This is a genomic window from Desulfurococcaceae archaeon (assembly GCA_038845865.1).
GTDB lineage: Archaea > Thermoproteota > Thermoprotei_A > Sulfolobales > Desulfurococcaceae > UBA285.
Map to the genome: position 1 here is coordinate 57,672 of JAWBQJ010000005.1, position 57,671 is coordinate 115,342.

At 48.5% G+C, this 57,671-nt stretch carries 56 protein-coding genes (2 of these 56 cut by a window edge); 21 read left to right on the forward strand and 35 right to left on the reverse strand.

The window, feature by feature from the left end; genetic code table 11:
• Both QXU03_06495 and QXU03_06500 read left to right on the forward strand, forming a co-directional pair.
• Positions 1-25, forward strand: partial view of a hypothetical protein gene (locus QXU03_06495; protein ID MEM2171382.1) — the 3' portion only. Its footprint begins 209 nt before the window's first position; only the last 25 of its 234 coding nucleotides appear in the window; the start codon falls outside the window, past its left edge; its stop codon occupies positions 23-25.
• 308 nt (positions 26-333) lie between these two features.
• Positions 334-1,626 (forward strand): amidohydrolase family protein, encoded by a 1,293-nt coding sequence (locus tag QXU03_06500; GenBank protein ID MEM2171383.1) that lies wholly within the window; start codon positions 334-336, stop codon positions 1,624-1,626.
• A 266-nt stretch (positions 1,627-1,892) separates the two neighbouring features.
• Here QXU03_06500 and QXU03_06505 read toward each other — a convergent pair whose 3' ends face one another.
• The 7 genes from QXU03_06505 to QXU03_06535 all read right to left on the reverse strand — a co-directional run bounded on the left by QXU03_06505 (position 1,893) and on the right by QXU03_06535 (position 7,555).
• Positions 1,893-2,402 (reverse strand): hypothetical protein, encoded by a 510-nt coding sequence (locus QXU03_06505; protein MEM2171384.1) that lies wholly within the window; start codon positions 2,400-2,402, stop codon positions 1,893-1,895.
• Between the two features lie 58 nt (positions 2,403-2,460).
• On the reverse strand, positions 2,461-3,081 hold the full coding sequence (locus QXU03_06510) for a hypothetical protein (GenBank protein ID MEM2171385.1): 621 nt from the start codon (positions 3,079-3,081) through the stop codon (positions 2,461-2,463).
• Between the two features lie 334 nt (positions 3,082-3,415).
• Positions 3,416-3,835, reverse strand: coding sequence for a DUF296 domain-containing protein (locus QXU03_06515; protein MEM2171386.1), 420 nt, complete (start codon positions 3,833-3,835; stop codon positions 3,416-3,418).
• A 96-nt stretch (positions 3,836-3,931) separates the two neighbouring features.
• Complete coding sequence (locus QXU03_06520) at positions 3,932-5,146, reverse strand: hypothetical protein (GenBank protein ID MEM2171387.1); 1,215 nt, start codon at positions 5,144-5,146, stop codon at positions 3,932-3,934.
• Complete coding sequence (locus QXU03_06525) at positions 5,143-5,304, reverse strand: hypothetical protein (GenBank protein MEM2171388.1); 162 nt, start codon at positions 5,302-5,304, stop codon at positions 5,143-5,145. The genes QXU03_06520 and QXU03_06525 overlap by 4 nt, the downstream gene beginning before the upstream one ends.
• A complete protein-coding gene (locus QXU03_06530; protein ID MEM2171389.1) occupies positions 5,294-5,824 on the reverse strand; it encodes a hypothetical protein in 531 nt (176 codons plus the stop codon). The genes QXU03_06525 and QXU03_06530 overlap by 11 nt, the downstream gene beginning before the upstream one ends.
• A 6-nt stretch (positions 5,825-5,830) precedes the next feature.
• Positions 5,831-7,555, reverse strand: a complete 1,725-nt coding sequence (locus QXU03_06535) for a hypothetical protein (protein MEM2171390.1) — start codon at positions 7,553-7,555, stop codon at positions 5,831-5,833.
• Positions 7,556-7,610: 55 nt separating this feature from the next.
• Here QXU03_06535 and QXU03_06540 point away from each other — a divergent pair, with 55 nt between their 5' ends.
• Together QXU03_06540 and QXU03_06545 are read left to right on the forward strand one after the other, a co-directional pair.
• The gene (locus QXU03_06540; GenBank protein MEM2171391.1) at positions 7,611-8,555 is read left to right on the forward strand and encodes an AAA family ATPase; all 945 of its coding nucleotides are present in this window, start codon (positions 7,611-7,613) and stop codon (positions 8,553-8,555) included.
• Between the two features lie 10 nt (positions 8,556-8,565).
• Positions 8,566-9,840 carry a DUF58 domain-containing protein gene (locus QXU03_06545; protein ID MEM2171392.1) on the forward strand — a complete coding sequence of 425 codons (1,275 nt, stop codon included), beginning with the start codon at positions 8,566-8,568 and terminating at the stop codon, positions 9,838-9,840.
• Between the two features lie 70 nt (positions 9,841-9,910).
• On the opposite strand, the gene QXU03_06550 is transcribed toward QXU03_06545, so the two are convergent.
• The 10 genes from QXU03_06550 to QXU03_06595 all read right to left on the reverse strand — a co-directional run bounded on the left by QXU03_06550 (position 9,911) and on the right by QXU03_06595 (position 20,809).
• Positions 9,911-10,669, reverse strand: coding sequence for a DUF169 domain-containing protein (locus tag QXU03_06550; GenBank protein ID MEM2171393.1), 759 nt, complete (start codon positions 10,667-10,669; stop codon positions 9,911-9,913).
• Positions 10,670-10,813: 144 nt separating this feature from the next.
• A complete protein-coding gene (locus tag QXU03_06555) occupies positions 10,814-11,983 on the reverse strand; it encodes an MFS transporter (GenBank protein MEM2171394.1) in 1,170 nt (389 codons plus the stop codon).
• 138 nt (positions 11,984-12,121) lie between these two features.
• Positions 12,122-13,900: an aldehyde ferredoxin oxidoreductase family protein gene (locus QXU03_06560; protein MEM2171395.1), complete on the reverse strand. Its 1,779-nt coding sequence runs from the start codon at positions 13,898-13,900 to the stop codon at positions 12,122-12,124.
• Positions 13,901-14,302, reverse strand: coding sequence for a 4Fe-4S binding protein (locus tag QXU03_06565; GenBank protein ID MEM2171396.1), 402 nt, complete (start codon positions 14,300-14,302; stop codon positions 13,901-13,903).
• A 210-nt stretch (positions 14,303-14,512) separates the two neighbouring features.
• Positions 14,513-15,604 (reverse strand): ABC transporter ATP-binding protein, encoded by a 1,092-nt coding sequence (locus QXU03_06570; GenBank protein MEM2171397.1) that lies wholly within the window; start codon positions 15,602-15,604, stop codon positions 14,513-14,515.
• Complete coding sequence (locus tag QXU03_06575; GenBank protein MEM2171398.1) at positions 15,601-16,395, reverse strand: ABC transporter permease subunit; 795 nt, start codon at positions 16,393-16,395, stop codon at positions 15,601-15,603. Before QXU03_06575 ends, QXU03_06570 begins: the two co-directional genes overlap by 4 nt.
• Positions 16,392-17,249 carry a molybdate ABC transporter substrate-binding protein gene (gene modA, locus QXU03_06580; protein ID MEM2171399.1) on the reverse strand — a complete coding sequence of 286 codons (858 nt, stop codon included), beginning with the start codon at positions 17,247-17,249 and terminating at the stop codon, positions 16,392-16,394. The genes QXU03_06575 and modA overlap by 4 nt, the downstream gene beginning before the upstream one ends.
• A gap of 521 nt (positions 17,250-17,770) precedes the next feature.
• Complete coding sequence (locus QXU03_06585) at positions 17,771-18,184, reverse strand: hypothetical protein (GenBank protein ID MEM2171400.1); 414 nt, start codon at positions 18,182-18,184, stop codon at positions 17,771-17,773.
• A 64-nt stretch (positions 18,185-18,248) separates the two neighbouring features.
• On the reverse strand, positions 18,249-19,313 hold the full coding sequence (locus QXU03_06590) for a hypothetical protein (protein MEM2171401.1): 1,065 nt from the start codon (positions 19,311-19,313) through the stop codon (positions 18,249-18,251).
• Between the two features lie 173 nt (positions 19,314-19,486).
• The gene (locus QXU03_06595; protein MEM2171402.1) at positions 19,487-20,809 is read right to left on the reverse strand and encodes a restriction endonuclease; all 1,323 of its coding nucleotides are present in this window, start codon (positions 20,807-20,809) and stop codon (positions 19,487-19,489) included.
• 149 nt (positions 20,810-20,958) lie between these two features.
• Between QXU03_06595 and QXU03_06600 the strand changes: the two genes are divergently transcribed.
• Positions 20,959-22,485 carry a right-handed parallel beta-helix repeat-containing protein gene (locus QXU03_06600; GenBank protein MEM2171403.1) on the forward strand — a complete coding sequence of 509 codons (1,527 nt, stop codon included), beginning with the start codon at positions 20,959-20,961 and terminating at the stop codon, positions 22,483-22,485.
• A 238-nt stretch (positions 22,486-22,723) separates the two neighbouring features.
• On the opposite strand, the gene QXU03_06605 is transcribed toward QXU03_06600, so the two are convergent.
• From QXU03_06605 to QXU03_06615, 3 genes are all read right to left on the reverse strand, one after another.
• On the reverse strand, positions 22,724-24,097 hold the full coding sequence (locus QXU03_06605; GenBank protein ID MEM2171404.1) for a radical SAM protein: 1,374 nt from the start codon (positions 24,095-24,097) through the stop codon (positions 22,724-22,726).
• Positions 24,098-24,207: 110 nt separating this feature from the next.
• Positions 24,208-25,062: a DMT family transporter gene (locus QXU03_06610; protein ID MEM2171405.1), complete on the reverse strand. Its 855-nt coding sequence runs from the start codon at positions 25,060-25,062 to the stop codon at positions 24,208-24,210.
• Between the two features lie 222 nt (positions 25,063-25,284).
• Positions 25,285-25,992 (reverse strand): hypothetical protein, encoded by a 708-nt coding sequence (locus tag QXU03_06615; GenBank protein ID MEM2171406.1) that lies wholly within the window; start codon positions 25,990-25,992, stop codon positions 25,285-25,287.
• Positions 25,993-26,238: 246 nt separating this feature from the next.
• Here QXU03_06615 and pstS point away from each other — a divergent pair, with 246 nt between their 5' ends.
• From pstS to QXU03_06645, 6 genes are all read left to right on the forward strand, one after another.
• The gene (pstS, locus tag QXU03_06620; GenBank protein ID MEM2171407.1) at positions 26,239-27,399 is read left to right on the forward strand and encodes a phosphate ABC transporter substrate-binding protein PstS; all 1,161 of its coding nucleotides are present in this window, start codon (positions 26,239-26,241) and stop codon (positions 27,397-27,399) included.
• Between the two features lie 5 nt (positions 27,400-27,404).
• Entirely contained in the window at positions 27,405-28,322 is a 918-nt protein-coding gene (pstC, locus tag QXU03_06625; GenBank protein MEM2171408.1) for a phosphate ABC transporter permease subunit PstC, read from the forward strand.
• A complete protein-coding gene (locus QXU03_06630) occupies positions 28,315-29,160 on the forward strand; it encodes a PstA family ABC transporter permease (GenBank protein ID MEM2171409.1) in 846 nt (281 codons plus the stop codon). Before pstC ends, QXU03_06630 begins: the two co-directional genes overlap by 8 nt.
• Positions 29,157-29,909, forward strand: a complete 753-nt coding sequence (locus tag QXU03_06635) for a phosphate ABC transporter ATP-binding protein (protein ID MEM2171410.1) — start codon at positions 29,157-29,159, stop codon at positions 29,907-29,909. The genes QXU03_06630 and QXU03_06635 overlap by 4 nt, the downstream gene beginning before the upstream one ends.
• Positions 29,909-30,526: a PhoU domain-containing protein gene (locus QXU03_06640; protein MEM2171411.1), complete on the forward strand. Its 618-nt coding sequence runs from the start codon at positions 29,909-29,911 to the stop codon at positions 30,524-30,526. Before QXU03_06635 ends, QXU03_06640 begins: the two co-directional genes overlap by 1 nt.
• Positions 30,527-30,726: 200 nt before the next feature.
• Positions 30,727-32,157 carry a DASS family sodium-coupled anion symporter gene (locus QXU03_06645; GenBank protein ID MEM2171412.1) on the forward strand — a complete coding sequence of 477 codons (1,431 nt, stop codon included), beginning with the start codon at positions 30,727-30,729 and terminating at the stop codon, positions 32,155-32,157.
• Positions 32,158-32,238: 81 nt separating this feature from the next.
• Here QXU03_06645 and QXU03_06650 read toward each other — a convergent pair whose 3' ends face one another.
• Positions 32,239-33,504, reverse strand: coding sequence for a M20 family metallo-hydrolase (locus QXU03_06650; GenBank protein MEM2171413.1), 1,266 nt, complete (start codon positions 33,502-33,504; stop codon positions 32,239-32,241).
• 179 nt (positions 33,505-33,683) lie between these two features.
• The gene (locus tag QXU03_06655) at positions 33,684-34,745 is read right to left on the reverse strand and encodes a hypothetical protein (protein ID MEM2171414.1); all 1,062 of its coding nucleotides are present in this window, start codon (positions 34,743-34,745) and stop codon (positions 33,684-33,686) included.
• Between the two features lie 390 nt (positions 34,746-35,135).
• Here QXU03_06655 and QXU03_06660 point away from each other — a divergent pair, with 390 nt between their 5' ends.
• Positions 35,136-35,972: an XdhC family protein gene (locus QXU03_06660; GenBank protein ID MEM2171415.1), complete on the forward strand. Its 837-nt coding sequence runs from the start codon at positions 35,136-35,138 to the stop codon at positions 35,970-35,972.
• 4 nt (positions 35,973-35,976) lie between these two features.
• Here the strand turns inward: QXU03_06660 and QXU03_06665 are convergent, their stop codons facing one another.
• Both QXU03_06665 and QXU03_06670 read right to left on the reverse strand, forming a co-directional pair.
• Complete coding sequence (locus tag QXU03_06665) at positions 35,977-37,245, reverse strand: VWA domain-containing protein (protein ID MEM2171416.1); 1,269 nt, start codon at positions 37,243-37,245, stop codon at positions 35,977-35,979.
• Positions 37,242-38,390: an AAA family ATPase gene (locus QXU03_06670; protein ID MEM2171417.1), complete on the reverse strand. Its 1,149-nt coding sequence runs from the start codon at positions 38,388-38,390 to the stop codon at positions 37,242-37,244. The genes QXU03_06665 and QXU03_06670 overlap by 4 nt, the downstream gene beginning before the upstream one ends.
• 125 nt (positions 38,391-38,515) lie before the next feature.
• Between QXU03_06670 and QXU03_06675 the strand changes: the two genes are divergently transcribed.
• The 4 genes from QXU03_06675 (at position 38,516) to QXU03_06690 (ending at position 40,178) form a co-directional block, all read left to right on the forward strand.
• Positions 38,516-38,989 (forward strand): DUF123 domain-containing protein, encoded by a 474-nt coding sequence (locus QXU03_06675; GenBank protein MEM2171418.1) that lies wholly within the window; start codon positions 38,516-38,518, stop codon positions 38,987-38,989.
• Positions 38,990-39,034: 45 nt separating this feature from the next.
• Complete coding sequence (locus tag QXU03_06680) at positions 39,035-39,304, forward strand: hypothetical protein (protein ID MEM2171419.1); 270 nt, start codon at positions 39,035-39,037, stop codon at positions 39,302-39,304.
• A gap of 177 nt (positions 39,305-39,481) precedes the next feature.
• Positions 39,482-39,862 carry an OB-fold nucleic acid binding domain-containing protein gene (locus tag QXU03_06685; GenBank protein MEM2171420.1) on the forward strand — a complete coding sequence of 127 codons (381 nt, stop codon included), beginning with the start codon at positions 39,482-39,484 and terminating at the stop codon, positions 39,860-39,862.
• Positions 39,855-40,178, forward strand: a complete 324-nt coding sequence (locus QXU03_06690) for a PqqD family protein (GenBank protein MEM2171421.1) — start codon at positions 39,855-39,857, stop codon at positions 40,176-40,178. The genes QXU03_06685 and QXU03_06690 overlap by 8 nt, the downstream gene beginning before the upstream one ends.
• A gap of 115 nt (positions 40,179-40,293) precedes the next feature.
• Here the strand turns inward: QXU03_06690 and pyrD are convergent, their stop codons facing one another.
• The 7 genes from pyrD to QXU03_06725 form a co-directional block, all read right to left on the reverse strand.
• A complete protein-coding gene (pyrD, locus tag QXU03_06695; protein ID MEM2171422.1) occupies positions 40,294-41,205 on the reverse strand; it encodes a dihydroorotate dehydrogenase PyrD in 912 nt (303 codons plus the stop codon).
• Positions 41,183-41,953: a dihydroorotate dehydrogenase gene (locus QXU03_06700; GenBank protein ID MEM2171423.1), complete on the reverse strand. Its 771-nt coding sequence runs from the start codon at positions 41,951-41,953 to the stop codon at positions 41,183-41,185. Before QXU03_06700 ends, pyrD begins: the two co-directional genes overlap by 23 nt.
• 3 nt (positions 41,954-41,956) lie before the next feature.
• The gene (pyrE, locus tag QXU03_06705; GenBank protein MEM2171424.1) at positions 41,957-42,550 is read right to left on the reverse strand and encodes an orotate phosphoribosyltransferase; all 594 of its coding nucleotides are present in this window, start codon (positions 42,548-42,550) and stop codon (positions 41,957-41,959) included.
• Positions 42,538-43,212, reverse strand: coding sequence for an orotidine-5'-phosphate decarboxylase (gene pyrF, locus QXU03_06710; protein ID MEM2171425.1), 675 nt, complete (start codon positions 43,210-43,212; stop codon positions 42,538-42,540). The genes pyrE and pyrF overlap by 13 nt, the downstream gene beginning before the upstream one ends.
• 32 nt (positions 43,213-43,244) lie before the next feature.
• On the reverse strand, positions 43,245-43,862 hold the full coding sequence (locus tag QXU03_06715) for a phosphoribosyltransferase (protein ID MEM2171426.1): 618 nt from the start codon (positions 43,860-43,862) through the stop codon (positions 43,245-43,247).
• Positions 43,863-44,003: 141 nt separating this feature from the next.
• On the reverse strand, positions 44,004-45,422 hold the full coding sequence (locus QXU03_06720; protein MEM2171427.1) for an NAD(P)/FAD-dependent oxidoreductase: 1,419 nt from the start codon (positions 45,420-45,422) through the stop codon (positions 44,004-44,006).
• Complete coding sequence (locus QXU03_06725) at positions 45,419-46,489, reverse strand: adenylosuccinate synthetase (GenBank protein MEM2171428.1); 1,071 nt, start codon at positions 46,487-46,489, stop codon at positions 45,419-45,421. The genes QXU03_06720 and QXU03_06725 overlap by 4 nt, the downstream gene beginning before the upstream one ends.
• A 195-nt stretch (positions 46,490-46,684) precedes the next feature.
• Here QXU03_06725 and QXU03_06730 point away from each other — a divergent pair, with 195 nt between their 5' ends.
• Entirely contained in the window at positions 46,685-48,115 is a 1,431-nt protein-coding gene (locus tag QXU03_06730) for a THUMP domain-containing protein (protein ID MEM2171429.1), read from the forward strand.
• Between the two features lie 4 nt (positions 48,116-48,119).
• Here the strand turns inward: QXU03_06730 and QXU03_06735 are convergent, their stop codons facing one another.
• Both QXU03_06735 and QXU03_06740 read right to left on the reverse strand, forming a co-directional pair.
• On the reverse strand, positions 48,120-49,394 hold the full coding sequence (locus QXU03_06735) for a replication factor C large subunit (protein ID MEM2171430.1): 1,275 nt from the start codon (positions 49,392-49,394) through the stop codon (positions 48,120-48,122).
• Between the two features lie 4 nt (positions 49,395-49,398).
• Positions 49,399-50,376: a replication factor C small subunit gene (locus tag QXU03_06740; GenBank protein ID MEM2171431.1), complete on the reverse strand. Its 978-nt coding sequence runs from the start codon at positions 50,374-50,376 to the stop codon at positions 49,399-49,401.
• Between the two features lie 85 nt (positions 50,377-50,461).
• Between QXU03_06740 and QXU03_06745 the strand changes: the two genes are divergently transcribed.
• Together QXU03_06745 and QXU03_06750 are read left to right on the forward strand one after the other, a co-directional pair.
• Complete coding sequence (locus QXU03_06745) at positions 50,462-51,052, forward strand: hypothetical protein (GenBank protein MEM2171432.1); 591 nt, start codon at positions 50,462-50,464, stop codon at positions 51,050-51,052.
• Positions 51,045-53,141 carry a minichromosome maintenance protein MCM gene (locus QXU03_06750; GenBank protein ID MEM2171433.1) on the forward strand — a complete coding sequence of 699 codons (2,097 nt, stop codon included), beginning with the start codon at positions 51,045-51,047 and terminating at the stop codon, positions 53,139-53,141. Before QXU03_06745 ends, QXU03_06750 begins: the two co-directional genes overlap by 8 nt.
• A 376-nt stretch (positions 53,142-53,517) precedes the next feature.
• On the opposite strand, the gene QXU03_06755 is transcribed toward QXU03_06750, so the two are convergent.
• Positions 53,518-54,774, reverse strand: a complete 1,257-nt coding sequence (locus QXU03_06755) for an OFA family MFS transporter (GenBank protein ID MEM2171434.1) — start codon at positions 54,772-54,774, stop codon at positions 53,518-53,520.
• 404 nt (positions 54,775-55,178) lie between these two features.
• On the opposite strand from QXU03_06755, the gene QXU03_06760 reads away from it, so the two are divergent.
• Positions 55,179-55,949, forward strand: a complete 771-nt coding sequence (locus QXU03_06760; protein ID MEM2171435.1) for an aspartate/glutamate racemase family protein — start codon at positions 55,179-55,181, stop codon at positions 55,947-55,949.
• A 92-nt stretch (positions 55,950-56,041) separates the two neighbouring features.
• Here the strand turns inward: QXU03_06760 and QXU03_06765 are convergent, their stop codons facing one another.
• On the reverse strand, positions 56,042-57,157 hold the full coding sequence (locus tag QXU03_06765; GenBank protein MEM2171436.1) for a DUF917 domain-containing protein: 1,116 nt from the start codon (positions 57,155-57,157) through the stop codon (positions 56,042-56,044).
• 94 nt (positions 57,158-57,251) lie between these two features.
• Here QXU03_06765 and QXU03_06770 point away from each other — a divergent pair, with 94 nt between their 5' ends.
• Positions 57,252-57,671 carry the beginning of an aminopeptidase gene (locus QXU03_06770; protein ID MEM2171437.1) on the forward strand. The gene runs 582 nt beyond the window's last position, so only the first 420 of its 1,002 coding nucleotides appear in the window; its start codon is at positions 57,252-57,254; the stop codon falls past the right edge of the window.

Sequence of the window (57,671 nt, forward strand, 5' to 3'; positions counted from 1 at the left end):
GGCGGTGAGGAACCTACTTGTGTAAGGGGCTCAAGAAACCCCAGTAAAGTACACATGTCACTGCATTCGATGAGATCACCTGGTTCTTACCGGTAGACACTTATCCCTATAGACTTACCTCCTTAAAAAACCTAGTGTACACAACCATCTCCCTATACCGGTAACGACTTCACAGTCCTGACACTTGACGTGCACGATCTCACAGTAAGCCCTCTCCTCAGTTCGTGCATAGCCGTTCTCGGCACAATCACGTTTCCGTGAGCCGAGAACACAGAGGAAAACTGGGAAAAATTATAACGGAGAGTGGAAATCATAGTCACGTGGTGGTAACTCATGGCATCTTCATCCCTCAAGCACAGCGTCCTGGCTCTGGTTAATGCGAGAATCTTTACAGCTGTGGATTCGAGGATCATTGAAAACGGGGTAGTAGTTGTACGCGATGGAATAATACACGATGTAGGTACAAGCGGTTACGTTGAAGTACCAGGTGAGGCCGAAGTGCTAGACCTCAAAGGCTCCTTCTTAATGCCCGGACTAATAGAGGCCCACGCACACCTCTCCGGTTGCAAAAGCGCTGATTTCGTTAAGGAACCCCTAGTAACACCCTACGAGGTACTCTTACTCAGGGCTGCAAAAGACCTGGAGGTGCTGATAAACGCGGGCTATACCACGTTTGTAGACCCAGCCAGCGTCATAGCCCTCAAATTAAAGTACGCAGTGAACGAAGGAACCATAAATGGCCCCAGAATAGTCGCTTCAGGTCCACCTCTGACTCAGACATTTGGGCACGGCGATATACACTACTTACCAGTTGAATGGGTTGACGTTAGGACAACCAAGAAGCTGGTGTCACCGTTCGCAAGCTTAATATGTGATGGTATCGAGGAGTGCCGTAAAGCAGCCAGATACGCTCTTAGAGAAGGGGCAGACTTCATAAAGATCATGGCTTCTGGAGGCGTCCTATCCCAGAGAGATAAGCCAGAGTACCGGCAGTTTACAGTAGAGGAAATAAAGGCCATCGTGGAAGAGGCGAGAGCTGTAGAAACGTTTGTTTACGCTCACACCTACTCCAGTATAGGCATAAAGAACGCTATACAAGGTGGCGTCAAAGTAATTGCCCACGCCTCATTCATAGACGAGGAAGGAATAGTGCTAGCTAGGGAGAAAGACGCCATAGTAGTTCCAACAACAGCCACTTACTACAAGATCCTCACCGAAGGCGCTAAGGCGGGCTTCCCTGAATGGGGTTTAAGAAAGGCTGAAGAAGTGTTCAAGGTGCACTGCGAAAACATTAGAAAAGCATATAAAAGCGGTGTAAAGATCGCCGCGGGCTCAGACTTTATAGGAGGGCCCTTTAGGCACGGTGAAAACGCCCTTGAACTAAAAATGCTCGTCGAGAGAATAGGCATGAGCCCTGCCGAAGCCCTCATAGCCGCTACGCGTATAGCGGCCGAGGTTGCCGGCCTCCTCGACCGCGTCGGGACAATAGAGAAGGGTAAGTTAGCGGACATCATAGCGATCAGAGGTAACCCCCTTGATAACATAGACACCCTCCTAAACGTCAACAACATAGTCCTCGTGATGAAGGAAGGAGAGATACTGAAGAGGGACAAAAGTTTCTACTAGATCCTACAAGCTAACGGAAGACCTTGGCTACCCATTCCATTTCTCATTATTTTTAAACCCAATGCACGTTTCCCAATTCATTCTACACTAAAATGATGTAAAAACGAAAACCGACTTATGAAACTCTTGATGCTATACTGGTGGTAGCAGAGGTGGTGTGGGCGCTGGCACCTGGCCACGCCTTCTCTTCTCTATGCTATTTCCAAGGGCTATGTACAGTAATATCAACGCAATTACTACTGCAATTGAGAAGAATATTCCAATAATTAGTCTTCACGTTCAAGCTCTTTTAGCTTGAAGCATAGAATTATTAGCCCTATATAGCCTATTAGCATTAAAACGGCAGCGATAATGCCCGTGAAGACCCCTATAATAAGGGGAAAGGACACTAGTGGTATACTAACTACCAGTAGTATTAGCCCCCAGAAATAGCCGAGTTTAACGAGCGTTTCTGCAGTTGAGAAATCGGGTTGAACTTCCTTAAGTACCCTCATTCCTGGGAGAAGCTTACCCCATAAACCAATTAATGCTATTATCGCGCCGACGAGAAGAACTAATATGAAGGCTATGAAGTGGGCCGTGAAGAGAACGGTAGAGGGGATAGAAGGGAGGACTCCAACCCTCTCCCTACCCGGCGGCACTAGCCAGAGAAACGAAACGAGTAAACCCATTAACCCGGCAATGAGCATTATGGCCGCCACGAGCATGCATAGTATGCCCGTTCTCATTAACCCATACGCTTCAACTAACCTGTCACTAGAAGGGAACGTGTTCACGATACGTCACCGCAGGTTAGAAAATGGCGTTAAACGGTAAAAAGCGCGATGGGCGGGCCTACGCCTTACCATCTCCTTTTTCCTCTCCTTTTTCAAGTTCTTTTTTAACCTGTTCTCGCAACTCCTTTATTTTCGTCAAATGTTCTCTCACCTTTTCAAGCCAGTCTCTTGAAGCCTCTATACCCTTCTTCGTGAAAAATGCAACTGCCTCGCTTCGGCTTTTAAATACACCCGCTTCTACAAGCTCGTCTATGATCGAGACATCCTCTTCTCTAAGCCTTATTGAGGAAATGACGGTTGTGGCCGATTCAAGGGCTCTTCTCGTCTCTTCAAGAGCTGTCCTAACGGCCTCTTCCACCTCCTCGCCAATACTCCTGGCCAATTTCCGCGGCAACATGGTTATTGCAATCCAGTGCGGACCTCTCCTCACCTTGATCTCGGGGAAGCTTTTTTCCACGTATTTGACGATTTCCCTGTACTTTTCATTAAATTCCCTGACCTTGGAGTCGACGTATTCCTCTAAGTCTCTTACGGCATCCAATAAAGCTTTGTCTCCGAGTTTTTCGGTTTCTTTTTTAACTTCTCGCAATCTTCTCTTGGCGTCAAGTAAGGCATCTTCGAAATAATCGACTATGTGCTCTAACTCTCTATAAAGTCTTCTTAATCTACGCGGCGTCAACCACTCCGAGACCCCTAACTTAACTTCTTCAAGCTCCTCGAGGGCTCTCCTTAGCGCGATTTCAACTGCATTCCGAATTTTCTCAATTTCATCTTTTAAGTCAGGCGTATTACCACCTTATATGTAAGAAAGTAAGAAAACTTTTAAATCTTACAGATAATAACTCTTCAGCGAAGGCGGTTATGCATGCTTTATCAATAGTTCTCGGTATACGCAGGTGCGAGGAAGGCGAAGGCTAGGTACTTGAGGTACTAATAGGATTAGGGGGTGCGCTCGCAGAAAATCTCTCACGTTTTCTCGAACGCATGTTCTTTAAAGGAATTGGCGTTAACAGCTATCTATGTGTAAACGCCTTTTCAACGTCGCTGCCTAGTTCAACTAGGAATGCTTCTATGAATGGGTTTACTATGCCTTTCACAAGGTGCCCTGCAAGTACGTTACCTGGCGTGGCCAGCGTTACATGCACGTGCACGCTTACGTCACCGTCTTGCTTTACGAGGTAGTTTCCAGTCATTGATGAGACTTCTAGGACGGTTTCACCCGCTTTAATTTCACGGATTAAATACCTTCTTGAAGCGGGGTCAAAGTGGCCTACTTCGGCGTACTCTAGGCCACCAATACCCAGTATAATGCCTCCTTTTAAGCCTCGAGACAGTATGTATTCCTTTAAGAAGTCGTGTATTGTGCTCTTCTCAGGTATTTTAACCGCATAAACGATTACCATATCCTCATCCCATTGAAATTGCGTGTTCATAGCTTTTAACTCTAATCGCTTTATTTACGAGGACTGGTAGTGTAGCGGTGCGTAGGGCCCGTGATGGCGTCAATTACTTTAAGATGCTCTTGTGCTTTATAGAATAACTTCGTTTTCACCTAGTACCTCGGCACCATATAGTTGTATAAATAGTGTTTTTACAATCCTCCTCCTCAGCTCTCTCTCTGAGACTATTTTCTCTTGCACGATCTTCTTACATTTTCTCGTAATTTTCTTCTTTGAAGTGCAACTGAACTCTTCCGGGCAGATGCGTGTTTCTGAGCACAGGCTTCTTATTAACGGTATGGGCAACCCGTACCACGAATACCCAATAATGCTCTTTCCCTCTTCCACCTTGCTATTGCCTCTTCTACGTAAGCGCACTACTAGCATAATCATGACGATCAACGCCGCGACGTTCAGGCACGTGAAGAAGCATGTTTCCCTCTCAATGGTAACTATTAGTTGGTATGTATACCGTGCAGGGTTAATCAGCAGTTTCAACTTCTCGCTAAACGGCATGTCACTTGCCAAGACTTCACGTGGCGTTAGGATTCTTGCATTGTACTTGCTCCCTTCAACTAGAAATACCTTTCCACGAGTAGTACCGATACCCCTACACACCTCGCTGATTATGCCCCGAAGAAGTAGAGTGTATGGATTGTACTCGTTTAGGGGTGTTAAAGCTGAATTAGTGGCTAGAGTCCCGTCGCCTAGAACGAGAACACTCGAATTACTAAGCCTACAGAGCGCGCCTATGGGAATGCCGTCTACGTACCCCACGTACCTGCAGGTCTTGTTATCATGCACTCTCACAGGTGAGGCGTACGCGAATGCCACTCTCAATCTTGCCCCGTACACTTCAATGGTACCCCACACTACATACGAGCCCTCTTCGTCGACTATGTACTCGTAGCCCCTGATTTCCAGGGGCACTTTGAGGGATTTTAACACCTGGTTTCCATAAGGACCCTCATCTAGGACAATTAAACAGTAGCTTTTGTTTAAAACGAGTTCGCGCATTACGTTTAACTCCACGTCGTTGAAAGGCTTCTCCGGGGAAACCACGACTATTACATTGCAGTATTCGCTACCAGCGTTAACAGTAGCTCCAGCCAGCGAACCCCAGTCTTCGACGATAATAACCCTCTCACCAATCATCGAGAGCAACTCCACCATGTTAGAAGTACCATCCCAGCCCGTGTTTAATGGCGAAGCACCTGCATACGTTGTTCCGGGAACGTTGCCTTCCAGCGCCACGAACACAAAAACCATTACTGCGAATAGTAGCACTAGAGCAGCCTTCTTCATTTACCTTTCTCACCTACATACGAAAGCACAATTAACCCGATAAATAGTGCTACGAAAGAAGCAACGTACCTCTGTAAAACCGCTAGTAGTATAGAAACGACGAATGACGCGAGTGCAAAGACAACACACAACGTGTTCACTTTCTCGCTAAGCACCATGTAGTACCTCCTCTAGCAGTTTGAATGCGTGTTCGAAGTATTCAACGTCACGGTCGTTAATTAACCCTGCGAAGAATAGCGTGGTGAAGAGCGCAAGGACGACTACACTAGTGTACGTTGTTTTGCGTTTCCCGTGAATCCTTCTAGTAGCGTTAACCACGATTACTAAGATCACCGCACTTATTGCTAGCGACAAGTATACGTTGCCCACTAAGGAAATCAAGGCACGCTCTAACAGTCCGCCGAGCATGACTACGAAGAGCAGGTTCACGAATACATCGCGAAACGTCACTACGCGTAGTCTTGAAGGTAGTTTGATAGGGCCTTCTTCGACGACGCCTAGTTTAAAGTACGTAATGTGCACTCTAGTAATGTAATGTAACGAGAACGCAGTAACCAGTAGCGTCACCAGCGTCCTCAACGGAGAGTAGGAGAAAGCAATTGACGCCGCTACGACCATTATCATCACGAGCAACGGCAGAATATACAGAAACGCGTGGTTAACTCTGAATTTAGGCATTCGCATTCACTTTAATGAATCTATTAGCCGTAATAGAGGCTTTACATCCAGTTCCATGCCGCCATACCTAGCATATTCATAGCCGTACAGTAATGTTTCGAGGACCGCTATTTTAACGGGGTCTTTTATTCTACTGGAGAGCAGCGAATACGCCTCCCTATGAGTAGTTGACTTTGTTATGACCACGTTGTACTTAGAGGAGAGTTCGTGTACCACGTCCCAGAACCTCTCGAAGAACGCGGCCTTCTCACTCCTGAACACGAGGCCTTCTTGGTTGCTCACAACCCACCGCGGTTTTCCCACCGCCCATTCCTTAAGAATGCTAACCATAGTCATTAAAATGCCCTTCTTATACGCTACTATCAGAAAGGACAGTACCGGTAACGTGATCGAGATGTACTGTAGGTAACCTAATAGGTGACCGCTCTCAGCTTTCCCCTGAACTATGTGAATAGATTTGTTTTTTCCTTCCTTAAAGGCTACCATACCTCCTTTCACATCCTGGAATTCTACATAAAGCCCTATCTTCTCGCTGTTTATTCTTTCAATAAGCCTGTTTAATGACTCGGCAAGGTAAGTGGTTTCGAAAATTGCTAGATTAATGTAGTAGTGCGCATTTTCGAGCTCCTCCGTAGTGCCTGCCATGTGATTGTATCTACGCGCACCCATTCTCACATCGTCTTCACCAGTAGAGGACTCCGTACCTTCTACCGAGAGCGAGTCGCCTCTTGTACGGTCACCAGTGAGTGGCGCACCCGTGATCGTGTTCTCTCCAGCCACACTACCAAGCCGCTGAATTACCTCTTCGAGGTATTCTACGTCCACGTTCTCGCTGAGTACTATGTTTACCACGGAAAGAAGCTTCTCGATTTTGATGTCACCAGTTCCAGCGCTCTGCAACATTTCCATCGTGTAATTTAAAACCCTCAACACGTTTGATCTCGTTAAAGGCCTGTTTCTCGTAACTTGTTCTATTTGCTTCTGTAGCTTCAAAACCTCCGCGGGCCCCTGTTCTACGATATTTACCTGCAAGCCGTTGACGATCTTGTCCACGAAGAGCGCCATTAAGATGGACTCTTTCATTAGTAGCTCGTTTAGGAGCTCGTTGTACGCGTCCTCGTAGATTCCAGTCCTAGTTGCGAGCTTAACTAGCTGTAACTTGACTATAATGGAGAAAATGTATTTCTCGCTCACGTTACTTTTCTTGCCGAGCTCTGCGACCAGAAGAACCAGTTTATCAATGTCGCTAACCTCGAATTTGTAAGCCTCTCGTTCTGCGGGGTTTAAAGCACTAAGTAGGATTTTACGTAATAGCACTCTATACTCGTCACCAGGTATCTCCAAGACACTCCTTGCAAAGGACTCTAAGAGCAGTGAAACGTCCCTCGGCTCCACGGTGTCATTCCCGTTCATAAGTAGCTTCAAGTATTTTAACTGGTAGCCCCCAATAAACAGCTCTATTTTTCTATTGAATACTTCTTCGTAAATTCTAGTAGCGGTACTGGGTGTGACGTTATCTATGTCTATTACTGGACACTTCTCGACGATGCCCGTAGCGTTAAGCCACCACGCGATAGCATACCTCTTTTCAGTTTCACGGCGGGCGATTTTCACCAGGTTCTCTGAGTGTCGTTCACGGGCCTCTGCTGAGGTAGCAAACGCAAGCATAAGCAGTAGTATAACTGCGAGAAGCCTTCCAGCACGCTTCACAGAGCCTTTGGTAAAAATCAAAAATGTTCACCGAAAAAATTTCACCCTGGAGACCTAATATATCTACGTGGTGTAAATGACGAGATTCAGCAGCATAGTCGAGAAAGTCGTCGAGGAGTCTTCGAAGATTCTCGTAGGTAGGGAGAACGACGTGAAACTCATTTTATTCGCAGTGTTCGCGGAAGGACATGCACTCATAGAAGGAATGCCTGGCATCGCTAAGACGCTGACAGCTAAAACCGTCGCGAGACTTCTCGATTTGAAGTTTTCTAGGGTGCAGTGCACTATAGACATACTTCCCAGCGACATCGTGGGCACGAAGATCTTTAATCAGAAGACAGGCGACTTCGAGTTGAGGCTTGGACCAATATATTCCAACATAGTGCTAGTAGACGAGGTTAACAGGGCTTCACCTCGCGCGCAATCGGCCCTCCTAGAAGCCATGCAGGAGAGACAGATAACCATTGATGGCGAAACCGTGAAGTTACCGAGACCCTTCGTGGTATTAGCCACTCAAAACCCAATAGAGCTTGAAGGAACCTTTCCACTACCGGAAGCGCAACTAGATAGGTTCTTTATTAAAGTAAGCATGGAGAACCTGGAAAAGAGCAACCTCGTGCGCCTACTCAGGAGAGGGCTAAAGGCTATTGAAAGGGAGTACGAGGCGCTGAAGCCGGTAGCAGCGATCCAGGATATCGAGGAGGTGTCTAAAGAGCTGGAAAGCGTCTACGTAGACGACTCAATACTGGATTATATTAGTAGGATAGTAGAGTACAGCCATAAGCATAGCGCCGTTAGGCTCGGAGTAACGCCTAGAGGCGCTCTACTACTCTTAACCCTGGCTAAGGAGTATGCCCTATCTAGTGGAAGAAAGTACGTTATACCCGACGACGTGAAAAGCGCTTCCATGCCCGCACTGTCCCATAGAATTCTGCTAAAGCCCGAGTACGTTGCAGAGGGCTACACCAGTTTCATAGTTATCAACGAGATACTTAAACACGTAGAAGTGCCCAGGCCGTGAGGACTAGGAGATGAAGATAGTTAAGCTGAGAAGAGGTAACGCTATTTTAAGGCCTTCTAAAGGCCTATACTTAGCAATACTTGTAACCTCGCTGCCTACCCTACTATTCCTTGTAACGGGAAGCCGCACTTTGGAGAACATTGCTCTACTTACAAGTATCTCTCTACTAGCTCTCACTACTACCTCGTACTCCATAATTAGGTCTTTCCTACCTCTAGATAGGGTGATGCGCGCGAGATTCTACGAGCCGCTGATATGCCTAGTGGGTGATAGTGTCATGTTTGAGGTCTTCGCGGAAAGGGACGTATCCTCTTACGTCAAGATCGGGAGTGCGCGCTTACTTTCGGATAAAGGCATGTGGTTAAAGGGCTTTGAAGTGGTTGAAGATCGCGGCAACCTAAGTATGAAGTGCTACGTCACGGGGTATGTGGGAGGGCATAAAGCACTGGGCATAGAGCTCGTAGTAAGAGACCCCTTAAGGTTCTTTAACCTGCTATTAAAACTTTTCTTTGAGTCCGCGGTTGACGTGTACATAGCACCGCGTAGGGCAGTAGGCGCGTTTACCGTGGAGAAAGTACTATCTAAGTACGCAGTTTTCGAGGCACCCGTCACGCGTAGAAGGGGCATGGGAGTGGATGTATTGTGGGTTAGAGAGTACATTGTAGGAGACGATTTTCGTAAAATTGCCTGGAAAGCAACCGCTAAGACGTCCAGGTTGATGGTTAAGGAGTACGAAGCGAAGACGTACAAAAACATCCTTGTGATCGCATCAATTCACAGCGGGTTCTTCCACGGAGATCCTCCGCCTCTAGATACGCTGGCCCGGATGATCTTGGACCTCGTTCACAGCGGTTTAGAGAAGGGGTTGAAAGTTAGAATAGGTATAGCAACTGAAAAGGGCGTTAAGGTAACACCAGTGCTGAGCGGGTTGAGGATCGAAGATGTCTACAGGGTGTTTTCCTTGATAGAGTGGCCCATGGAGACGGGGCCTTACAGCCCATACCCAAGCAGTAACAGGATCATACCCTGGCTTGTCAAAGTACTTGTAAGGGACTTCTGTAGGGAGCCATGCATCATTGCCCTCTTCATGGATCCCATAGACGAGTTAGACGTACATAACATTACTAAGTTAGAGAGAGAAGTTAGAGTGATGCGCCATAAGCTAAAGGTCTACATCACCATACCCGCCATACTGCGTTTCGTGTATTCAGCTAAACCCGATTTCAGGGATTTAGATTTCATTTACAGGAGAAGTCCGCTGAAGCTCTTCTACGAGTACTACTAATGTTAAAAACAAAGACGTCGAGAGGCCGCAAAACGAGTTAACTGTATAAAGCACGTGGCCTGTAATTATTCTAACCGGTAACGCGCTTCCTGGAGATCAGGTGAGTTAACGGATGTGCCGGATTAGGCTGGGTTACTAGCATTTGGTATGCTGTCAGCGGGTACTTCATTCCCACTGCTTTTAGCCTGTCCACCGTTTTCCTCAAGTCTTCCGGCTTAATGCCGATCCACAGCTCATCGTCCTGCGCTTCCGCTAAGGCCCGGGCGCCACCGCAGGGTACCGTTAACCACGGGCTTCTGCCCTTTAACGGGGGAACCACTAGTTCGCATGCAGCGTGTCCGTTGAAATCTGATAGCGGCTTTATCCCTGTGGAGTCGAAGAAACCTGCGAGGACTATGTACGCTTGTGTTGAGTTAACGACCAGCACTACGCCGTCCGGATCGATATTTAGTGTTTTGTAGTGCTTTAACGGCGCGAATAAAGCCGACTTGTACCTGCCCATTTCAAACGCGTGGATCCCCGCAACTAGTTGCTTGACCACGGATTCATTCATCTTACGCTCTACAACCCACCTCTCAATGAAGTCTTCGGGCAATTCCTTGAAGCCGAGTACGTAGGTCCCGATAACGCACGCGTCAACGTTGTCGACATTTACTGCAAGAACTTTACCGAGTATGGCCACCTGCTTGATCACCTGGCAGAGAGCAAAGGTTCCTTTGAAGTACGGTAATCCCTCAACGCGTTCTGCGAACAGCTTGTAGCCAACGGGATCCCCTTTAGGCCTAAGAACGCTAACCACATCGTTATGTAGAACTTCATAGTCTATCAAGCCGTTTCACCGAGCTCATTAGATCCTGCTACGAGGTTAAATTCTTAACACCTAAACTACTTGGTGCTAGTGGCTAACTTGTAAAACTAGCCTAAGCTTAGTGTAAATTACCAAGCCGTAAGTATTGCCTTTCTAATGCGAGCTCTAAAGGTACCTAGCTCTTTCGAAGCACGCTACTTTGCGTGAAGCATATAACGAGATCGCCACTGCGCCTAGCACCGCGAAGAGTGTTGTTAGCTTGAGAGCGCTAGTATATGTTGCATATAGTGATATTGTTAGGGGAGGACCAGCCACGTTACCTGCATCAAAGGTTGCTGAGCTTATGCCTGATGCAAGTCCGCGGCTTCTCTCCTTTACAGACAGCACCGCCATTATCTGTAACACGGGTACTAGTAGCCCCCCTCCGGCTCCTAGAATGGCCATGGATGCTAAAACGGCGTATGAAGCCTGATCTACCGCAATAAGCAGCATGCCCGTAATCGTCAGGGCGTAGCCTATTACACCAATGGTATTGATCGGGGTATTTTTGAATAGCTTAAGGTACATGAGTCTAAAAGCGAGAGTAAACAGGGAGTTAACCGTGAACGCGGACGCCGTAAAGTCTACTGGAATTCCCAGTTCTTCGTGGAGTGCGGGAAGAAATAACGCGAGGTTACCGTAGAGTGCGCCATAGCTAAATGTACATATAGATGAGATGATGAAGCTTGAAACAGCAAGGTCCCTTAACTGGCCTGAGGTCCTCTCAACGGGGTGTTTATACTTTACTCCTAGCGCTAGGTGATACATTAATAAGGAAAGTAGTAGTAGGACTGAAGGTACTGCAAACAACCAGCTGTACCCTAGACTGCTTACTAAGGCTCCCCCCAGGACAGGGCCTGTCACCATTGCAACCCCTACCATTATAGACCTCCACACAAGTGTGCTTGCAGGGTCAGCGCTAATTAGCGTGGCAATGTATATTGATGCAGGTATAAGGAGGCCTAAACTAATGCCCTGCAAAATCCTGCCTACATATAATGTTTGCACGTTAAATGATAGAGCGTATACAGTGTTCGATAGAATAGAGCACGCCACTCCGAGGACTACTATTCTCCTTGAAAAGCCTTTATCCACGAGCATGCCTGTGATAGGCATCAAGATCGTGGCTACTGCCGATAAGGCAGGTCCGAGGAGAGCCACCTCCGTACTGGTTGCACCTCGAAGCACGGCATACCGCGGTATGAAGGGCATCGTGATGTAGAATGACAGGAAGAAGAAAAGGGATCCCGCAATGAACAGGTACTCCATTAAGCTGACGTTGCGTGAAGCAGTCATTCGTAATCCTCATTACCCCGAGATTACAAAGGCTGTGGTATATAAAGTTTTTACCCGTAGAGTAGGAAGCCCTTCCCGAGCGTTTCCTAAGCAAGAGCCGTTTATCCGGGTTATGTGCAGGGGCACGGGTCTACTCGGCTATTTCGTCTCGCTACTCGTAGTTGACAGGATACCATTGAAATGCTTCAAGGCCTCCTTGATATAGCCCTCATCTATTCTGCCCAGGGACGTTGGTGTTTCCAGCACCCTTCTGGGTATTCTTAGCTCTAACGGGTTAAAGCCTTCGGATTTCTTTATTAATTGCTTCTCAAGCCATATTTTCCTACCAAGCTCTTTGAGCTGCTCTACCGTGTACTCCACGTTAAGAGGCTTAAAGCATTTAATGACTGTTTCCGGCCTATATATACCCCTAGCGAAGAGGCACACGACTAGGCTATTGAGTACCTGCCTCCACGACTCTTCCTCGACAATCCTCTTAACAGCCTCTTCGGGCGTAGGTAACTGTTTACCGCGTACTAGTATCTCTTCGTCCATGGAGTACGCGCCTGCGTCTAAGTGGCTGTGCCTAAAGCCTATGAGCAACGAGATGTGATATAAAGGCCCAGTGTGGTAACCTGCTAACTCTACTTTATTGAATGCTAGTGCATAGTCAAGTCCTCCATACCTCTTAGCGGCTTCTTCGACGCCTAGTGCTAATGTCTTGTAGAACTCGTTAGGCTGCATTACGATGTTTCTTACTACCTTGATGTACGCTTCGTAGTCACCCCAGTTAACTCTTGTTAGGAGCTCCTTCTCGCTGATCAAGCCGTTGATGTAGGCTTCCGTAGCCCATGCGAGCACAACACCCGTTGATATAGCGTCTAACCCCTCTTCTTCGACAACGTCTACTAGTTTGAGGAAGCCCTCTCGACTCTTTATTCCTAGATTGGAACCGAGCGCGTAGAGGGGTTCGTAGTCGTAGGATACAAACTTTATCTTGTAGAAGTAAGGTTCTTCGGGGTAGGGCTCTCGAAGGGCTGCTAAATGCACGCATGCTGTTGGACATCCAGCACACGCCACTCTTCTAGCGAGCACGGTTTCAGCTAACCTTTCACCGCTTATTTCTTCAGCCGCCTCGAAATACCCTGAACTGAAGTTCCTAGTGGGCAGCGCTTTAATGCTATTGAGAGTTAGCACGTTAGCGGCTGTGCCTAGATCGTGGTATTTTTTCATAGCCAGTGATTTCACCGCTAGGGAGTAGACCTCTTCATAGACCTCCCTATAGGCGGGCACGTTGGGTACTTTAAATCCCCTACGACCTACGATCACCAAAGCCTTGAGTTTTTTGGAACCGAAAACAGCCCCTAACCCTAGTCTACCGAAGTGTCTATACGTTTCAGTGACCACCGAAGCGTATCTAACCAGCCTTTCGCCGGCTCTACCTATTCTCATTATAGTTCTATGTCCTGCACCAGCGGTAACCTCCCTGAGAACGCCGCCTACGGTCTCTGTACTCCTCATGCCCCACAGCACTGAGGCATCCCTAAACCTTACTTTCTCGTCGTCGATGACGATGTATATTGGCCTATCACTAGCTCCTTTAATGACTATTGCACTATAACCTGCAAATCTTATAGCTAGAGCTGACCTACCACCCGCATGGCTCTCGGCGAAGTAATTGGTTAGTGGTGACTTGAACACAGCAATCGTCTTGGAAGCCAACGGGTAAACCCCGGTTAAGGGCCCCACGGCGAACACTATGACGTTTTCGGGCCCCAGTGGATCTATGTTTCCTTCAACCTCTTCTTTGTAAAGTTGCGTGGCTACCCCTATACCGCCCAGCCACTTGCTGAAAAGATCCTCCCTGGACTCCGTCCAGAAGATCTTCTTGGTCAAGTCTATGTAGAGTACGTTAGATAGTAGCTTGAAGATGTCCACTTAGACCACCTCCTCCAGAGCAAGCACGCCATGAGGACAGAACGGTACGCAATAACCGCAATGGGTACATATCATTGGTTTGTTGACATCGTAATCCCACTGAACAGCTCCTATATCACACGCTTCTTTGCAAAAACCACATCCAATGCACTTATTGAAATCCACTATTACTCCTCCACCACTCCTAACTCTTATGGCTTCAACTGGGCAGGCCCTGGCACACGGAGGATCTTCGCACGCTCTGCAGACCACTATCGTAAAACCCCGCTCAAAGCCTCCAGCGCTCCTAACCCATATGGCTGATTTATTGTAACCGGCAACACCGAACCTCCTACTACAGGCGAGTATGCACAGCTGGCAACCAACACACTTGTTAACATCCGTGATCACTAAGCGCTTCATGGGGTACCACTTTAAGGATATTACTATGCACGTTACCCATTTAAACCTTACTACGTGGACAGGTTCTATCGATTTTCAATGCGAGAAAACAGGACATAAAGGTCTTTTACTGCGAAACTACGCTATACACAAGTCACCACTAAGGGCCCCAATCAACCCTGCTGATGTTTCTAGGTAACAGCGTTCAGTTGGACCTAGTGACATGTCTTCTCATTTCGTGCTCGGGAGTACTTTGACTTTAAAGGCATCGATCTGTACGTATATCCCGTCTCCAGGCTTGGCACGAAGCCTTTCCCAATGGTCTAAGCCGGTCTCCGCCTTCAAGCTGAAACCATTGACCACTACTTCAACCTTGGCCGTAGATCCCTCTATGTGCGCGTTCCTCACAACCCCCCTAAGAACAGTATACTCATCTCTCCGGTGCGATGATAGTTGTTCTTTCGCACTGAACAACGTGATGTCCTGGGGCTTAATCACTACAATGACGTCCTTAGGCGCATTCCACCCGTTTCCGGCACATTGGGCCACTAAAGTAACGTTTTTAACGTTGATGAAAAGGTGATTGTCACGAACCGCAATTACGTGTCCTTCCAGTACATTGTAGCCTAAGAACTCAGCAATAAACCTTGTTCTCGGATTTTCAAATACCTCGTTAACGCTACCTACCTGTTCAATGACCCCGTCATTTATCACTGCCAATTTGTCGCCAACACTTCTTGCTTCTGGTAGGTCGTGGGTGGTGTAAATTACAGGTACATTGAAATCGTTGAATACGTCTTTGATAACCGCGCGAAAGCTTCTTTTAAAGTATTCCTTGGTGGCTGGGTCAAGAGCTGATGTGGGTTCATCTAGGAGTAAAACACGGGGGTTGGAAGCTAAGGCCCTCGCAATAGCGACTCTCTGTTTTTGACCAGAGCTCAAAGACTCGACATTCTTGCCCATTAGCTCTCCAATCTGCAATAAGTGTACGATTCTTTGAAGTTGCTCCAAGGTCATCCCTTTCGACTTCCTAAATGCCAGTAAGATGTTCTTTTCAACGGTCATGCCCGGAAATAAGCCGTAATCTGACGGTACGTAGCCCACCCTCCTCCTCTCTGGTGGAAGGTAGGTGACATCTATATCATCAATAACTATTTTCCCGGACTCTACTCGGCGTATGCCCGAAATGCACTCTAGTAGTGTTGTTTTCCCCGAGCCGTTCGGACCTACAACAATGAGGACCGTGCCGTCCGCCACATCAAAACTTACGTTATCCAGACAGAAAGATCCAAGACAGGTACGTAGGTTCCGGACTACTATCATGTCATGGACACCTTCGTTAGGAACTTCCTCGCGGCTATTGTTACGATGCACGCCGTAGTTACTAGAACATATATTATCACCGCAACTCCCTCCAAGTCGGCTTCAGCCAGCTTCAGGTAGAGGGCAATGGGTAGCGTTTCCGTTTTAAATCTAGTAGCGCCTGCTAGCATCATTGTTGCCCCGAACTCGCCTAAAGCCTTGGCCCAAGATAATAGAGTTGCCGCGAGTACACCATGTTTTGCAAGAGGCAATACCACGTATAAGAAAGCCTCTACGTGTGAGTACCCGAGGACCCTGGCCATCCACTCGTAACGTACTGGAATGCCGTCAAAAACCTCTTTCAATATTTTCATCGTTATAGGACTTACAACGACAAATTGAGCTACAATAATGCCCGGAACCTCGAACACGAACCTAACTAAGTTTTCGTTTATAAATATACCCAGTGGATTCTTTGAGAAGAATATAAGGAGTGATGCGCCAAGAGCTACTGGGGGCAGGGACAGCGGGACGTCAAGGAACCCCTCAACGACTTTCTTCCCGGGAAAGTTGAACCGTGATAGTGCATAAGCCGCCGGTAAACCTATTACTACGGATATTAACGTGGAGCACGTGGCTGTCAGGATCGAGAGCGCGAGCGCATATCCGATCTCATCGGAGAGGAGACTACGTATCATACCATCGGGTTTCACAAAGGCAGCGGGAGACACTAAAACAAGTAGGAAGAACAGTAGGAATAGTAGTAGCAGTACATAGTTCAGTGCATTAAAAGCATTGGGCTGGAATTTCACGTCAGCTCCTCCACCTCGGCGCTGGGCGCATATTTCTTGGCCTCTTCGAGTGTCGGGAAGTAACCGTACTTCCTCCAGATACCCTGTGCTTCCTCGGAGGCCAGAAAATCTAGGAACCTCAAAGCCCATTCCCTATTTCTAGCGAACTTCGTCACCGCTCCGGCAATATAGCCTATTCTGGTGATCTTCGAGGGCTCGATCCACACGATGTCACTTTTCTCCGGGTTCCAGTAGTAAAAAACATGCCATCCGATGACAGCATCAACCGCGCCTGTGTAAATCAGTTGAGCCACGTGTTCGCAGCTAGCTGCGTATACCACGACGTTCTTGTACACACCTTCCCAGATGCCGATCTTCTCCAGCATTTCCTTCGCGTAGAGCCCGATGCATACGACTTCGGGGTCTCCCAACCCAACACGAACACCGGGTTTTGTGAGATCCTCAATTTTCGAAATGTTTTTGGGATTCCCCTTTTGGACAATAATTGCAGGAACCAGGTAGGCCAGTACCTTTGGCGGGTGTTCTGAGAAGTCAACAACACCTTTTTCCCTAGCCGCTAGGAGGAATTCTGGTGATCCAGGGATGTACACATCACCAGTTTGCGTGATCTCGATGGTTGATAGAAGGGTCCCCGAACCCCCCAAGTGAAGTGTAACCTTGACATTATACTTTGACTCGAAAGCCCGAGCAACCTCTTTATAAACAGGTGCAGCGGCTGCACCCGCAAACACTACTATTTCCTCCCGCTTCTCTGAAGCACCGTGGAGTTGCTGATAGAGAACACTAATACCCAGTACTGTGATAAAGCCTAGTACGAATATTACAGCGTACAGGTGGCGGTTCGAGATATGCATAACAATGTACCCTTCCACTACTACTTTCTAAAGTGGGTGTTAGGCTTGAATAAGCTATAAATACTTTAGTCTCTTTGTCTGTCAAATATACCTGTTGGACGAGGATTGTTATGTCCAGATCGGAGGACACTCCTACCAGCTAAGGGGCAGATCAGGGCTTAAGTTCTAGGACTCAATTACTGCAGGCTAAGTTCGTGCGGAAAAGGGTGCACTAGAGGCCTGGATTCAGCCCCTCTCCACCCTTGGGGAGTGAAGACCTTGCTGGGGCGATTCGCTGGTTTTATTACATCTCTTCCGGGTTGCACTCGCTATCTATGAGGCAGTCATGGAATTAACCTTGTGAAGGTAGGTAAGGCCGAAGTAAGAATTTTAAGCTAACTACGTTCTTTAAACTTAAAGCTGTACGGTGTAATGGGAAGAGAGGTATTTTGGGAAACCGATGGCGTTAACGAGGTTAAAAGTCGCGACGTATGCCGTATTTTGAGCTAGTGATATTTGACAGCTTAAGGCATTGCACGGCTTTAGTGTTCTTGTTTTCTTATTCTCTTTAGTAGGGTTAAACTGTATAGTGATTCCAGCCAGTAAGGTATCACCAGTGCCGTTAGAAAGACCATTAATGGTGCTGGTGGCTCCGCTAGGAGCGTGTAGATCATGACGGCTGTAGTTGCGTATACCGCATATACGAGAGTTCTTGGAACTATAATGCCCTTAATAATTACGTAAGACGCCAATTCCGGCGGAAGATCCTTCTTGGCTACGTACTCGGAAGAGCGTGCACGCTCAACGAGGCCGAACCTTTCAAGCCTCTTTAAAACGCGCTCAGCCTTGCCAGGGCTACTGTATCCCATTAGCCTCTGGAAACCTCTGATGGTGATGGGCCCGTTCAGCCGCCTGAGCTTCAAGTAGGCCTCGAGGTCTTTGCTACTAAGTGGCATCTCGGCTCACACGTTACTAATGGATGCTTCGAGGGAAAAATGCATTTAGTAACCTTTAGTACCGCTAGTACCGCCTTGAGAAGACCATGTAAACCGCAAACGCTACCACGGTACCTACAGCTAGCGATACTACAACAGCCAACCCGTTGAACTCCTTTTCGCTTCCAGTTAACGGTAAGGAACTCACGTCTCTCTCGGAGGAGGCCGGGATCGTCGTACTGTTTTGTAGCGTAGTTGAAGGTGTTGGAGTGTGAGGCTGTGTAACCTGCGTTAATGCAGGGGTTTTCGTTGGTACTATTGTCTCTCCTGGTAGAGTCGTCGCGGTGGGAGGGGTTGTAGCGTAAAGGTCAAGCAGTATTGATGGACCTAGCTTCCTCAGTTCCTCGATCATGTCAGCTGGTATTTGCATCGAGCACGCGTTGCCTTTAACGAGTACTCCATTGATGTATCCTTTGACAACCAGCTCGTAGTAGGGTTTCCACGTATTTAGCGTTTCCGAGTACACTAATCTATTGTTCCATCCCGCTAAACCCGGTTCGACGGCATCAACGACCTTGATTACATCATCACCGGTCAACCCGGATACGACCTGCCACCCGTCTACAAGAATATCCAGAAGACCTCTAAGGGCATGCTTAAAGTCATCTGAGTAGACAGGCAAACAACTGTATTGACCTCCTATCCCCGTAGTAGTGATGGACGTGGTCGTGGAGCCGGCGGCTTCCACTATGCATATCTCCGTATCTGGTGGCACTATTAACTCTAGCCTTATTCCAGGGTAGTACACTACGTTTTCCGGGCTACCTAGTCCCTCTATGTATGGGGCGCCCTCCGAGAACTTGGCCTCATACAACACAACTAGGAAATCCAGTTGCTTTAAAACCCCTTCTTCCGGAGACTCCTTATACCGTACGCTGTACTTAAACATATAAGTGGAGTTGTCAACTATGACCAGGCGCTCTCCGAGGTGTTCACGCAAAGTAGTAAAGTTATATGTGGTACCGGGTTTATTCAATGTAACCTCCACCGCGTACCTGCCCGCTGGGTCCATGCAGGCATGAATAAGTGGTAGTAATAGTGTCAGTATCACTAGTGCTGTAACTATCAAGAGTAGGGCCGATATCTTCACGTAATACACCTCTTCTCTTTGAGTAATCAGTGGAAGATGCCTTATAGTACGCGCTTAACGTGACATCACCGTCATATATTACGTGACAATCGTGAAGGTACTCTAAGTACCTGGATTAACTCGAGTAAAAGTAACGTGTTAACTGGTGCCGTTCCTCGTTAATTCACGATCGTTCACGAAACCGCGCTCTCACTCAGCGTTCGCTTCAAGTCCTCAATCAGCATCTCAAGCTTCCTCAGCTCTTCAACTTTCGCCTTTATCTCTCCTAGTAGCTTATATGCCTGTGATAACTGTGGTAGTGCAATTGAAGTGAAAATCTTCATGAGGCCGTCTTGTACGGTTTCACAGACCTCCTCTAAGTTGCCGGCCTGGGCTTTAGTACCTAACTCCACCACGTAAAAGCCATCTGCCAATGCCGTTCTCCTAGCTTCATCACTCATGTTCCCTACAACGAGCACTTTTAATTGTGGTACTTCTCTGAGGTTGTAAACTCTGCCGAACTCCTCTTCTACTACACCCCTCCCAACACTCGAAGACCAGTTCTTGCATGAAACGTATACCCTGAAATCCCCTCTAACGGCCCATGCGTCGGCCTCTGTTTCGCCACCGGCTTTATTCGGTAGCTTTACGTTTACATAGACCTTAAAACCAAAACCCCCGAGTATCCTCGCAACTAGGCCTTCAAGGATCTCCCTTGAAGGCGGAAGAGAGTATCCTTGGAGCTCGGAACACTTGACGGGCTTAAAAGCGGTGAACGCGTGTATGGCTTGCAACTGGACGTCACGGCGGCTCGATTGCTCGAATAACTTGCCTTCAAGCAGTGGTGCGGGTACTATGTAGCTATCCGCACCTGCTTCGAACACCACATTGAACCGCTTTAGTGTTTCGAACACCCTCTTATGCTCTCCTACGCGGACATACACTTCTCTAGATCCGGCTCTACTTGTGTAACTGGTCGGGATAGTACCAGCCCTTATCGCCGGCAATACCTCCGATTCAAGTTTAGTAATTGAGTCCTGGTCTACATGCTTTACGAAACCACTAGTCACCGAAACGTAGCCTTTGCTAAGTTGCTCATAGTGGTCTGCTTCGAAGGATTCTAGTATGGCGTAGGCTTTGTGGAGCCCCTCAACACACTCATCGAAGCTCCCATAAGAGATCCCGACTACATACAGCTTCCCGTACTCCCTGAAAACGTAGTTAGCAACTTCAACTAGGTGGTTTAAGGCTTCAACGAGTTTCTTACCGGTAAAGCCCCTCGATAACTCATACATCGCATTAGTATAGAAGTCCCTGATGATGCCGTCAATGTACACTCCTTTACCACCATTGAATACCAAGTAGTATCGGTAATTCACGAAATCACATGTTAGGAGACTTCTCAGTTTCAAAATAGCATAGTATGCTACATAGCTCTTGAAATCGTCCCCGAGAATCTCGTTAATACTCAGCACGGTCTCACCGGCATGTCCACAACAATTAATCGCATTGATCACACTAAATAGCCTCGTTCATCTCTGCGCCGGAGACTCGGTAGTCTGCTCGGGAACGAGGTATTTGAAAAGCCCTTTTAGAGGCAACACTTTTGAAAGGGAATATATTAAGGGCTGTTTGCCATAGGCAAGCAGGTAAAAGGTGAATATTGTTGAATAATAGTAGCAGGGTAAAGAGGGCAATTTTCGCATTGATAACCATATGCGCGCTGATCTCGCCGTTCCTGGCACCCCCTGCAGTTTTAGCAGGAGGAAAACGTATAGTTGTTCCCACGGATTACCCCGATATACAGACGGCACTAGATCATGCGAATGATGGAGATGTAATCGCGGTTCTAAGCGGGACATACAGCGGTTTTGAGGTCAAGAAGAGTGTCGCGATCATTGGAGAGAACGACGAAACAGTTGTTGTTAAGGGACCTATTAGAGTTTACGCCAACGATGTTAAAATATCCACAATGCACATTGTCCTCCAGGACTACACCGAGAAAAATCCCGCTGCCTTGTGGACACAAGCAAATAACACCGTCTTAGTTGGAGTTAACATAGAAAGCGCTGGAAACGGAATCCTAATAGGCAATGCAAGCTTTCGAGCCAGCATAAGCGTAGAGCGATCCAGAATACTTGCAGGTTTAAATTATGATCATTCCAGCGGGGTAACAGCGTATCTTTGCTCATCTCTCAGCGTGTATTATTCAAATATAACCTTGATAAAGGGCAACCTCGGCATTAATAGCTGTAAGCAATTACAAATAATGCACAGCACGATCGTGACTCCTGGAACCGGAATTTCAATTAGCATGTTTGCCGATCAAGTCGAGATCTCCGGCAACACTATAAGGGCATCCGACACAGGAATACACGTGGGTGCCTCTGGCGGCGTTTTTAGCTCAAATGTGATCGCGAGTAATGGAACCGGAATCTACATGGAACGAGTACGCGGTAACACGATCGCAAATAACACGATTCACGGATCTGGCATTGGCATACAAGCTAATGGTGATAATAACCTTATTGTGGGTAATTACATAACGTCGGGAGGGCCAGCGATAGAGCTGCGGGGTTCTGGTAACGTGATTACCAATAACACCCTCGCGGGGAGTAGAGGCATTAATGGGCTAGTGGCTTATGGCAACATCATAGCCTTCAATTTCATTAACCAGACGGGTAGCATCGGCATTTACCTATCTAAGCAGAGTACTGATAACGTAGTGTTCGGTAACACGTTTTGGCTCTGTTACAATTATAATGCAGCAGATGAAAGTGGAAAGAACCAGTGGTATGTAGAAAACGAGACCCTAAAAATGGGCAACTACTGGTATGACCACATCGAGCCGGATAAAGATAACGACGGAATAGTGGATGTGCCCTACGTAATAGCAACGACGCTAGATGTACAAATACTCGACAAGTATCCGCTCACTAAGCCCGTTCACCCCATAACTTACGTGACTACAACCACCGCGTATACAACATCATATACACCCACTCAGACAACGTCATTCATCACGACAACACAAATACCGACAACTACTCAATTAACGACTCCAGAGACGACCACCCAAGAAACCTCAATACCGGTGGAGGAAGGGTCTAGCCTAGTAATGATTTCTGTAGCGGTGGTGATATTACTACTGATACTGGGCGTTGCGGTGTTCCTAGTTAGGAAAAGGTCATAACTGCCTTCCAGGATCTTATCATCACTCATTGAAATCCCGTCAAATAAAACATCACACTGTGCGTTGACTTGGCAAAACCCTCCTCCCAACTCGTTTTTACCCGGTACAATTCATTTATGCTCACTACCTGGTACTTGCATTTTGTGAGCATTCCTGCCTGGCCGGGTCCATCTTCCAACGCGTCGTTCCTTCGTGGCTCTTTCCAACTACTAACCGCACTAGTATCTTGCAGTACGGACTACTTTATCTCGACTACTTCTGGGTACTTTCCAGATCTAGATATCCGTGTAAACATTTCCGTAGCCTTGACCGGTACATCAATAACGTAGTTAATGACCGATTTGTATACCTCCTTAATACCGCGTCTCGTTAACCTGTATATGCCTCCTACCCTTTCAACTGTGCCATTTAACTCCATTGCTTTCAAGAGGAACCTTACTTTAAGCGGCATGTTTTTAAAACCCGTGAACTTAAAGAGATCTTCCCTGACCTCTGCTGTACTTAGCTGGTCAAAGAAGAGCCTCCATGTCCTAGACGCCAGGCTGAGATTCCTTGAGTAGGCGGCGGGGGGTAAGCCCTTCTCCGTCGTGCTTATGTATGTAACTACATCGTGTATGTTAACGTACTGGTAAAGGCCGGTATTGCCCCACGCTCCCGCACCAAGACCTATCAAGGGCCCTACCATCTCTAGGTTTACAGTTGCGTACTCATAGCGCTTCCTGGAGGCCGAGTAAACCCTTACTAAGTAGAGGTTTTTGTCCTTGACGAAGTCCAAGGCCATGTCGATAAATGCATCTACGTAATCGAGTTCCTGGCTAACCTTTCCGAGTTCTACCAGCCTGTAACCTGGGGAACTGCTTGGTATAATTGTCGGGTAGAAGGTAATCTGGTGAGCGCCCAGTTCGTGACCCTTTTCTAGGTCCTTCCTGAACGCTTCTAGCTTCTCCTCTAGTGTAAGCTCCGCGTAGCCCCTGATGTTCGGCGCGAGGAACATCAGGTCTACGTTAACCCACTTATAACCAGCCTTAATGCTATTTTCAACTGCCTTAGCGGAGTCCTCGGTGGAGTGCTTTCTACCGAGAGACCTGAGCACCCTTTCATCAAAGCTCTGAACGCCTATACTAACCTCGTCAATGCCGGCAGAGTAAAGCTCCTCAACAGCCCTGTAGCTCCTTAAGTCCTCGGGATTAGCTTCTATACTAATACCGCATTTAACGTTGAAGAACTGTGAAAGACTGTCCGCGAGCTCCCTGTACAGTCTCGGTGGAACGAGGCTAGGTGTCCCACCACCTACGTGGATCTCGACAATGCTCGGGTTCTTCTCCTCGAGCAATTTGCCATAAACTTCAACTTCTTTAAGCAAGGCCTTGAAGTACGCCTCAAGTTCACGGTAATCCCTAAGCACGTCCTTAAAGTATGGACAAAACACGCACAAAGATCTGCAGAAAGGTATGTGAACGTAGATACCGACAGCGTTGCCGGTAGTCTCCTTGAAGTTATTCAGGTGCACGTGTGGATCATCTACCCTATAGAACCTTGGCACGGCCTTCACTGCCAGTAGTTTGCTCACTTTGAGCTTCCTCGCGCCGAGTATAGGTGCACCTGAATCCATATATCGTGCACCTCAATCACGTCTATGTTGATGAGGCTATAAAAGCCTTTTACGAAAGACGTTTGTCAACCGATTGTTTCCTTGAATGAGGTTTTTAAGAACTCCTTGTTCTAGTGAAAAACCTGTAGTGTTATACCGAGTGTAACTAGTAGTGCACCGATGAAGACATTTAAAGAAGCCTTTTCCCTGGAGATCACTTTGGTGGTAATCTGCGAGAGCACTGGCGTAAGCGCTAGCGCTATGGTGGTGACAGATATTCCTAGTAGGTACACTGACTGTATGTATAGGATCATGCCTACCCCCCAACCAAGTACGCCGGAAATAGTTGCTGCCACGAAAAAGCCTTTAGTAAACGTCTTTCTCTCGCCGTATATCGTGCTTATAAGTGGCATGGTTAGAAGAGCTGATGTTATTCTCAGAAATGCCAGTAACAGCGCATTGAAGTACTCCTGTACTGCTTTCACCAATACAACCGCTAAGCTCCAGCATATTGCTGCTATAAGCGCGTAGATTAAGCCCTTTAAACTGTAAATACCCCTCCTCCGATCGAGCGAAGTCACCGTCACTCCCGTGAAAGCCAGTATTGCCCCAATTACGGCATTAAAACCAACCGCCTCGTGAAGTATCAATGCTGAAAGCCCCTGCGCAAAGAATATGTAAGTAAAGCCGACGACTACGGCTAAGGATCCGCCGAGTAGCTGTATTGAACGAGTATATGTAGCATCGCCTACACCAGGACCCAGAATACCCGATAAGGTGGCTAAGAAAACTGCATAAGACGGTGAGATCTCTAAGTGCACTCCACTCAAAACTACTAGTATGCTTACAAACGCTAATGCCAGCGTGGCCTTGACGAATGTAAATAGGAAAGGTGGCGCCTCCTTCGCATACCTGTATATGATAGCGGGGTCGAGACTGTTAAGTACTGCAAGTACTACCGGCATCATCGCCGCTAGCAAATCCACCGCTAACACCCAAGCCTTTCAGCACTCAGTTTACTCCATGCCGTGAACCGATACCTCCTAAGTATCAACGTCATATAAAAAGAGTTATGCTTTACCGTGCCTTCTAGTGAAATAAATGTTATTGAACCTGCACCTAATATGGTGCTCGTCGCTACACAGTTCAATTATCAACGCACATACTACTTCTACATGTACCGGTTAACGACGGATCAAGGAACAAGGTTAGTGAATATATCGGGCTCTAATTGCCGCTCCGTCCGCGGTTCTTGCAATCATCTCCACGAAGCTACCCTTCTTTTCGAGGGACTTTAAAGTTTCGTAATCTCTGAGCGATAACGGTCTTACTCGGTAAATAGCTAAACTACTCCTTACCGCCTCTATTACGTGTCCAATACCGCGATCTACTAGTATTCTATTAACTGCCTTCACATCATTTTTACTTGGTACAGGGGGATCCAGAGGATGTGTATGAGCGGAAAAGCACTGAGGGGTACCAGGTAAAATGACTTTGTTCTTTTCACCTTCAATCAGAAAACCCTTGCCGTTGAAGAGCACTCCCAGGTAATACTCTACTCCACTAATATGGGTTTTCCACGCATACTGCTTCATCCTTCGGTGTAGTGTTTTCTTGTAATAGTCGATCACGTGCTCGTAGAGCTCCCTAAGCGGTAAATCACCAATACCTTCCTTCACATTTACTCTGTATCTATCCTGGAACACCTCAATGCTCTCAAACACGTCGTACTTGCACCTAACAGCATGCAACACCACGGTACGAGCGTTTAGCGCTACGCTGTTCACGTAGATGTCATCGCACTCGGCATCTTCGAGCACGTCTTCGAGAAAGTTAATTACTCTACATAGAAAAGCTATGCCCGCCGTGTACTCATCACTTACTACTTCGTGATACTTATTCTTCAAATAGACCATCTCTTAACGCATGCCTGGATTCCATTACTTAGTTAAACCTATTTATTCACTTGCAAACTTCGCACTCGAGGACTATCCATCGCAGAGCGTGATAGATATCTTACCAATCAAGCACAGGAAATACCACGGAAGTGTCTATGTATATCTATAGCTAGTAGTAACTAGTATAAATGTGCCTTGCATCTATATAGATTCTGTAGCATAGCTATATAAATCTGGACAAAATCTATGTAATTGGTGACAATTATGAGTAGGTCAAAATTGTATATAACGATCACCGTTATAGCAATACTTGTAACTATTGTTACCTACTCAGTTATTCACGTATATTTCGCGAGCGAGAAGGCGCCCACTACTACGATCCCACAGGACGCTTCTACCTATAGCACTACTAACCCGTCCAGTAGATTACCCGTTATAAGAGGTGCCGGTGCTAGTTTTCAATACCCCCAAATAGCTCAATGGGCTAGGTTATTTCAAGAAAAAACAGGCATTCCAATAACTTACCAGTCTGTGGGTAGCGGTGCCGGTCAAAGAATGTTCTTGGTAGACCGTGTCGTCGACTTCGCAGCTAGCGATCCCCCGCTTTCAAAGTCCCAGTGGGAAGAACACAAGAACAGGGTGCTCCAGGTTCCGTGGATGATGGGTGCAGTGGCTGTGGTATATAATGTCCCCAGTGTAGGGGGCACATTAAACCTGAGTGGAGAGGTTCTCGCGAAGATATACTTGGGTGAGGTAGAGTACTGGGATGACGCTGCAATAGTGGCCTTAAACCCCACCATTGCGGACAAACTACCGCATCAACCAATTGTGGCAGTCCACCGATCCGACTCTAGCGGGACAACGGAAATATTCACATTATTTTTACACAAGTCTGCTCCTGATAAGTGGTCTAGTGACCTGGTTGGTAAGCAGGTTGATTGGCCCGTCGATAGGAGTGGTAGGGGTGTAGGTGCAAAAGGTAACGAGGGTGTTACCGCAGTTGTTTTGCAGACGGCTTACTCTATAGGATATGTTGAACTTAGTTACGCAATTGAGCACGGACTACCGGTTGCAGCAATTAAAAATGCCGCGGGTAAATTCGTTTTACCGTCCGAGATGAGTATACAGAACGCGGCACGAGGGGTTATATTCCCTAGCTCTCCACAAGACGACCTTAGTTATACACTGTACGAAGTTGTATACTCGCCAAGCGAGGACGCTTATCCCATAGCAACACTTGCTTACGGCTTCTTCTGGGCTAAGTACGAGGACCGGGAGGTGGCTAAAGCGGTAAGTGAATTCCTAAAGTGGATTGTCCAGGAGGGATATAACTACATGATTAAGGGCTACACACCGCCGCCTCAAGAAGCTCAACGTCTACTAGTAGCTGCAGCTAGAATAATAGAGGAGAACAGCGCGAGGTAACGGGAATGAGCTGGTCTAGAACAGACAAATTGTTCTTTATTTCCCTCCTCCCCTCGGCTATTATCGTAACGGGTTTACTGGGCTTATTTCTATTTGTAGTACTTATCCATTCATGGGATAGTATTTTAGCGTACGGTGCAAGGTTATTCGTAGAAAGCGTGTGGAACCCGGAGAAAGAACTATACGGCATCCTCTCCCCTATTATTGGTACCCTTCTGACATCTCTAATCGCCACTTGTACTGCACTTGTTTTTTCAGTATCTTTGTCTATTTTCGTAGTAGAGTACTTGAATAAGCGCGTGCAAAATATTTTCGTGCCTATCATCGAGTTGATGGGCGGAGTCCCCACAATAGTATACGCTATTTGGGCACTACACTACTTAGTACCATTCATGAAAGCAAGCATTATGGAGCCTTTACACAAATATCTAGGCTTTATACCGCTGTTCTCCTGCCAGCCAACTACTGGTTTCTCGATACTAATTGCGGGAATTGCCATCGGAATACCGCTTATTCCCTATACAACGTCGATAATAGTTGAATCTTACAAGCTAGTCCCCCTTACATACAAGGAAGCGTGCCTCGGCATTGGCGCGACAAAGTACGAGCTCGTTAAGGTAATGTTGGCCATTATTAAGCCAGCAATCATCGCATCAGCCATTCTGAGTTTTGCTAGAGCCTCAGGAGAAACCACCATCGCCGTAACCACCGTGGGTAATGCTATGTCGACCAGTGTGTGCATAATTGGACCAGGTTACACTGTCCCCGCTCTACTGGCATCACAGTATGCAAATGCAAATCTGTACCAGTACGCTGAATCTGTCCTTTACGCCGCTGCTTTGACCATCCTCCTGCTCACCCTTGTACTTAGCTTCATTGGGTTGAGAATCCTAGAGAAGTGGAGGGTGAGAATCGTTGTATGAGTGGAGGTATGCAAGAGACAAACTCTTTGCAGCACTGATCACCGCGATGTCCATTCTAGCAGTATTGCCGCTATTCCACGTAATAGCAATTGTGGTCTATAACGGCTCAAAGCCAGTACTAGAGGCGGGAGCTAGGTTCCTTGTAGACATACCGCCGACACCGCTTTCAAAAGACCTCGGAGGAGTGGGGCCAGCACTTGTTGGCTCCTTCCTAATAACGTTAATATCGATGCCAATAACCATCATGCTTGCACTCCTCGCGGCTATCTTGGAGAACGAGTTTCCACATAGCCGTCTATCAAAGACCGTTGACGCCCTATCCCGTTCCTTGGCTAGTGTGCCAACAATAATAGTTTCGATGGTAGTTTACTCGACTTTGGTTGTGCCTATGAGGGGGTTCTCGGCACTAGCAGGAGCTACTGCCCTGACACTGGTCTCCTTCCCATACGCTTATACTGCGTTCACCTCCGCTTTAGGATCCGTGCCGCGAACGTATAGGGAAGCAGCGTACGCTATTGGCATTAATAGATGGAAAACAGTATTCTCAGTCTTTATACCAATAGCCAGAAAGGCGATCGTAGCCGGGATCCTCCTAACGTTTGCTAGGGCTATGGGTGAGACGGCTGCTCTCTTTTTCACTGTGGGAAGATATAGGTCTGGTATAAGCTTAAACCCGCTATCGCCAACCGATGCATTGCCGCTACTCATATTTGACTTCATAACTTCTCCCTTTAGGTCTTACCACGAAATTGCGTGGGGAGCGTCTTTCGTATTATTTGTCTTGTACCTAGCGATCTTCATCACCGTAAAAACAGCCGTAAAGGAGGTTAGATTGTGACCTATGCTATTTACATCGAGGGCTTAAGCGTTTACATAGATAAAGCACACATATTGAAGAATATCTCGATGAAAGTACCCTACAACACCGTCCACGTAATTATGGGACCTTCGGGTTCAGGGAAAACAACCCTGCTAAGAGTCATAAACAGGCTTATTGACCTAATCCCGGGCGTTAGGGTTAGCGGCAGAATCGAGATTTTAGGACACAATTTCTTTGATGTGGATCCCTATATTCTCAGAAGACATATCGGAATGGTGTTCCAAATACCTAACCCGTTCCCGCACTTAACTATATACAACAATGTCGCAATAGCAGCAAGACTAAACAAGGTGGCTAATAACAGAAAGGACCTAGATGAAGTGGTTAGATGGGCTCTTGAAAAAGCAATGTTATGGGATGAGGTTAAGGATAGGCTACACAAGTACCCTCACGAGCTTAGCGGAGGGCAAAAACAGAGGCTTTGTTTAGCCAGGGCCTTGGCCATGAAACCGAGAATACTCCTATTAGATGAACCGACCGCGAATGTTGACCCCGTTAATGCGAGGAAACTAGAACAGGCAATATTATCTCTAAAGGATGACTTGACGATAGTAATGGTGACTCACTCACCTCACCAAGCGGCAAGAGTGGCCGATGAGGTTACCTTTATTTACGAAGGAGCTGTAATTGAGCAAGGCCCCGCCTCAAAGGTCTTTCTCCACCCAATTAACCAGTACACTGCAAAGTTTCTAAGAGGTGAAATATGATGCTCACGAGTGAAGAGCTGAGGCTTGCAATGTCAATTATGCACCGCATGTCGCGCTACGTAGAAGATGTCATGAAGGAAACCGGTAAGCTATTTACGCTGCACGATTTGAATGAGCGCAAAATGGTATGGGAAGAAGTTGAAAACATCGCCAGTATGCTTGAAGAAGCTCGCAGAGATCTCATATATCGCGTTCTCATGTACATAGTAAAGGCACAACCTCTAGGAAGAGATCTCATAACTGCCTACGTACTAATTAACATCGCGTACGACCTGTACCGGGTATCTAGGTATTGCAGAGAAATATCAAAAATAGACCAGTTACTAGCGCCTAAGCAGGGCCTTGCAGATCTAGGGTTATCAGATCTATTCAGTATGGCAGTGGATGCTGTTAAGGCTGCACTCGAAGATCTCGAAAGACAAGAACCCACTAACATGAAGTACGTTAGAGAAATTGACAGCTTAGTGGACAGCACATACAAGGAGACTTTAAGAAAAACATTAAGTCAGGCGAGCGTTCCAGGCATAAAGACGCTGGGACTACTCGTTGTAAGGCACGTGGAGAGAATAGTTGACCACGCCCACTACATAGAGCAGTACCTCGTGGAGTTAAAGTAGGATAATTGCGATGGCGTCGATACACATTGCGAAGGCCCGGTAATTCAGAGTAGTGTGCGGATCCCGCCCGGCCTTCATGTCCTGATCCTCCATGACCGACCACGAGGTACTTCTTCGCTGTTTTTAGAAGGCTTACTAGAGGCTTTTTAGATTGCTAGCTAATTTACTTTATGGCCGGGTAACCGGCTGGGGGATACGAAGTGGGCACCAAGCTTAGGGCATCAATTGCTTTTGTAATGTTGATAGTGGCTCATACTATAGCCTCGCTCCAGCCGCCCGAAGGCTTGACCTCGAAGTCTATGGCTATGCTGGGAATAACGCTACTCGCTCTAGTCTACTGGGCTACGGAGTGCGTCCCCATACCCGTAACAGGCCTACTGATAATATCCCTTCAAGTCCTCTACGGTATTTTCCCGCTAGGTAAGGCTGTTTCGTTTATTGCCTCTAAAGTAAATATCCTTGTACTGGCGGGCCTAGTAATCTCCGTTGCGCTCACAACGTATAGCTTAGATAAGTTAATAGGATTAAGCATTGCGTCCCTCATGGGTAACAGAGCAGATATGTTGCTGCTCGGATTAATGCTATCTACAGCGGTACTCTCTATGTGGATCCCCAACACTGCTGCAGCCGCCCTAATGGCGCCGGTAGCCCTCGGCACGCTCAGGTTACTGAAAAAGGAGAAAGGCGAGAGCAATCTCGGTAAAGTAGCCATGATTGGTATAGCGTATGCGGCCACCGCTGGCGGTATCGGAACACCCGTCGGCACTCCGCCCGTACCGATAACAATAGAGAACATAGAAGCGACCACTGGCACCAAGATAGGGTTCGCCACCTGGATAAGCTGGGGAATACCCATTTCAATAGTGCTAGTACTTTTGGCTTGGAGGATACTCCTACTGCTTTATCCGCCGGAAACGAAGACTATGGCGGTAGGCAGGGAGCTGATAAGAATAACCCTGGGCGATTATGGAAAGCTAACTTCATCACAAAAACACGCTCTCGGCCTCTTCGGTCTAGCAGCACTACTATGGCTCTTAGACCCCATCATATCAACGGTATTCAAAGACAGGTCCTGGGCAGCTGACTGGACTTACTTAGCTTCACTAATCATAATCATACTCTATACTGTACCGGTGGTTGGCGTTCTAAGCTGGCGCCAGGTAACCGAGAAAGTTGATTGGGGCATTCTCTTCCTAGTCGCCGGTGGACTGGCTATCGGCGAGGGCCTGAGGGAAACGGGCATAGTGGATGCCCTATCTAGGGTTGCGAGCAGATTCCTAGCCAGTGTACCGGAGTACGTAGCGCTGGTAGTCATAGCGATCATATCCGGGCTTGGCGTATCCCTGTTTTGCAGCATAACGGCGACGGCCTCTACGATGGTACCGTTATCGCTAGGCATAGCTACGTCGACGGGCATAGACCCGAGACTAGCAGGAATATTCGCCGGTATAGCGTCGTGTTTTGCTTTTCTACTACCGGCGAACAGCCCTCCGAACGCCATCGTGTATTCTCACGGGTACTTCAAGAACTATGAGATGGTTAAAGCCGGTGCACTACTAATAGTAGCCGGCATTCTCGTGTTACTGCTTTTTGCGCCATTGATAGAGTTCGTGCTCACCATGATATATTAAATTGAAAAGGCGCTTTAGGGTTGGAGAACTAGGATATATTTATATTAGGGAAAAAGACTAACTAGTTTTTAGTTTTAGCGCTCAGGCCTTTACCATCAAGTACGCCATTACTTTCGCGTCTGCAACCAGGTTCCCTATTATGCAGTACTCATTCGGCGAGTGAGCGGTCTCGTCTACCGTAGACCACACTGCTGCGGGAATGCCTATTCTCCTGAAGAACGCAGCTACGGTGCCTCCACCTATTCCTCCGACCTTGGGCTCCAGGCCTCTAAGTGTCTTTAGAGCCTCTACCAGTGACTTGACAATAGGCGAGTCTACAGGTGTGGGTGGAGCTGCGTCTGCTCTCATCGAGATCTCTAATTCAAGCTGCGGGAATACAGCTTCGCCCACTTTCTTCTCGTATACGGATTTAACGGTGTTGAACACGTTATTGACGTCTTTGAGGAAGTCGTCTAGGCCGTATCCCGGTAGCACTCTGCAGTCAAACACTACTTCGTGTTCTCCGGGTATGATGTTTGGAGATCCGCTTGGGTTCCTGACCATCGTCGGCTCGCACGTTGTCGTGGGCGGATCAAATAGTGGGTCCACTCTTCCATACTTCTCTCTTACAAGCCTATCTAGTAGAAGGATGAACTCCGCGGCAACCCTGTGCGGGTTCAGGCCCTTATGGGGCATGCTAGCGTGTGATTGTATTCCTTTAAACCTTAGCTTAGACCATAGTATGGACTTCTCTGCAACTTCGATGAAACTACCGTCACTTACCCCGGCGTCCGGTACAAGTGCTATGTCGTTTTTACCGAATAGCTCTGGGTGGTGCTTTATTAGGTAGCCTATGCCGTAGTCTGACCCTGCCTCCTCGTCGCTTACCAGCGCTATCGCGACCGTTCTCTTAGGCTTAATACCCTCTTCTAGTAGCGCTTTAGCGGCTACTAGGGAGGACACTATTGCCTGCCCGTTGTCTTCGCTCCCCCTTCCATAGATCTTGCCTTCCTTGATGACCGGTTCAAACGGCTTTGTAGCTGTCCACGCGCTTAGGTCGCCGGGTGGAACGACGTCGAGGTGCGCTAAAATCCACAGCTTATCGTCCACTTCTCCCTTTATGTAAGCTATGATGTTAGGTCTAACTCCGTTCTTGGCGCGCGGGTCTTGCGCATTGATTACCTTTACGTCACTAAATCCCCATTGCTTGATTTCATCTAATAGGAACATTGCTTTATCGTACTCGCCTTCTCCGCCGAAGGCGGGGTTTACTGCGGGTCTACGGACGATCTCCATTAGGAGATTAACCGCATAGTCTTTAAGAGAATCGACTTTACTTACAACGCGTTTTACGATGTCTTCCGACACGAACACTCACCTAGGCTATAGTAATAGCCCACTAATTTAAAAGCTTTATTCACAGCTTCTATTAACGCGGGCACTGCTGCCGTTTACAACCACGTTAACGATGTGTAATGAGCGAGGCATGGATTTATAGGAAAGGAGTTATACTGAACAAACTATGAGTAGTAAAAAATACGTTAAGGCTAGGCAATTCCGAGCTGTTTCTGTAGTTCTGCTAGTTGCGGCTCTACGAACCTTCCATCTTTGAGTATTAAGACATCGTCAAGCCATACTGAGGAGTTCAATGTTATTCCGTCAGTGTGCGAGGGTGCTGGTATTGGTTCGCCACCGGTTAACATCGGGCCTACGTAACCGAGGCCCCACTCCGTTGCACCCCATATTCTCTCCGCTTCAACGATATTGCCCGTTAACTTCGCGCCTGGGTTTACTCCGTAGCATACGTGCGCCAATTTAAACATTTGTGGGTGGTTGAAGCTCTTTAACCAGCTCTCGAAGACCCTTGCTTCGCTCCCGCCCTCAATTTTTACAACTACTCCCTTCTCGACGTAGAGCTTAACCGGCTCTCTGAGTGGTTGGTCGAACGGCGGGTTAATGATGCCGTCGAACACTATTACGCCGTTAATGCTCTCGAAGACAGGTGACCAGCCTATTTGCCCGGGAACCATGTGCATGCCTGGAACAGACGCGTCTCCTTTCTCGTTTATTATTGGGCGGGTTGGATCATTTATGAATGTTACGTCCGTGCCAGCTGGGTTAGTTATTCTAACCCGTTTGGCTTTCCTCGTCATTTCAACTAGGAGGTCTTGGAACTTCTGTAGGACGGGTATGTTTACGCGGCCAATAAGTCTAACCATCTGGTCAACGCCCATACCGACCATGCACATGTATCTCAGCTTTTTGTTTTCTTTAAAGGCGAGCTCGAATACCGTTGAGTAGAGTAGCCACTGGTAGTTGAACTCGATCCACACGTCAACTTTGGAGAGAAGGGCGCCTAGACCCTCAACGGGTAGTACGGGGTCCGTCTGCTTCCCAACACCGTAAGGCGAAGCCTGCATCCAGACGGTAACGACCTTTGCACCGACATCGTGCGCGGCTCCAGCTACAGCCTCTACTACCCTTTCATCAGACATAGTATCGGCGGTTATCACAACAGACTCGCCAGGTTTTACCTTGAAGATGTCGTTAATTAGTACTTTTGCGGCGTGGTACATCTCCCACTCATAGAACTTAGTCAAGCGGTTCACCCGGGTTTTTACTCTACTACCTCAGGGTATATAAGTATTTCGGTTTGTATCAAGTGCGATACTACCCACGAGTACTTGTCCCTATTTACCACTATATTTTGCATCACTCCAAGCAGGGCTTATAACAAAGCGCGAAGGGTAGAACTCTACTTCCAATTCTCTACCCCCGTGCGTGGTTGCAATGCCCATAAAGACCGGGGCAACTAAAGTAGCTTAACTAGTGGATGTGGGCTTTTCTCGCGGTACATGCTTACTGCGCGGAATCGCTGAAAGCTACACCAGTAAACACCACCAATACCTCTAAAAGCATAAATCCCTCAACAAACAGCCCCATGGGAAGTTACCTCAAGGTTTTAAGCTTATACGAGGAAAAAGACGTAGGTGTGGGCTATGAGTTCCGTGGAGATCCTCGAGTGGGTGCTAAAGAGGGTGTCAAAGGGGGAGAAGGTGGCTCTCGTAACTATAGTGGGTAAGGAAGGTAGTGGTCCCCGGGATATCGGCACGATGATGGCGGTTTCCGCTGACGGGTCCGTTATGGGGACTATAGGTGGCGGCGAGGTGGAGAACATAGTTGTAAAGGAGGCTGTATCGGCGCTGAGGGAGGGTAGGTCTAAGAGGGTAAAAGTGGCTTTGAGGCCCGAAAACGTCCCCGAGAACGCCATTAAAACTAGGATGATATGTGGTGGTATACTAGAGGCCTTCATAAACGTAATACAGCCCACACCTAGAGTTATCATAGTGGGTGCGGGGCATGTCGGTAAACCGGTAGCCGATATAGGCAACCTCCTTAAGTACCACGTAATCGTCTTAGACAGAGACTCCGAACTCGCAAGCCATGAGAGGTATCCATATGCCGAGAGAATAGTCGGTGATGTAGTAAGCGAGGTGGAGAAGCTTGAACTACGCGAAGCTGACGTTGTCGTAGTAACGTATGGTGAGCCAGAAGTAGATTACCAGGTGCTCAAGAAGCTCCTGCTCAAGGGCTTTAAGGGACATGTATGGGCTCTCTGCAGTAAGAGGAGGGCGATCTGGATGATCGAGAGGCTTAAACAGGAAGGTATAAACGTAGACGAGTTCAAAGACAGAATTCACGCGCCTGCAGGGCTTGATATAGGGTCAGATACGCCAGAGGAGATTGCCGTGAGCATATGGGCTGAGATACTGTGTGAGGCGAGGAAGTGTAGTAAGCCGGTTAGGTCCCTCGGGGTCTTGCACGGACCGGCATAGATGCCTAGGAGCTTTCAACGGCTTTCACCACCTTTACTATCTCTTCCCTATTCAGCTTCACGACTTTTAAGTACTCTTTTGATAATGCCGCTAAACTCTTGTTATCGCCCTTCACCATTACCGTTATAAGCGAAGCGCGTGTCCTCTTAAGGCCCTCTTTTATTGGGCGCTCCATTACCCTGTCAATGCCATCCGTAATTAACACTATAGAGCTGCCTGCCACTTTTCCCTCGTCGAGGTCGGATAGTGCCGTTACGAGCGCGCGAGTTATGTCCGTTCCACCGGCCCCTTTGATCCTAGCCACGTACTCGAAGACTCTTACCGCCTCGCTAGACCTCGGGGTTTTGCCAACTCTGACCAAGCCATAAGGCTGGCTATCAAAAAACCTAATGTAGTACTCACACCTGCTCCTGACGGCCTTTATGTAAAGTGCCAGTGCGACGGCCTTCGCCCACGTTATTTTCTCACCTTCCATGCTACCGCTCTTATCCAGTAGAACGTATATGGGCCCTGCGGACTCTTCTAGTACCTTATTATACAGCAGTAGCCTGCCCTGCACGAGCTTCGCGTAGAACGCGTCTTCGCCGTATATGAGATTTCTAGGGGACATCCTCTCGACATCCGATCCGAGCTCGTACCCCATTTTCCCGCCTTTCTTGAATGGCCTGTACTTTCTAGACGTCACAGTACTCCAATACTTCAAGCCGGATATTACATCAAGGATTCTCCTCACATCCGCCTCCTTCGCGAGCCTTATAAGCTCCAGGCTGTAGTCCTCTAGCGAGAAGACGCTAAGAGTGCCGGGCTCGAATCCCTCTAGCGCGAGCCTTACACGTGAAAGTGCCTCGATATCGGATTCCACCTCACCTGTGAGCTCCTTTGCTTCTACCAAGACCTCGTTAATACTCGTCGTGGCGTCCTGGCGCCTACCGTTAATCCACGAATACCGCTCATGTAGTTTTGCGAGGTATAGTGCCGCAGTAATGGTGCTGAGCACCTGGTCGAGAATAGTTCTGGCTCTCAACCTCCGTCCTTCACTAGTTTGAATTAGCGCTTGCACTACTGCCCTGCACAGCTGGTTCTGCGCGTCTTCGTCTATTACCGGTGCCGGTAGGTAAAGCGAGTAGTACACGTCAACGGCGAGGAGGGGGTCTATCCTCGCGTCGCCTCCTAGTAGAAGTAAGCGTGCTAGCCTCGATACCTTACTACCCCTGTACTTGACGAGCGGGCTCTCGTACTCTATGCCTTTTAGTACTCCCTTCTCCGTTTTCACATTAACAGCCTCTTTTTAATGTCCTCCACCATGTTGCCGACTTCTACGAGGAGATCTAATGCCCGCTTCTTGACGTACTCGTCTGTAGCGCTCTCCGCTATTCTTCTGATCTTTTCTCGCGCTCTCTCAAAGCCTCTCAGGTACTCGATAAGCCTCGGATCGAATTCACGTACCCTGGCTATGAAGGCTTTAGCTTCCCTAATGTTTTCCTCTACTTCTCGAAGCTCGCTGAGAAGCCTTTCACGAGTACCCAGCTCTTCTAGAAGTATTACTTGGACTTTTTCAGCCTCTTCTCGGGTGCCCGCGGCAACGTATTTTAAAGCAAACAGGTCCTCTTCGGAGGCAACTAGCCTGTTGTTTAGAAAGGCGTGTGCTGCTATCACCTTTAATGCCTTGCCCTTCCTTCTGTCAGTTAAGTGTACGCCCTGATCCTCTAAAACGGCGTAGAGCTTTACGAGTTGTTGCTTTACTCGGGACACGTCTACTGACAGTATTAGCGAATTTATAGTTTTCAAGTCCTCTATTGAGAGAACCGGTTGAGGGGCCCTGTAACCTTCTCTTTCGATTTTCCATGAGGCTTCAAGGAGCATTGGCCACTTGTCCTCACTAACCGGCTTCACAAAGTGCCTTAGTAAAAACCTATCGTAGAGAGCTTGGTATTCTTGCTCTTCGGGCACGGTGTTACTCGCTGATATTAGTGTCCAGAGGGGGACGGGGATCTCGACATATCCGTCATATATTATCCGCTCGTTTATGAGTGTTAAGAGAGCGTTCAATATAGCCGAGCCGGCGTTGAAGATTTCGTCTAAAAACGCTATTTCGGCATCAGGTAATTTGCCCCGGGTGATCCTAACGTACCTGCCTTCTTTAAGTGCAGCTATGTCCAGCGGACCCAGTAGCTCATCGGGTTCAGTGTACTTCGTTAAGAGGTACTTGAAGAAACGCGCCCTGAGCAGGTCTGCAGCCCGTCTAGCTATAGCGGACTTCGCGGTACCCGGTTCTCCCACCAGGATGGCATGTTCGGAGGTTACGAGGGCAAACGTTATTACGAGCGCCTCCTCTTCCCTACCAACAAAAGGCTTCTCTAGCTCCTTCTTAAACCTATTGACAGCGCTAACCAGTTCCTGTAAGTTCCCGTTGCTCAAGCAAACACCTCAGCGAGGTAACTCTTCTTCATGAGGGACTTCTGCTGAAACCGAGTGTCATCACTATGAAGTTTTATCTCAGCAAGTACCTAATATTTGATACCTAGTGAAAGGTGAGCACACGGGTGGATTGGAACTGCTACGTGCTGGTGCTCGAAGTAATGTGTGATATCGAGGCTAAGCTAGCACGTAGTAGCGTCATACTCAAGCCCGGAGTATACCTGTACATAGGGTCGTCGCGGGGGCCTGGCGGGGCGCTGGCTAGGATAATCAGGCACGTTTCCAGTAGCAAGAAGGCGTGGTGGCACGTCGACAGCTTAACTCTCAGTCCATGCTGTGCTCTAAAGGGCTTTTACCTACTCAATTCCGCGTGCAAGGACTGCGAACTAGAAGTATCACAGCGGCTTGCAAGGCTCTTCAGCTACGTGCCGGGATTCGGCTCAGCCGACAAGCCGCAAAGCCCCTCGCACCTATTCATATGCTCGGAGGACTACGAGAACTGTACGTGCAAAGTGTACAGTATTTTAGAGCGCATAGAGTGCGTAGTGGACGTTATATACGTAGATGCTGGGGGCGACAATTTAAGGATAATTAAGTAGCCTTATCCTGAATAAAGCATCGAGAAGGGTGTTGGGTTAGTCCCCGTGCATGCTGACCAGGCCATAGGTGGAGAAAGCGTGCTCTGCACTACAGCGAAAAACATTCTCTTAAAGCTACTCGAGAGAAGTGATAACTACTTTAGCAATGGCTACTTGAACAGCGAGGGCATGAAACTCCTCAACGTAGCATTAAGGTATGCCGTCCACACATGCCCGGAGCGTGCTTCCTACCTCAGGAAACTTAGAAAAACCAGATCTTACGAAGACCTTCTCAGGGTATTGGATGTTTTCGGCTTCGAGCCCGTGGATTCGTAAGGGAACCCTGCGCACAGTGCGTGGATCGCAGACGATCGCGAAACGCTTATTAACCCTTATCCCACTACTTGGGCATGACGAATCGTATACGAGCTGGGTTAAATGAATTCGAGTTCGGAAAACAGAAGTTCCGGGAGGCCTTCACCTCCTATAAACGTAATGCAACTACGTCCAGGAATGGAGAATGTAACTGTAAGGGTAAGGGTACTAAATACCACACAGCCGAGAACAATAGAAACGAAGAAAGGCGCCAGGACCATTAGTAACGCCATCGTAGGAGATTCTACGGGTAGGGTTGAAGCTGTACTGTGGGGCGAGAAGGTAACGGCATTGAAGACCGGGGACGTCGTAGAGATCAAAGGTGCTTGGGTTACCGCCTATAGGGGTAAAGTGCAACTAAACATAGGCAGAAACACTGATATAACCCCGCTACCGGGTGACAGCGTCTCCGAGGAAATACCGGAATCCGAGCCCCGGGCAGCCGGCGGGCCGCCAGCACCTCCTAGGGGAAGAAGAGGCGGCTTCACAAAAAAGAGACGAGGCGAGTCGATTGAGTAGCGAAGAAGAACTGCGCAAGAAACTTGACAGGGGCGTTGTAGACAGGTACGTAGAAGTTAGGAGCACGAAGCCTACGAGGCGGGGTAACTTCCTCGGCGTGGAAGAAGACAAGTTCTACGTTGCTGTAAGCGAGGAAGAGGTATACGAGTTATCGCCACTAGCGTACTACATCTGGGCACTCTGCGACGGAGAGCATACGGTCGAAGACATGGCACACAACATCTCAGAAAACGCAAATGTGGAGTACTATAAGGTAATAGAGCCCCTTCTAGTGGTTTTAGATGAGATGAGAAAAGTCGGGCTTATAGAGTACTAGTTGCACTTATACGTAAGCTTTTCAGCTTATTAGCTCTTTTTTAAATTATCTGGCTACGGGATGACCGGAGACTCCAATACCGATCGGTGGAGACACTCCACCCCTAGGGGACCCTTTAATCCTTGTGTGCCATGCCCACGAGCTCTGCTAGCCTACTGTACCCGAGTAGGCTAGTCCAGCTTTCCAGCCCCTTCACTATTTCATTAGCAACATTTCTATTACCTAGTAGTGCACTTCCAACCTGTACGGCCTTGGCTCCGGCGAGTATGAACTCTGCCGCATCTTTCCAGCTACTTATGCCACCACACCCCACTATTTCCGCCTTGTATTCTCTATAGACATCAAACACAACCCTTACGGCTATGGGTTTGATCGGCGGGCCTGACAACCCCCCTTGCCTATTCGAGAGCACGGGCTTCGCGGAGTACACGTCTATCGCCATTGCTCTAATAGCGTTTATCAATGTTAAAGCTTTAGCGCCGGCTTCTAAGGCTCTTCCAGAAGAATCCACCACCCTGTCGCTAAGACCGAGCTTTACGATGACCGGTATCTTGATCGCTGACGCAACCTCCTTAACCAGCTCGTACACTAGGCTGGGATCAGAGCCTAAATCGAGCCCATGTCCCTTGACGTGCGGGCAACTCAAATTAAGCTCTACAGCTGTTGCTCCTGCTTCTTCAACGATAATCGCCAACTCAGTAAACTCTTTCGCGTTCCTGCCTCCAATGCTCACCACAATGGGCTTACCGCACGCTTTTGCCCGCTCAACCAGTAGGGGTATATAGCGAGCTCCTCGATTAGCCAGCCCAACGGCGTTTAAGTATCCCCCGGACTCCAACTTTACGAGTATGGGTGGCGGGTAGCCTTCTCTCGGTTCTAGCGTAAACGTCTTTGTAACTATGGCTGAAAACCCCGCTTCCACGAGGATGTTTACGTGCTCCGGCTCCGATCCCAGTATACCGCTGGCGTTCATTACGGGGTGGCTCAGGCGCACCCCTCCAATACTAGTTTCTAGCGACGTGTTCAAGGTAATCAATCACCTCCGCGCACTCGAACACCGGCCCGTCTACGCAAAGGAGCTTTGGATGAGGCTTTAAAACACAACTTCCGCATGCTCCAAGCCCGCACTTAACCATTGCTTCAGGTGAAACGTACACGTTTACCGAGCTACTTAGCAGTCTACAAAGATCGCGTAACATGGCGCCGGGTCCCACGGCTAGTACTACATCCCACCTGGCCTTGTTTTCCGCCACCAGCTTAATTGCAAGTTGCGTAGCAGTGCCGCAAAAGCCTGTACCGCAGTCCTCGGTGGCGTAGTAGATCTCGTTCACGTCGTTAGCTACCTCTTTTAGATTGAACAGCATGTCACTACCACGTACACCCCATGCAGCATCAACTACCACTCCGTACTGAGAGGCATAACGAGCTAGGTAAGGTAACGGGGCTATTCCAACACCGCCCCCGATGAACAGCACCTTATCATAGTGACGGGGGTCAAAGCCCTTACCGAGCGGGCCTTTAATTCCAAAAAAGCCTTCGACGTCTTTAAGTGCTTTGGTACCCTCACCTACGACTTTAAAGATTATTGAAATGCTGTTCTCTCCTCCCTTATACTGGGCTATTGACATTGGTACTTCGTCCACTCCAGGTATCCACACGTTAACGAACTGCAATGGCAGGGGATCCGCGTTAAGGGGCTCTATTAGCTTAAACTCGACGTAGTAGTACTTGCTACTTAAGCGACGAATACCTGCTTTCTCGGCTACCCTGAACAATCCCTACTCCTCCCCAAACTTCTCTAAGTACTCTACTATCCTAGCGTACTCTTCCCTGGTTATGAGCCCCTCTGAATGGAGTTCTCTAAACAACCACCTAGCCGTTACTAGGGCGTGTAGCTCAACGCCGTACTGTCTAAGTAGCTTCTTAGCGCCTTGCCCCCTGTCAACTATTACGACGGCCTTAACGGGCATGGCACCTGCTTCTACGAGGTGTTGCACAGCCTTCGCGATGGAGCTACCTGTAGTCACAACGTCGTCCACAACTGCAACGCGCCTTCCCGTAACTAAACCCTCTACGGCAAGCCCTACTCCGTGGTTTTTCTTCTCCTTTCTAACATAGGCCATCGGCTTATTGGTAATGCACGATATGTAAGCTGCGAGCGGTATACCGGCAGACTCTACGCCGGCGAGGACGTCTACGTCGCTTAGTGGTACTCTCGATACGAGTTCCTGTACGATGCGCTTGGCGAGGTCGGGATAACTGTATAGTTTCCTCATGTCTATGTAGAATGGGCTGAAGAGCCCTGAAGAGAGCTTGAAATCTCCTAGCTTAACCATGCCATGTTTGTAGAGCTCAACGGCTATCCACGACACGTTCTCACGCTCCTTAATTGCGCTTCGTAGACTTCTCTAGCAATTTTACCGGGGTCGGGCGATCTCACTATGTACCTGCCAACGATTTCATAGTCTGCTCCTGCGCAAAGAGCGCTTCCCGGTTCTGCCCCCTGAACACCAACACCAGGCGCATATATCTTAAGCTCATCCTTCACCGCTTTCCTAGCCCTCTCGATTAGCCAAGGCCTTGTCGCCGGCACTACTACTCCATGTACTCCCAGTTCTAGTGCGTCTGCGAGCAACTCTTCGAAGTGCTTGTCGAGGTATTTTCTAGAGCCCCTGTGGCTCATCGCGGTTACCAGTATTACATCCACCCCTAGCATTCTTGCTTCTTCTACGAGTTTTTCAACACCATCACCCACGCCAACGAATCCGTGAGCTATTACGGCGTTTGCACCGCTCTCAGCGAGTTTTCTAAGCACGCGTACCATGATGTCTCCGATGTCAGCCAGCTTGAAGTCTACAATTACCCTTTTACCGGATGTTTCCTTAATGGCACGTATTACTTCTGGTCCACTTTCAAGGACGAGAGGTAGTCCAACCTTGTAGCTTACCGCGTACGCACTGGTTTCCTCTACTATCTTCAGCCCGCTGTACTCTCCACTGGGTCCGAAAGGTGGGTCTAGAGCAATTACGAGCAAATGCCCATTTAAGGATATGGTAGTTAGAGCTTTTAAAGTTGCTGACTTTGAGCTTCAACCTTAGCGTAGCGCTTGACGGACTCGATCACCCTCAGCGGGTCCAAGTACAGCTCCACGATACCGAGCTCTTTCAGCAATTCCATCGTATTGTCGCTCAAGTCCCCACTACGCATTTTAGCGAGAGCGTACAGGGTTTCACCAAGAGACCAGGGGTAGAAAATCCATACCCACTCCTCTAGTTTTTCTACGTAGAAGTCCGGTGCGAAGCTACTAGTTGCCTTGTAGTGAAGTACAGCTGTCTTGACATCAGATGCACCGAGACTTCTTACGAGCCTCACAACCTTGGTCATCGTTGCACCGGTGTCTACGACCTCGTCAATTACGAGGACCTTTCGATCCCTGAAACTCACTTTCTCGTGTATAGATACTTCAGGCTCCTCTCTTACACGGACTCCTGTACCCCAAAGCTTTGACCTAAGTACTACGAGCTCGTCGATGCCGAGTACGTCGCTCATTATTCTAGCGGGTATTAACCCTCCCCGCGAAATCGCGACAATAGTGTCTATTTCCAAGTTCGAATCCAAGACCATAATTGCTAACTTATAGCAGTGCTCTAAGGCCTTGCTCCAAGGTATGTAGAGTATCTTCATGTTGACACCCACAACCTAGTGTAGTGAGCAGTTCAGTTCACCTGGTTCCGAGCTCCCGCCTCTCCTGGTACTAGCCACTAGGAGCAGTCTACTGAGATCGTGCCCTCCTTTGAAGCGGTATCGTGTCATTGAGGGGTACACCTATAGTGTGCTAGCCAGGCCTCTGGCAGCTAGCACTCCTGTGGCGGCCGCTATGTTAATGCCTCTTGAAAGCCCTGCACCGTCGCCTGCGACGAAGATCCCGGGTACAGATGTCTCGAGGTTGTGGTTAACCCTTGCGTGAACGCTATAGTACTTTATTTCAGGCGCGTAGAGTATCGTTTGAGGCGACGCCATTCCTGGATATATGGTATCGAGCCTTACAATCGCCTCGAGGACGTTCTCAACAACTCTATGGGGTAGTACTATGCTTATATCGCCGGGTGTGACGTCCCTTAAGGAGGGTATGATCACGCTCCTCATTACACGATCCCACGTGCTCCTCCTGCCTTTCTCAAGGTCTCCAAGCCTTTGAATAATCGGCCTGCCCATACCGACCTTGGTAGCCATCCTAGCAATCGACTTGCCCAGCTCTAGTACATCGGTGTAAGGCATTGTAAGCTTCAACGTTACTAGTAGTGCGAAGTTAGTATTTTTAGACTTCACTCCGCTATACGACTCACCATTAACGCCGATTGTGCCATCGTCATAAAACTCCTTTAGTACAAATCCCTGAGGATTAGTACAAAACGTCCTGACCATGTCGTCATAGGACTTAGTGTACATGACTATTTTAGGGTCGTAATTTACTTTGGTAACGTGCTCGGTTACGTAGTAAGGTACCTCTACACGGACGCCTATATCCAGTGGCCCAGGTTCAACCTCTATACCGAGCTTATCGGCTATTTCCTTAAACCAGTGTGCTCCTCCCCTACCTGGCGCTAAGAGCACTCTACGCGTGTAGAAGTCGCCTCTACTCGTTACAACCTTAAAAAACCCCTGGTCCCTGGACACCTCGAGCACGGTGGTGAATGTGTGAATCTTGACGCCACTTTCTTCGAGGAACTTTGTAATGTTCTCAACAACTCTGATCACATTTTCTGTCCCGAGAACTCTCTGAGGAGTTGGAATGAACTTCGCACCTGCCTTTGCCGCAAGCCTCTCTACAACCCTTACTTTCCTGGGATCGGGCTCCATGAGGCTTTCTCCAGGTGCGCCGAACTCCATGAGGAGCTTATCAATGTACTTGATAACCTCCTCTGCCCTTTCCCAGCTGCCCATTAACTTGTCTAGGTCTCCGCCCACGTCCGGTCTGAGGTTCACTATGCCACTACTAAACGTTCCGGCACCACCTACACCGTACAGTATATGGCACACCCTGCACGTACCGCAACTTATAGCCTCCTTGGTGTACATCGGCCTGAGCGCCCCTAACGCCAGAGGGCAACGTCTCTCACTGAGCTTCCCGCCCTTATCGAAGAGCGCTATTTTTAGCGATCCTTTCGAGAGCTTCACCAACTCGACTGCAGCGAAAAGCCCAGCAGGGCCTGCACCTACAATAACTACGTCAAATTCTTTCAAAGCTCTACACCTAGATCGCGCGTTCTGTCCACAGTCTCCTCGACTTCTTCCCCGGTACCAATAAGCGTAACTGGTACTTTTAGGTATGACTCTACGTCTTCGATCCACTTCTTGGCAGGAGCCGGTAATCTATCCCATACCTTTACGCCCCTGGCCTCGGGGAACAGGACATCGAGCTTCGTAATTGCCACCTGTGTGGCAGAATTTAATAGTACAGCTCTCTTGGCGAGCTCGTAGTTGAACGGTGCAACTCTCCTAGGTCTACCCGTAACCGTCCCCACTTCAAGCCAGCCGCGCCTAGCAACGTCTTCGAGGCCGAGCTCGCCTTCAAGGGGTCCTTCGCCAACGCGTGTAACGTAGACCTTGAACACAACTATTACCTCGTCAACTCTTTTCGGGCCAATGCCGACCTCGGAGAGAAGGGCCTGTGCCGTCGTATCCCGGCTGGTAACGTAGGGGTACGTGCCGTGATAGAGTGAGAGAAATGTTCCCTGAGTGCCTTCGACAAGTACCTTTTCTTTGGTGTCTAGAGCGGTGTTCAGTACCAGCGGCGCGTCGCAGAGATGTTTCTCGAGCTCGTTAAAGTCTCTTGCAAGCCTCAGCCTCCTCAGTACCCTATCCGCCATGGCTGCTCCCACGCCTTGAAATGTCGAACCTATAGATGCGAGGACAGAGTCCCTCTTCTCGCGGTCTACGTGAACCTCCTCTATTACGCCTGTCCTGTAGTCAACGCAAATCCTTTTCTCAACTCCTAGTTCACGTACTTCACTGAAAAACACATCTAGCTTTATAAGCGCGCCTGGTGGAATCACTAGTTGCGTTTCTTTATTCACAAAACCAGCCGGTACGCTTCTCAGTTTGAACTTCCTGCCATGATACACTACTGTGTGACCGGCGTTTATAGCGCCTGTTCTCGCTGCATACCTATACCCCTTGGCGAGGGCCACGTAGGCCGCTATTTTACCTTTACCCTCATCGCCGAAAAAGCCACCCACTAGTAGCGTTAACACGCGCTCTCCACCTAAGTGCATTCCTCGTAGCGCTTCACGGTCCAAGCATGATAGCATATATTGTTGCGGCCGCTTTATTAAGGATTCTCTCGGTGCCAGTTAACAGTCTCCGACCGCGTTTCTGCGCCTTCTCGGTTACGATATACTTCACGCCAGCTCGGAGGTCCTTTTCACGGCTCCGTTAAACTGGCTGAAAAGCTACTTTAACCTCTATACCGTAGAGTATGGCGAAATGGCAGTTAGGGGATTGCCTTGCCGAGTTACCTGATAACGGTTTCAGGCGAGCTGCCCCTCAGGTCGAGGAGAACTAGGCCCAGGTTTTACCAAGTGCTGGTCGAGAACATAAAAGACGCTGTGAGCAGGGCAGGAGCCAAAGTACTCGATAGCCGCATTGTTGAAGCAAAAATCCTTCTCAGAACCGACATCGACGTCATGGATAAGATAGCAAGGGTTTTCGGGGTTTACAGAGTCGGGCACGTACTGGTATACGAGTTTAAAGACCTCAAGGACCTTGCTACGTGGATATTTGAAAATGCAAAAGACGCGGTAGCCGGTAAGAAGTTCGCCGTCAGAGTTAAGAGGAGCGGCCATCACGGGTTCACCTCGCTCGACATCGCGCGCGAAGCAGGAACGCTGCTAAAGCCCCTTTCAGCTGGCGTAGACCTGGAAAGCCCGGATGTCGTTGTCGAGGTAGAAGTACGCGGTTCAGCCGCATATCTTTACAAGGAAGTCTTAAAGGGTCCGGGGGGCCTACCCACCGGCGTTGAAGGGAACGCCTTGGTTATGTTTTCAGGCGGTTTTGATTCCCCTGTTGCAGCGTGGCTTGCCGCTAAGCGCGGTATACAAGTAGATTTCCTACACTACGTGATGGGCCCCGCACGGTCTTCGTACTACGCGCTCCTAGTGGCTAAGACCTTAACGTACAACTGGCTACATGGGTACAGGCCCAGGCTCATAGTGGTGGGTTTTGAAGACCTACTAGTTGAGGTTGTGAAAAAAGTGGAGTGGAGTTACAGGCAGGTTGCTTTAAGAGCGCTGATGTATATCGTCGCATCGAGGATCGCCAGTAAAATGGGTTACGACGCGCTGGTAACCGGCGAGTCCGTGGGGCAGGCGTCTAGCCAGACCCTCAAGAACCTCTCAGCTATCGAAAGAGCGGTGGAATTAAGAATCCCTGTACTCAGGCCGTTGATAGGCTTCGATAAGGAGGAGATAATTGAGCTCTCTAGACGCATAGGGCTTTACGATCTCTCCTCGAAAGTCACCGAGGCGTGCACCATAGCACCTACGAGAGTGGCCACTTCCAGCACACCCGGAGAGGTGCTCAAACAGCTCGAAAACATTGACAAGTCGCTGGTAGACCGGGCGGTTTCATCTATGAAGATTGTTGACGTGCTCACGGCAAGGCCCGAGGAAGCGGTGCTTCCGGATGCCATTGAAATAGACTTCATTCCCGAGGGGGCGTTAGTACTGGATGCTAGGAGCGAAGAAGAGCGGTCTAAATCACCTATTCCAGGGGCCATTCCCGTTAACGAGGTTGACCCGTCAAGGATCCCGAGAGATAAAGTTGTGCTCTTCGTATGCGACTCAGGGAGCACGAGTTACGTGTTAGCTAAAGTCTTCAGGGAGCAGGGTATAAAGGCATATAGCCTAAAAGGCGGCGGGAAGGAGTATAAGCGTTAAGCACCTAGCCCTTGCGCTTCTTCATGTAACTCAGTACTTCGCGGGCTTTGGGGCCCGCAAGCCAGCTCACGAGCTCTTCGGGCAGGCCGTACGCCCTTGCGATTTCGCCTGCGTACTTAGGGTTATGCATAAATATTACCCTCAGATAGGGTATTATGTCGTTCTTGACCGTTGCCCTGCTTGCGAGTAACCTCCTGGCTAGATATGTTGCTAGCGCTTCCCTGTACTCCCTAGATCTCCTCGTCTCTGCCAGTAGCTTTATTCTTTCGGGTAATTTAAACGCGACCCACTTCGGCTTGTAGCTAGTTCTTGCAAAGGCTACTCCAGGCCCCATTAAGTCAAGAGCATAAGACAGGAAGTCCCAGTTTTGGGTCTTAATAATCCTACCGAAGTAAATGTCCGCCCTACTCAGCGCCTCATAAGCTCTCCAGACCTCTACTAGGTCATCGTAGTATGTCGGTATGTGCTCGTTGATCCACGTCTTCACGTCGTCCGGTGCAAGGTCCGTTGACGTAATGACGCTCTTCGCGTGGAAAGTGTACTTCGCGGAAAATAGCTTCCTCAAGACCTCCCAAGGCGCGTAAGCCCTGTCTCTGTAGGTAGGCATCGCCTTTACGCGCTCAAGGGTGACCTTCCTGTCCAGTGCTGCGATTGCTTCCAGGTCGTTTATAGCGCTTCTCAAATCTCCTTCACATCTCTTGGCGAGCTCCTTTAATGCCTCCTGCTCGCAGTATAGCCCCTCGGCCGTACATATCCTCTTGAGGGCCGTTACGATGTGTGTTTCCCTAAGCCTATCCATCTGTATAGGCTCGGCGAGGTCTCTGAGCGGCCTTAAGTGTTCTTGGTAAGGGTTATTGGCTGTCATTATGATCGGGTTTCTCGTATTCTTTATAACCTCTACAAGTGCCTCGACACCACCGGCATCCGTCCTCGGGTCTAGCCCGTCGATCTCGTCTAATAGGAGTATGCGTCTTTTACCGCGTAAGCCAGTCGTCTGCGAAGCAATTTTGGCCAGCCTTTCAATGTCTTCTTTCCTCCTGCTATCACTGGCATTCATTTCGAAGAGCTCGTAACCACGAGTTTTCGCAACTGCCTCTACAAGGCTGGTCTTACCACAACCAGGAGGACCGTGAAGTAGTGCTGCCCTCTTTCCTGGTTTGCCCTGTTCCCATGACTCAAGCCATGAAATGAGCTTCTGTTTCGCTGCATCTTGGTTTACGACTTCGTCTACGTGCTTGGGCCGGTATTTTATGATCCACGGCAACCTCTCTGAGCTCAAAACGCTACACCTTGATCTTCCTACCTATAAGCGCTAACCTCGCCAGGAAGGCATTTAACTGTATTTCGTCATCAGCCCCCTCTACGAGCCTGAATTGCACCTCGCCCGCGTAGTCGGCTATCATTATCTTCAAGTCTTCGGGTATTTTTAGCTCTGGGCTGAACACCTCTTTGTGTACCTGCTTGACGATGTCAAGCCCGCTCAGGCCGTAAGTCACCATTAGGTCCCGTAACTTCTTTCTGGCCTCCGTGAAGTTCCCTGCGAGGGCTAGCTGTAGCATTTCTCTAACCTCGCGGGGATGGGCTAGCCCAACAACCTTGTAGATAGCTTCTTCCGTAACTTCTCCGAGGGCGGCCGCCGCCTGTAGCACATTTATTGCCTTCCTCATATCACCTTCTGATATGTCGTAGATGGTTTCAACCGCTTTTTCGCGACACTTGATTTTCTCGTTTTGGCATATGTACAGTAATCTCGACACGACATCTTCCCTCTTCAACGCTACGAACCTGAACACTGCGCACCTACTCTGAATGGGCTCGATGATCTTGCTCGGGTAGTTTGCAGTCAATATGAATCTCGTGTTAGCGGAGTAGAGCTCCATGAGCCTTCTCAGAGCTTGCTGGGCGTCAGCGGTCATGTTGTCTGCCTCGTCTAAGAGCACCATTTTAAAGGGGATTTCACCCACGACCTTGGACCTTGCAAACTCCTTAACCTTCGTCCTAATGACCTCGATCTTCCTCTCGTCCGAGGCGTTTAGTTCGAGCAGATACTGCCTGTAGTTATCGCCGTAGAGGTCGTGAGCCATTGCGTGCGCAACCGTGGTCTTACCAGTACCTGGAGGCCCCGCGAACAGCATGTGGGGGATGCTCTTCTCGGATACGAACTTTTTTAACCTTTCAACAACCTCTTTTTGATTGACGACCTCATCTAGTGTTCTAGGCCTGTACTTCTCAGCCCAGAGTAGCTCGCTCAGAGAAAACACCCCTTAAATCGGCTCCTTAAAACTATACATTTAATGAAGGGTAATAAAGGGGAGTAGAGTATTACGGGGAAGGGAGGATAGTGCTTTGAACGGCCTCGTAGAGCTCTTAGGATCACTCGTTGTAAACTACATTAACCGCGATTTCGAGGAAGAAGAGGTTAAAGTAGCCTACATGGGGCCGGCAACGAAAATTTTCGTGGAAGACGATTACATAGAACTGGTAAGAGGCTCCGAGTACACGTTACCGCGCTGGATCGTTCAAATACTCCAAGAAAGGAACAGGGCAAGGCCTGCAGAAGGCTTAATAGACGAGATCGCGGTTACCCGCCTGTACTTCAACGAAAGCAGAAGTAAAGGACAGTTAAAGTTCGAGAAGCTCGCGGGCTACTTTTACAGTAGAATAAAGCAACAATTAGGTACAATGATAAAGTCCTATAAGAACATCGAAGACCTGGATAAGGCCCAACAGGCATTTCAGTCTATTTCAAACCTGGCAACATCCACTAAAAACCTCTACAGGGTAAGACTTAGTAAAATACTCAGCCTTATTGGGACGGAGGTAGGTCCAGACCTGCTCGCTAACCTCAGTGAAGAAGAAAAACACCTCTACACAGTATTAAGGAGCGTGCTCGAGATCTTCAATGCAAGGGTATTCGAGGTGGAGAAACGTGCCTGATTCCACAACTGAGACTTTCGTGGACTACGTACAACAATTCAAAAACTTCGTAGAGAACTTCAGGTCCCGGGAAGGTACTCTAAGATACTATGAAAGAATTTGGGAACTCATCAGAATGGGGCAGAGAAGCCTCATAATAAATTTCGATGATTTAATACTATTTGATCCCGCGCTAGCCGAGAAGGTGTTAGATAACCCCGCGGAGGTTCTCGAGGCATTCAACCAGGCCCTGCAAGAGATCGTAATGAGGGAGAACCCCGAATACGCTAGGCACGTTAAGAGGTTCTACGTCAGGATCAGGAATCCCCCGAAAATAATGAAAATCCGGGAACTGACAAGCGACTATATAGGAAAGCTCGTTTCCATCGAAGGGATAGTTACGCGGGTTACTAGAGTGGATGCGAAGCTCGTAAAGGCAATATTCAAGCACACAAGCGAGCAGGGGGAACACGAATTCGAGTATCCGCCTGAAGGCGTGGTAACCGATAAGGTGGAAAGGCCGCCTTACTGTCCCGTCTGCCATAAGCTGGGTAAGTTCGAGCTTGTAGTTGAAAAAAGCGATTTCGTCGACTGGCAGAAGGTAGTAGTGCAGGAGAAGCCCGAGGAGGTCCCCGGGGGGCAGATACCGAGATCCGTTGAAGCCATTTTGACGGGTGACATTGTCGATTCGGCGAGACCAGGTGATAGGGTAGTAGTAACGGGTATTTTGAAGGTACAGCCACTAGCAGGTTCGCCTGACCGCAGGGGGTCTAGGAGCGTGTTTTCATTCTACGTAGATGTAAACCACATAGAGGTCCAGGAAAAGGTTCTCGAAGAAATAGTAATTACGAGGGAAGATGAAGAGAGGATCTGGGAGCTTGCAAGAGACCCTTGGATAAGAGAAAAGATAATAGCTAGCATAGCACCCGGGATCTACGGCTACTGGGACATTAAGGAGGCAATAGCGCTCCTTCTATTTGGTGGTGCGCCTAAAATCCTACCAGATGGAACTAGGATCAGGGGAGACATTCATGTACTGATAACTGGGGATCCAGGTACAGCCAAGTCCCAGTTATTGCAGTTCACTGCTAGGATAGCTCCGCGCGGCCTTTACACAAGCGGTAAGGGTTCGACGGCAGCTGGTTTAACGGCAACTGTCTTGCGGGACAAGGCCACAGGTGAATATTACCTGGAAGCCGGTGCACTGGTTCTAGCGGATGGGGGTCTTGCGGCAATCGATGAGATAGACAAAATGAGAGAAGAAGATAGAAGCGCCATTCACGAGGCACTAGAGCAGCAGACTGTTAGCATAGCGAAAGCCGGTATCGTTGCAAGACTTAATGCTAGAACGTCCGTTTTAGCAGCCGGGAACCCCAAGTACGGTAGGTACGACCCCACACAGCCCGTAAGCAAGAACATTGACTTGCCGCCAACGATACTCTCAAGGTTCGACTTGATATTTATAGTCCAGGATATACCGCGAGCTGACCACGACCGGAGGCTTGCGAAACACGTACTCGGCATACACACGGAGGCCGAGAAAGCACGGGGGTTCATAGATCCGCAACTACTCAAGAAGTACATTAGCTATGCTAGGAGGTACGTTAGGCCCCAACTCACCCCGGAGGCGACCAAGCTAGTAGAGGAATTCTACGTGAGCCTTAGGCAGGCATCACTAACTGCGGGGGAGGGAGGGCTTTCCGCCATAGCAATTACGCCGAGGCAGCTTGAAGCCCTCATAAGGCTCACAGAGGCTCACGCCAAGATGGCGCTAAAGACGAAGGCGACAATCGAAGACGCCGAAGAGGCTATAAGGCTCATGATGGCAACGCTCTCCAAGGCGGGATTTGACGTAGAGAGCGGTAAGATAGACATAGACATACTAGAGACCGGGATACCCGCTTCACGTAGAGAGAAGAAAAAGAAATTCATAGCATTCCTCTCAAGGTTGTTAGAAGAGGTCGGTGGTGAAATAGAATTAAATGAGCTGTATACAAAGGCCAGGGAAGAAGGCTTCGAAAAGGACTTCGTCATGGAGGTCGTAAACGAGCTACATAAAAGTGGAGAAATATACTACCCGAGGGCGGGCAAGATCGCGAAGGTAAGATAAGACGCCATTCAGGCCCCTCACATTACCCACAACACCTTGAACAACACCAAATAACCCGCGCATTCTCTATGGAGTACGTTTAACCGATGAGGTGAACGAGAACGGGCATCGAACGGCCGCGTAGATCGGCGAACCTGGGGCAAGGCACTAAATCGACTTGCAACTGAGTCCTCTAAGTTAATGTTATTGCCCCCCTTCCGCAGGGCAGCGTTTAAGGCCTCTTCCTAGCAACTTATGTGATATGTGAAATACCAGTAAGGTAAAACACTTAATGACTATTCGCAGCGGGCATCTACGCTGAGCGGTTTTATCGCGACACGCTATACTGCAGCGTGTACCTGGCTGTCTTAATTATTGAGGAAAGCGCTATGCACCACTATGAGCTTCTTCTCACTGGTTTTCTAAGTACTTGTGGGTGTACTATTAATGACGCTATTAGCGCGCTTACACCGATACCTATTAGCGAGTACGTATATGCGCCAAATACCGACACTATTAACGCCGTAATATAGCCTGAGAGTAGCCCGCCCCAGCTCTTAGCGGTATACGTTAGCCCGTAGTTTACCGTCAAGTACCGGGATCCGTAAAAGTCGCTTATGATTGCCGGCGTTAAAGCCAGGGAAGGCCCCGCGAACAGCATTGTTAACACGGTAAACGACGTAAAGGCTACCGGGTTACGTGCTGTGAGGGCTAGTAAGACCAGGGATACCCCCGATAGAGCGTAGAACATCGTCATGGACTTCTGCCTGCCTATCCTATCTGAAACCCAACCACCGAAAACCCTGCTAATTCCGTTAGCTATGGGGAACACCGTCAACGTAGTGTACATTATGGTGTCAGGTATGCCGTTTTCGAGCGCGATCGACTTCACGTGTCCACCGAATAGTAGGTGTACGGCCGTCATCGCAGTGAAGGATGCATAAATGAACCACCACTGGTACGTCATAACCATTTCACGCCACGTCCAGTCTCCCGTATCTACCGTATTTTTAGCGTAGTTCACTTCACTACCACTGGTGCTGTAAGCCGGGTACCTATAAAACGCAGTAATTGGTAGTAGTATGCTTAGCATTATGACACCAATGTAAAGAAACACCACGAGAACACCTAAGTTCTCTATTGCCTGGTCTATTAAGACGTTGAAAAGAGCCGTCCCCGAACCAAAACCAGATGCTACTATGCCGGATGCAAGACCACGTTTCTCGGGAAACCATTTAATGACCACAGCTACTGAGACACCATAGAGAAACCCCACACCTAAAGAACCGATGCCGTAGTAGAGGTATAGTTGCCAAGGGCTACTCACAGTCGAGCAAAGCATTAAACCCGCACCTGTCAGTAGTGCACCAATAACCGCTATTAACCTAGGACTTACCCTGTCAGCTACGTAACCCGAAAAGGGTTGCGTTAGTGTAGATAGATATGCAAAAACCGTGAATGTCAAGTCTACCGTGGGCTTATCCCAGTTGAAGACCCTCCTCAAACCCGTAGAAAAAAGAGACCAGGAGTACTGGTATATGCTTATGAACATCATTGTAACGGTAGCGCCGATTAAGATGAGCAGCCTGTACTGCATTCTCCGTACAGTCATCATCGCTAAAGCACCTACAACATTTACTAGGGAATGATTCACTGACAATGTAGTATTTAAGCATGGCGTGAAAAACCCGGTAAACCACGTTACTTATCAAGCTTAATACGGTCAAGTGGCAAACACGAGCGGTATTGCCATTCTGCCGGGTTAGACGTGGTTTATACAGCTACTAGACTGTGTTGAAGCATTTGAACCGGTTCATGACGGGTTATCGTGGTTCCCCCCCATCTCCATTCGCCATCCACCGTGGATCTCGGAAACCTGAAACACAGAGTTACTACTATGTTACCACTATGCCGGTATAGCTCCAAGACTTATAAGCACCGAGTAAACTGGGATGGCTCACGAAAACCTTAATGAACTTGAGGCATCTGGAATGGCTAATGATCCTCCATAACGAATTAATAAGGTTCCCTCATACTTCCTTGTAGGTGGTGGATGCATTGACGCGCATCATAAAAATCCTAGACCTCGTACCAGTGGTGTATACCGAAGATCTTAGACTATCTATGGATGATAGACGTAGACTTGCCGTGGACGTTTCTAATGAGACCGGGGGATTAGTTAGGTTAGACGTGGTCACCGTTAACAAAGGCCCCGCCTCCATAGAGTCTGTGTACGACGAGTACGTGAGTGCACCCTACATTCTCGAAAAGGTAAAGTGGGCTGAAGAAAGTGGCTATGACGCCGTCGTAATCGACTGTTTCGGCGATCCGGCTTTAGATGCCGCCAGGGAGCTCGTCAAGATACCGGTGATCGGGCCTAACCAGGCCTCGTGTCTTATCGCCGTTCAACTCGCACAGAGGTTTTCCATAGTAACTACTCTTCCTGAGGCCGAGCCGGCTCTTCGGGCGCTAATAGCTAAGTACGGTTTAACCCAGCACTTAGCCTCAATAGAGGTAGTAAACATACCCGTGCTGGAACTTGGAAAAGACCCGGAAAAACTGGTTAACAGTATCGTCGAGGCGGGTAAGCGAGCCTACTACGCACACTACGCGAAGGCGCTAATCTTAGGGTGTACCGGTATGTCCTTTGTAGCGAATAAGGTAGAAGAAAGGCTCCTCGAGGAGAAGATCGAAATACCTGTTATAGAGCCTTTGAGAGCTGCAGTATACACGGCGGTGTCGCTAGTACTCTTTGGTAAATCGCACAGTAAGGCTACGTATAGACTGCCAAGACAAAAACTTCGAGTAGCCGATTTTAAGACTATTTGACAAGGATAACTACACTGAGAAGGAGCTGATCCCGGCCTTCGCCCAGGAAACCAATACGCCGCTTGTCTTAGAGGTGCGGTTAAAAAAGGAGGCTAGAGTAGTTTTTCTACCGGGATATAGTCTCCTTTATAGCCTATGGGCTCTAGTATGTGCCTCCACACGTCAAATGCCTTTGGGTGTTTTCTCCACTTCTCTGAGGCCGGTATTCCCACCGCCGCGACTTTGAGGCCTTCTTTCATATCTGCATTCGTTAGAGGAGTGCCGTCGAGAGTTATCCAGCAGATTAAGTCGGGCACCATGGCGGCGGGCTGGCCTTCCGCCTTCCACGCTATCATGTTCTCGTTCTTGAAGTCTACGAAGAATGTTTTACCCTTGTACTGTTCAACGCCTTCAAGCGTAACACGCCCGAAGTCGAAGCCCGCCACTGTTTTAATTTCTACTTTTTTAACCACGCCTCTGAATAGTTCATATCCCTTAGTGACTTCCACTACTTCTTTGACAGGGTCTTTACCGGTGGCTTTAGCTTTGCTTATTGCCTTACCTATATTAAGGGACTTAGCAAGCACGTTAGGCTCTAGGTAATTCTTGACCTGCCACCCCGTTACGACCCAGGTACCTAGTCCGGACAGCATTCCGAACGCTACTGTCACGTGTCTTGCAATATTTTCAGCTGTGTGGCCGTCCATGGGGTTCTTGAGCCATCCAACCACAGTATTGCCTTCTCTATCTGCCACGACGAATGGGGAGTGAGAAATACCATACAGCTGGTAAAGGGTTGTGCCTAGTTCCGGTACCGCCCTACCACCCGTACCATCAGCATCCACTATAGTGAGCCCCTTCACGGCAGCTACGTATATGGGCGTTATTGAGTTAAAACCTCCTGTTTCCCCAGGCATTACGTACCGGAACTTTATGCCTATTACCGAATATATCCTCTCGAGGCCTTCGAACGCGTATATGGCCTCGGGCCCGAAGCCTCTTTCTTTGAGCGCTTTAGGAGCACCCATGCCCGCGATCATCGCAACGTACTCGTTATCAGCGAGCTCCGCCGGTTCCACTACGGGTACCTCGCCAGCGACCTTGGCTATTTCGTTTACTAGCTGGAGCCCGTTTTCGGGAGATCCCCCGCCACCGCTACCGAGAAAAGTCGCTCCGATTACAATGTCTTTGAGGTCTTGAATAGTAAACTTCTTCATAAAACTTACCACCAAGAAATGGGGAGTGCTGTCCATGTTTATAAACCTTCCTTTTCATGCTTCCGGATATATACCCGAGTAGTGCTGATGACTATACAGGGTCGTCGTGGACCCGGGCATACCCGTTGAGCACTTGAAGAAGGCAGCCGAAAACGTGGTAAGGTTCTGTCTTAACGTTAAACCGGGAGAACTGTTCCTCGTAATAACGGACACGGAAACGAAGGCCATAGGCGATGTTATTTTAGAGAAAGGTCTAGAGGCTGGTGCAGAGGCCGTTATGGCCGTAATGAAGCCTAGGAGCAGACACGGCGAAGAACCCCCAAAACCCATCGCAGAAATGTGGCAACACGCCGATGTGTTCGTGGCCCCCACGAAGTACAGTTTAACTCATACACGGGCGAGAAGAAGGGCTACTGAAAAAGGCGTACGCGGTGCTACAATGCCGGGAATAACTCCAGAGATCTTCATCAAGGGGTTAGCTGTGGACTACATGCAAGTAAATAACTACAACAACTGTTTACTAAGG

Excerpts from the sequence above, each read along its gene's own strand:
- QXU03_06500 (MEM2171383.1), top strand. The coding sequence starts at position 334 with ATGGCATCTTCATCCCTCAAGCACAGCGTCCTGGCTCTGGTTAATGCG.
- QXU03_06515 (MEM2171386.1), bottom strand. The coding sequence starts at position 3,835 with ATGAACACGCAATTTCAATGGGATGAGGATATGGTAATCGTTTATGCG.
- QXU03_06520 (MEM2171387.1), bottom strand. The coding sequence starts at position 5,146 with ATGAAGAAGGCTGCTCTAGTGCTACTATTCGCAGTAATGGTTTTTGTG.
- QXU03_06525 (MEM2171388.1), bottom strand. The coding sequence starts at position 5,304 with ATGGTGCTTAGCGAGAAAGTGAACACGTTGTGTGTTGTCTTTGCACTC.
- QXU03_06530 (MEM2171389.1), bottom strand. The coding sequence starts at position 5,824 with ATGCCTAAATTCAGAGTTAACCACGCGTTTCTGTATATTCTGCCGTTG.
- QXU03_06540 (MEM2171391.1), top strand. The coding sequence starts at position 7,611 with ATGACGAGATTCAGCAGCATAGTCGAGAAAGTCGTCGAGGAGTCTTCG.
- QXU03_06545 (MEM2171392.1), top strand. The coding sequence starts at position 8,566 with ATGAAGATAGTTAAGCTGAGAAGAGGTAACGCTATTTTAAGGCCTTCT.
- QXU03_06555 (MEM2171394.1), bottom strand. The coding sequence starts at position 11,983 with ATGACTGCTTCACGCAACGTCAGCTTAATGGAGTACCTGTTCATTGCG.
- QXU03_06565 (MEM2171396.1), bottom strand. The coding sequence starts at position 14,302 with ATGAAGCGCTTAGTGATCACGGATGTTAACAAGTGTGTTGGTTGCCAG.
- QXU03_06570 (MEM2171397.1), bottom strand. The coding sequence starts at position 15,604 with ATGATAGTAGTCCGGAACCTACGTACCTGTCTTGGATCTTTCTGTCTG.
- modA (MEM2171399.1), bottom strand. The coding sequence starts at position 17,249 with ATGCATATCTCGAACCGCCACCTGTACGCTGTAATATTCGTACTAGGC.
- QXU03_06585 (MEM2171400.1), bottom strand. The coding sequence starts at position 18,184 with ATGCCACTTAGTAGCAAAGACCTCGAGGCCTACTTGAAGCTCAGGCGG.
- QXU03_06605 (MEM2171404.1), bottom strand. The coding sequence starts at position 24,097 with ATGGATTCAGGTGCACCTATACTCGGCGCGAGGAAGCTCAAAGTGAGC.
- QXU03_06615 (MEM2171406.1), bottom strand. The coding sequence starts at position 25,992 with ATGGTCTATTTGAAGAATAAGTATCACGAAGTAGTAAGTGATGAGTAC.
- pstS (MEM2171407.1), top strand. The coding sequence starts at position 26,239 with ATGAGTAGGTCAAAATTGTATATAACGATCACCGTTATAGCAATACTT.
- pstC (MEM2171408.1), top strand. The coding sequence starts at position 27,405 with ATGAGCTGGTCTAGAACAGACAAATTGTTCTTTATTTCCCTCCTCCCC.
- QXU03_06640 (MEM2171411.1), top strand. The coding sequence starts at position 29,909 with ATGCTCACGAGTGAAGAGCTGAGGCTTGCAATGTCAATTATGCACCGC.
- QXU03_06660 (MEM2171415.1), top strand. The coding sequence starts at position 35,136 with ATGAGTTCCGTGGAGATCCTCGAGTGGGTGCTAAAGAGGGTGTCAAAG.
- QXU03_06685 (MEM2171420.1), top strand. The coding sequence starts at position 39,482 with ATGGAGAATGTAACTGTAAGGGTAAGGGTACTAAATACCACACAGCCG.
- QXU03_06715 (MEM2171426.1), bottom strand. The coding sequence starts at position 43,862 with ATGAAGATACTCTACATACCTTGGAGCAAGGCCTTAGAGCACTGCTAT.
- QXU03_06725 (MEM2171428.1), bottom strand. The coding sequence starts at position 46,489 with ATGCTATCATGCTTGGACCGTGAAGCGCTACGAGGAATGCACTTAGGT.